Genomic DNA, 56,196 nt, shown 5'->3' with positions numbered 1-56,196 from the left:
ATGGATGGCGATCCAGCCAGCGTGGCCACCGCCTTGCTGCGCGAAGCCTCCATCGCCCTTTCCGATGCCCGCGGGCGTGAACCCGGCGCCGTCGCCCGTTTCCACCAGGAAAGCGACCGCGAGGCGCTGGCCCGGCGCGCCGATCTGGAATCCGATCTGTTCGGCGCCCTGAAGGATGGCGGCATCACCATATTGTTCCAGCCGCAAGCCAGCCTGTCTGATGGCGTGGTGGGCGGGGTGGAGGCGCTGTCGCGCTGGGATCACCCGCTGCATGGCCGGCTTTCGGCCGTCACCCTGCTGGAAACAGCGGCATCGGCCGAACTGGCGCTGGCCGTTGGTCGTCACATTCGTTCGCGTGCCATTGCCACCGCCGCAGCCTGGACCGGGGCGCTGGCCAATCTGAAGATTTCGCTGAACGTGACCGCCGCCGATCTGGCCGATCCGGAATTCATCGATTCGCTGGCGAAGGATCTTGCCTCTTCGGGGCTATCGCCGCGCCGGCTGGTGATCGAGGTCACCGAAGAAGCCATCATCAACGATCTCGACGCCGCCGCCGCCACCCTCTCCCTCCTGCGCCGCGACGGGGTGGGCATCGCGCTGGATGATTTCGGTGCCGGCTATTCCAGCCTCGCCCGCCTTGCCCGCCTGCCGGTGGACACGATTAAGCTTGATCGCAGCTTCGCGCACGGCCTGACGGGGAACGAACGCGAACGCATCGTGGTGGAAGGCATGATCGCCACCGCCCGCCGCCTCGGCCTCACCGTGGTGGCCGAAGGCATCGAGGACGACGTGCAACTCGCCGCCGCCCGCGCCGCCGGCTGCCAATGGGTGCAGGGCTATTGCGTCGCCCCGCCACTCGACCAGGCGGCGCTCACGGCCTTCTGCAACCGCCGCAAATCCAAGAGCAGCGTGGCTTAGGTTCAAGAAGGAAGGGCCTCCGGCGGGCAGGGTCGAGGACCCTGCACCCGTTCGTTTAGGGCAGCGCACTATTCTATCGGTTGGGCGCGCTGCCGCAGGCAACAATCGCAAATCGCCCATCACTGTTAGGCCTTACCGGCTTGGCAAATGCACAATTGCCTGCGGCGCCAGATCGGTCCGTGGCCTTCGGGCGCGCCCGAAAACAAACGGGTGCAGGGACTGCGTCCCTGCCCGCCGGAGGCCACCTATCTTTTGCCGAACTTCGATTTGAACACCGCCGGCCGCATCGGCGCTTTCGGCGGCGGCAGCGGCTTTGCTGCCGGTTTCGCCACGGGTTTCAGCTTTGCGCCGGCCGCGAGCTTGCTCAGGGCCGATGCGATGGCCAGTGCGCCCTTCAACCGTGTGCGGTCATCGCCCCACTCGGCGGCGATGAAGAGTTTCTGATCCGGCCGCACTTTTGCCCGTTCGCCAAGGCGGGCGATATAATCCATCAGCGCATCGGGGTTGGCAAAGCGGTCGTCGCGGAAGGTGACGAGGCCGCCCTTGCGGCCGGCTTCCAGCTTGGCGATGCCGGCGGTGATGCAGGCTTGCTTGATTTCGATGACGGAGAGCAGGTTTTCCACTTCCGATGGCAATTTGCCGAAACGGTCGATGATCTCGGCGGCGAGGCTGTCGATGCCGGCGCGGCTGTCGATCTCGTTGAGGCGGCGGTAGAGCGCCATGCGCACGTTGAGATCGGGCACATAATGATCAGGGATCAGGATCGGCACTTCGGCGGTGATCTGGGGGCTGAAAGCTTCGGCGGGCGGCTTCATGCCGGCGGCTTCGGCGCGGGCTTCCAGGATCGCCTCTTCCAGCATCGACTGGTAGAGTTCGAAGCCGATCTCCTTGATATGGCCGGATTGTTCATCGCCCAGCAGATTGCCGGCGCCGCGCTGATCGAGATCATGGCTGGCCAACTGGAAGCCGGCGCCGAGCGTATCGAGCTGTGAGAGCACCTGCAGCCGCTTTTCGGCGCCTTCGGTGATTGTCTGCCCGGCGGCGGTGGTGAGATAGGCATAGGCGCGGGTCTTGCCGCGCCCCACGCGGCCGCGGATCTGGTAGAGCTGGGCGAGGCCAAACCGGTCGGCCCGGTGCACGATCAGCGTGTTGGCGGACGGGATGTCGAGGCCGCTTTCGATGATGGTGGTGGAGAGCAGCACGTCATAGCGCTTGTCGTAGAAGGCGCTCATCCGCTCTTCCACTTCCGATGGCGCCATCTGGCCGTGGGCGGTGATCGGCTTCACTTCCGGCACCTGTTCGCGCAGGAATTGTTCGATATCGGCCAGATCGGCGATGCGCGGCACCACGAAGAAGCTCTGCCCGCCGCGATAATGCTCGCGCAGCAGCGCCTCGCGGATCACCACTTCATCAAACGGGCTCACATAGGTTCGCACCGCGAGGCGATCGACCGGCGGGGTGGCGATGATCGACATTTCGCGCAGGCCGGTCAGTGCCATCTGCAGCGTGCGCGGGATCGGCGTGGCGGTGAGCGTGAGCATGTGCACATCGGCCTTGAGCGCCTTCAGCCGTTCCTTGTGGACGACGCCAAAGCGCTGCTCTTCGTCGACAACAACCAGTCCCAGCCGTTTGAATTCGATTGATTTGGCCAGCACGGCGTGGGTGCCGATAACGATATCCACTGTTCCGTCGGCCAGGCCTTCGCGACAGGATTTGGCGTCGGCGGCATTCACCAGCCGCGACAGGTGCCGTACTTCCAGCGGAAGGCCGGTGAAGCGTTCGCGGAAGCTCTGGTTATGTTGCCGCGCCAGCAGGGTGGTGGGGCACACCACCGCCACCTGCATCCCGGACATGGCGGCAGCATAGGCCGCGCGCAGGGCGACTTCGGTCTTGCCGAAGCCGACATCGCCGCACACCAGCCGGTCCATCGGGCGGCCGGAGGTGAGATCCTCGACCACGTCGGCAATGGCTTTGAGCTGATCATCGGTTTCGGCATAGGGGAAGCGGTCCACAAACGCCGCCATGCCGTGGCTGTCGATCTGCACCGGTTCGCCTTCGCGCAGGGCGCGCGCCGCCGCTGTTGCCAGCAATTCGCCGGCAATCTCGCGGATGCGGTTTTTCATCCGCGCCTTGCGCGTGCTCCAGGCGACGCCGCCCAATTTGTCGAGGCCGACGCCTTCGCTATCGCTGCCGTAACGGGTGAGGACGTCGATATTCTCGACCGGCACATACAGCTTGTCGCCGCCGTCGTAGCTGAGCGCCACGCAATCATGCGGTTTGCCGCCGATGGCGATGGCCATCAGCCCGTCGTAGCGGCCGATGCCGTGATCGCGGTGGACGATCAGATCGCCGGGCGTGAGCATCGCCAGTTCTGCGAGGAAGGCATCGGCCTTGCGCGCTGAGCGGGCCTTGCGGACCAGGCGGTCACCCAGCATGTCCTGCTCGGTCAGCAGTGTCAGCGGCCCGCGCGGGTCAATCTTGGTGAAGCCGTGATCAAGCGGCAGCACGGTGAGCACGATCTGGCCGGCAGCGGCGAGGCCTTGGGCTTCCTGCCAGTGATCGGCGGTGACGAGGCGTTCGACGCCTTCATCGACAAGCAGGCCGCGCAGCCGTTCGCGCGCGCCGTTGGAGTAGCTGGCCAGAATCACCCGGTCACCGTCAGCACGGCGATCCTCGATATGGGCCTTGATCGCGGTATAGACCGGCGGGCCGCCATTGGCCTGGCCGACGCGTTCCGGGGCGAAATCGCGGGCCGGCACGGCGTCGCAATCGATGGCAAACAAGGTGCCGGGCGCAACGCTGTGCGAGCTGGTGCCGTGGACGGCGTGGGCGGTGAGCCGCTCGGCCCACTCCTCGCGCGACAGGTAGAGCGCGGCGGGCGCCAGCGGGCGGTAACTGCCCTTTTTCTGGCTCAACGCGGCAACGCGGTTCTCGTGATAATCGCTGATGGCGTCGAAGCGGTCAGCCGCGGCCTTGTCCGCGCCCGCATCGCGCACCACCACATCATCGGCAGCCAGCCAATCGAACAGGGTGACGAGATCGGGTTCGAACAGCGGCAGCCAATGTTCCATGCCGGCCAGGCGGCGCCCGTCGCTGACGGCTTCGTAGAGCGGATCGCCGGTGGCGGTGGCGCCGAATTTTTCCAGCCAGCCCGAACGGAAGGCGCGGATGCGGTCGGCATCGAGCAGCACTTCGGAGACCGGCAGCAGGTCAAAGCCGTCCGCCGGGCCCAGGCTGCGCTGGGTGGCGGGATCGAAACGGCGAATGGATTCAATCTCGTCGCCGAAGAAATCGAGCCGCAGCGCGAACTCCTCGCCGGATGGCATCACGTCCACCAGGCCGCCACGCAGGGCATATTCGCCCGGCTCCACCACGGTATCGACGCGCACAAAGCCATTGGCGGCCAGCTTCAGCGCCAGGCTGTTGCGATCGATGCGGCTGCCGGGCTTCAGCCTCGCCGACAGGCTGGCGATGCGGGCGGTGGGCAGGCAGCGCTGGCTGATGGCGTTGACGGTTGTGACGACGAGTTCGGCGCCCCGTTGCGGTTCAGCCAGTGCCGCCAGCGCCGCGACGCGTTCGGCGGCGGCCTTCAGCGATGGCGAGGCGCGGTCGTAAGGCAGGCAATCCCAGGCCGGCAGCATGGTGATGGCGATTTCGGGTGCGAAATACGCCGCGGCTTCGGCCACGGAACGCGCCTGCGCTTCGTCTGCGGCGATGAACCAGGCGCGGCCCTTGGCGGCGCGCGCCACATCGGCCATCAGCCATGGCAGATAACCGCCGGCACAGCGCGCCAGCGTCACCGGCCGCGCGGCTTCGACGAAGCGCGGCAGATCGATCACTTCGTCACTTCGACAAAATCGAGCTTCTTCAGCAGCTGCATCTGCGCGCCCTCCAGCCGGGGCGGAACGGCGGCGGTGCCGAAGGCCCAGGCCAGGATATCGACATCCTGCTCTTCCAGCAGGATCTCGAACCAGGCCAGCGCCGCTTCGTCCCACGTCGTGTGATGGCGATCGAAGAAGCCGCCCACCACCAGATCGGATTCCTTGGTGCCGCGATGGCTGGCGCGATACTTGGCCTTGCGAATACGCAGGTCCCACGGATCGATCTGGTTGTCGTTCATGGCAAGGCCCTTCAAACACAAATGCCGCGCGGGCGTTTCAAACGGCCAGCGCGGTGCTATCAACGGTGCCATATCATGCGCCCTGCCATCCTCAACCCCCTGTTCGCCGAAGTGGCCGCGCTGAAGGGCGTCGGTTCGGCGCAGGTGCGGCAATTGGCGCGACTGAAGATCACGCGGGCGCTCGACCTGGCGTTCCATCTGCCGACGATGGTGATCGACCGGCTGGCGGTGGACACGCTGGACGAAAGCCTGGTCGGCCGGCCGGTGGTGGTGCCGCTGACGCCGGCCCGCCACGAGCGCGGCGGCCCGCGCAGCCCGTTGCGCGTGGCGGCGGTGGATCGTGGCGGCCAATGGGTGGACCTGACCTTCTTTGGTCAGACCGCCAATTGGGCACAGACCAAGCTGCCGATCGGCGTGGAAAAGCGGGTGATCGGCAAGCTGGATCGGTACGGCCAGAAACTGCAGATCGCCCATCCGGAAGTGCTGGCGATGGACAGCGCTGCACCGCCCGGTTTGCGCGAGCCGGTTTATCCGCTGACCGAAGGCGTCACCAACCGCCGCATGGGGCAGTTGGTGGGCGAGGCGCTGACGCGCGTTCCGGCTTTGGCGGAGTGGATCGAGCCGAGTGTCATCGAACGCTACGGTTGGGCATCGTTCACCGAATCGCTCCACGCCGCGCACCGCATGGAAGGGGGGCGCGACCGGCTGGCCTATGACGAATTGCTGGCCAATCAGTTGGCGCTGCTGCTGGTGCGAGCCGATACGCGGGCGCGGCGCGGGCGGGCATTGGCGGGCAATGGCCGGCTGGTGCAGCCGTTGATCGCCAGCCTGCCGTGGCAACTGACCAATGCGCAAAATCGCGTGATCGGCGAAATCACCGGCGACATGGCGCAGGCTCAACCGATGCTGCGATTGCTGCAGGGCGACGTGGGTTCGGGCAAGACGATGGTCGGCCTGATCGCCATGCTCACCGCGGTGGAAGCGGGAACGCAGGCGGCCTTGCTGGCGCCGACCGAAATCCTCGCCCGTCAGCATCATGCGACACTCACCAAGGTCGCCGCCGGTCTGCCGGTGCGGATCGAACTGCTCACCGGCCGCGACAAGGGCAAGGCGCGCGAGGCGTTGCTGGCCGATCTGGCGGCGGGGCGGATCGATATCCTTGTTGGCACCCACGCCATCTTCCAGGAAGCGGTCGCCTATGATGATCTGGGCCTGGTGGTGGTGGATGAACAGCACCGCTTCGGCGTCGCCCAGCGGTTGATGCTGGCCAACAAGGGCCGGGTGCCGCCGCACGTGTTGGCGATGACCGCCACTCCAATTCCGCGCAGCCTCGCGCTCACCCGCTTTGGCGAAATGGATCAGAGCCAGATCGACGAGCGCCCGCCCGGTCGCCAGCCCATCGAAACGCGGGTGACCGCCCGCTTCGAGGATGTCGCCGCCGGCCTTGCCCGCCATGTCGAAGGCGGTGGGCAGGCCTATTGGGTGTGTCCGTTGGTCGATGGCACCGAGGATGCGGATGAAGCTGCAGCGACCACCCGCGCGGCGTTCCTGAAAGGGCGGCTGGGGGAAGGGCGTGTTGGCCTTGTCCACGGCAAGATGAAGGGGCCAGACAAGGATGCGGTGATGGCCGATTTCGCTGCCGGGCGGCTGGCCGTGCTGGTGGCGACGACGGTGATCGAGGTGGGGGTGGATGTGCCCAATGCCACGCTGATGATCATCGAGGCAGCGGAGCGCTTCGGGCTGGCGCAGTTGCACCAGTTGCGCGGGCGTGTTGGGCGCGGCAGTGGGCAGAGCGTGTGCATGCTGCTGCGCGGCGAGGAGCTTTCGGAGACCGCACGCAGCCGGCTGAAGCTGATGCGCGAAACCAATGATGGCTTCCGGATTGCCGAGGAGGATCTGCGCCTGCGCGGCGCCGGCGAGATATTGGGCACGCGCCAATCGGGGGAGGAGGCGTTTCGCTTTGCCGATCCGGAACGCGTGCAGAAGTTCGTTACCATGGCGCGCGACGATGGGCGGTTGCTGCTTGATCGCGATGGCGGGTTGGATGGGGCGCGGGGGCAGGCGGCGCGGGTGCTGCTGTATCTGTTCGAGCGCGACGCGGGGGTGGCATTGCTGCGGAGCGGCTGATGGATGCGGCCCATTAAGCATCTGCCCGCAACGCTTGCGCGTTGCGGGCAGAAAGGACCACGTCGCCTGTAAGCCGGGTTCTGTCCAGGGTTTGCACCCCTGGGCGACCATTCCTCTCGGACGGCGGTTACCCGCCGCCTCCAGCAACCAACCCGGATGACTGGGCCGGTTCCTGCCCTGCATGTCGAAACATGCGCGCCATCCCTATTCGGTCTTGCTCCCGGTGGGGTTTGCCGTGCCGCTTTGGTTGCCCATCGCGCGGTGCGCTCTTGCCGCACCGTTTCACCCTTGCCTGTCCTCTGTTGCCAGAGCCATCGGCGGTCTCTTCTCTGTGGCACTGTCCCTGATCCGGGTTTCCCCGAACCGCCGGGCGTTACCCGGCACCGCGTTCCGTGGAGCCCGGACTTTCCTCGGCAGATTTGCACCTGACGCGGTCGCCCAACGACGTGATCGCGCTTTGCCATTGCCATGACGCAGCGATTCGCGCCACAGGCAGCGGCATGATCGAAATCGAAGGCAGTGGTGAGAGTTTCACCGTCTCGGCGGAAACCATCGCCGAAGGGCTGAAACTAAACCCCGAACAGGTGCAGCCGATGCTGGCCGGCCGGCTTATCACCTCGTGGGTGGAAGCCGGCGTGGACGCGGATTTCGGCACCTTCCGCCTCACCTTCGCCACCGACAAGCGCCGCCTGCGCCTGATCGTCGATGCGCTGGGCAGCGTGATTTCCAAGTCCACCCTTGATTTCGGCGGCCATGATCTGCCGCTGGGCGCGCGCAAGCCTGGCGCAGTGTGAGAATCGGCACAGACAAACATTACAGACTTGCAATATTGGTGGGTTGACGGCATAACTTACCGATCGGGCCGGCCGCCTAATTTCACCGGCCCGCTGGCTGGCAGCCCTGCCAGCGCCCGCAAATACGGTGGCCTTCCCCCTGTTGGACCATCGGCGGAACTCTCACGGCCGGTGCTCCCTCGGGCACTGGCCGCTTTTTTACAGCCCTTCCGCCAGCAGCAGCCCGCGCAGGATCGTGCGTGTTTCCGCATCGATCACGCCGTCAAACTTCGTCGGGCGGTGGTGGCGCTGGAAAGCGATGACGGCCTCAAGCGGCGCAAACACGTCATAGCCATAGCGGCCCAGCGCGGCCATGAAGCCCATGTCGGCCCAGTTCGGGTCCATGCAGGGCTTTGGCGCGGCCGCAAGGCCGGCGCGGGCAAGGCGGGGCCAGTCGAACAGCTCGCCCGGGTCTTCCTTGCGGGTGGGGGCGATGTCGCTGTGGCCCACCACGTTGGCGGGCAGGATGCGGTGGCGGGCGCAGATTTCGGCGACCAGCGCGTGCACCGCGTCCATCTGCGGGGTGGGGAAGGGGACATAGCCGAACTCGTGGCCGGGGTTGACGATCTCGATACCGATGCTGGCGCTGTTCACGTCCGTCACGCCGCGCCACCAACTGCGGCCGGCGTGCCAGGCGCGCTTGGACTCATCCACCATTTGCAGCACCGTACCGTCTTCGGCGACGACATAATGGGCGGAAACGCCGGACTGCGGGTTGGCCAGCCAGTCGATGGCTTCGGCGCCGCTCTGCATGCCGGTGTAGTGCAGTACCACCATGCCGATCGGCAGTTGCCGGTCGTTGAAATTGGGGCTGGCGCGCTGAATCATGTTGGCTCCACCGGCATGTCGCTGTCGCGGCGTTGCGCGGTGCGGATGGTGATGATGGCGACGCCGACCAGCGTCAAGAGCCCGCCCACCATCATCTGGCCGGTGATCGGCGTGTCATACACAGCCACCGCGATGGCGACCGAAATCAGCGGCGTCGGCAGGGTGAGCGGCGAGACCACGGCGACCGGGTAACGCTGGAACAGCCAGGTCATCCCGCCGTGACCGACAATGCTGGACATGATGCCCGAATAGGCGATCCAGCCCCAGGTGCTGAGTGGCAGATCGGGGATGGCAGCCAGTTTGGCGGGTTCGAACGCATAGGCCAGTGTGGCCATGATCGGGATGGCAACGATGCCGAGCCAGCCGTGGATGACCAGCACCGACACGCCCTGCAGCTTTCGGAACAAGAGGTTACCCGCCGCCCAGCTCAAGGCTGCGCCCACCGTGAGCAGGATGCCGATGCGTTCGTTGGCGATCGCCGGATCAAAGCCCATCACCACCACGCCCATGAAGCAGATGGCGATAGCGGTGATGCGCGGCCAACGGATTTCCTCCTTCATGAAGATGACGGCGAGGATCAGGCTGAACGGCACGCCCAATTGCCCGACGATGGAAAGGGCCGAAATATTGTCGGCCAGCGCGAAGCTCACCGCCCCCAGCGACATGAACAACGCTCCGGACACAAAACCGGCCAGCAGGATCAGCCCCATCCGCCCCGGCAGCCAGCGCAGGAACGGCAGGCAGACGGCCGTGGCGACGACATAGCGCAGCAGAACGGCCGTGAACGGCCCGGCGCTCATCACGCCTTCCTTCACGGCAACGATGTTGCAGCCCCACACCACGTCGATGGCGAGGATCATGGCAAGATGCAGGGGTTTCATCGCCGTCTTCCGGTCAGCCGGTCATAGGCGGCGTTGATATCGGCCATGCGCAGTTCGGAGACGCGGATGAATTCCGACGGCACGCCTTCGGCCAGCGCGCGATCGGGGTGATAGCGTTTCACCAGCGCGTGATAGGCGCCGCGCAGTGCAGCGGCATCTACCCCCGGCTCCACACCCAGCACCGCCCACGGATCATCGGCGGCCGGCGCGAGGTGGCGGCGGCGGATGCGGGCTTGGGCTGCTTCATCAAAGCCCAGGATGGTGGCGACTTCGCCCAGAAAGGCCAGCTCGGCTTCGTGAAAGCCATCCACCGCCGCAATCATCCACAGCGCATCGAGCAGATCCTCCAGCGTGGCCGAACCCTGCCCGAGCAGATCGGCGGCCTGAATGGCATAGGCCTGGAAACCCGCCATCGATCCCTTGGCCAGATCATAGAAGCGCCGCGCATTGCCGGCTTCGCTTGGATCGACGTGAAACAGGCGCTGGAAGGTGGCGAATTCGGCGGCGCTGGCATTGCCATCGGCGCTGGCCATCTTGGCGGCGAGCGCGATGGCGGCGATGGAGAAGGCGACGCGGCGGCGTTCCGGGTTGGTAGCGCGGGCCCGCATGGCATCCACGGCACCGCCCGCCGCCGCGCCGGCCAGCGCCCCCAAGGGGCCGCCGATCACCAGGCCCAGTGCCGTGCCGGCCAACGTTGCCCAGATGCTCATGCTTCAGCGACTTAGGGGATTGGCGGGAACGGGGGAAGGGGTGTGTTGTCCCGCTCCGTCAGTGGCTGTTAGCGACGGGCTCCACGCCGGACAGGGCAAGCTGGTCATTCAGCTCGGCCAGCAACCGGGTCAAGGCGATGGCATCCTTGGCTTCAACCCGCGCGGTAAGCACATCCTGGGTGTTCGACGCGCGCAGCAGCCACCAGCCATCGGCGCGCATCACGCGGGCGCCGTCGATCTCGTTCACGCGGGCACCCTCATCCTTCAGCCGGGCCAGCACCTCGGCAACGACGGCAAACTTGCGGGTTTCGGGGCAGGGGAAGCGGAATTCGGGCGTGTTGATCATCGCCGGAATCGAGTCTTTCAGCGCTGTCAGCGAGCCGCCCAGTGCCGTCACCGCCTCGATCAGGCGAACGGCGGCCAATATGCCATCGTCCACGCCATGCCAGCGGTGGGCGAAGAAGATATGGCCGCTCATTTCGCCGGCCAGCGGCGCGTTCAGTTCCAGCAGACGGGCCTTCATCAGGCTGTGGCCGCTCTTCCACATGTCGGGCACACCGCCCAGAGCGGCGATGCGATCGAACAGGGCCTGGCTTGCCTTGATGTCGCCGATGATGGTGCTGCCGGGCAATTCCCGCAGGACAGGCTCGGCAAGGATCCCCAGCAGTTCATCGCCCCATACCACGCGACCCTGGCCATCAACCGCGCCGATCCGATCGGCATCGCCGTCAAAGGCAACGCCGAAATCGCAGCCCTGTTCGCGCACCACGCGTTTCAGATCGGCCAGATTGGCTTCCACCGTGGGATCGGGGTGGTGATTGGGGAAGCGGCCATCCACGTCGCTGAACAGCAGATGATGGGTGCCGGGCAGCAGGCGGGTCAGCCGTTCCACCACCGGGCCGGCGGCGCCGTTGCCGCAATCCCACGCGATGGTGAAGGCGCTTCCGCGAAAATCGGCCAGCATCGCATCAACATAGCGATCCATGATATCGTCGGTGCGGGCTGAACCGCTACCCGTCTCCCAGTCACCCGCTGCTGCCACGGTGCCAAGCGCCTGAATATCGGCACCATGGAAGGGCCCGCTGTTCAGCATCATCTTGATGCCGTTCCAATCGGGCGGATTGTGGCTGCCGGTGACCATCAGGCCGGCATCGGCGCGCATTTCGAACACGCTGAAATACAGCATCGGCGAGGGGCCAAGGCCGATATCGATCACATCGCAGCCGGCCGCCAGCAGCCCGCCCGCAACGGCGTTGGCCAGGCCGCGGCTGCTCACGCGGCCATCGCGGCCCAGGCAGACGCGAGGATTTCCGGGGCGGCCGCCAGCGCGGCGCAGCATGGTGCCGAAACTGCGGCCAACGGCAGTGGCGTCGTCCTCGGTCAGGGTGTCGCCCACGATGCCGCGAATATCGTAGGCGCGCAGCAGGCTGGGATGGAAGTTGTGGCCAGCCATCAGGCGCTCAGTCGCCCAAGTCCCGGCGCTTTTCGGCCGCCATGATCAGCAGGTCGCGCGCGGCGGTGAGGGCCTGGGCGGCTTCGGACGTGCCGCCGGCATCGGGGTGGGCGCTGGTCATCGCCTGGCGCCACGCCTGCCAGATGGTTTCGGACGGAGCATCGGGGGCAACGCCGAGCAGCCGCGCTGCCTGCGTCAGTTCGCCGTTGGCCTGTCCACCCTGCTGATTCCACATCCACCACGCCCAGCCGCCCGCCGCCACCAGCGCGGCCGGCACAAAACGACCGCTGGAGAGGAAGCGAACGGCCAGCAGGCCGGCGATACCAAGGCCGCCATACAGCATCAGATTCGGCAGCAGCCGGCCCTTCTGGTGCAGCCACCAGGCGAGCCCGAGCACAACGATCAGGGCAAGGCCCATCAGGCCGCCATCTCGATCCCGCCGGGCAGGTTCAGCCCGGCGATGAGGGCGCGCAATTCGTTGCGGGCGGCAACGTGGGAGAATGAAAAGTCGGTGAGGGCGGCGCGATCCAGCAGGGTGAGCCCGCGCGGAAAGAATTCGCGGAAGATCACGCGTTCCGAAAGGCCGGGCAGCACGCGGAAGCCAATGCGTTTCGACAGGGTTTCCAGTGCCGCGCCCACTCGCTGCTTGTTGCGGGCATCAAGCGTGGAGAGGCGATTCCTGAGCACCACCCAATCCATCGGGCGGCTTTCTTCACGGGCACGGCGGGTGCGGGCTTCCCAGACCATTTCGGCATAGAAGCTGGGCTTCTTCACTTCGAACGTGTCGCCATCCACTTCGCCGATCAGATCGAAATCGACGAAACTGTCGTTGATTGGTGTCACCAGCGTGTCGGCATGGGCCATGGCGGCGCGGGCCAGCGCCGAATCGCGGCCGGGCGAATCAACCACGATGAAATCTTGGCCGCGCGCCTGCTGGAAGCGCATCGCCAGTTCGGCTTCGGCGCCGTCGCCATCGGCCACCACAACCGCAGCCGGGCCGGGCAGGGTGATGCCGTGGCGTTGGGCGTGGTTCCAGCGGTTTTCCAGATAGCGGGTGGAGGTGCGCTGGCGGCTGTCGAGATCGATAAGCGCGGTCTGCTTGCCGGCAAGCGCCAGGGCAACGCCGATATGCACGGCGGTGGTCGATTTGCCGGTGCCGCCCTTTTCATTGGCGAGCACGATCACATGAGCAGTCACGATTATCCCTTGTTCTGGCTTGCACTGTGGTTCCGTATCGCCCACAGCGCCGCCAGCCTGTCAACGCCCCTTGCGGGTGATCCTTGGTGAAGACTGCATGACCAACACACTGCCCACCCTGCGAACGCCCGCCAAACTGCGCGCCCAGGTGCGGGCCTGGCAGGCCGCTGGCAAGCGTGTCGCCTTCGTGCCAACCATGGGCGCGCTGCACGCTGGCCATCTGGCACTGGTGACGAAAGGCCTCACACTGGCCGATGTCGTGGTCGCTTCGATCTTCGTGAATCCCAAGCAGTTCGGCCCCAACGAGGATCTTGCCCGCTATCCGCGTGATGAAGCCGGCGATGCCGTGAAGCTCGCGGGCGCAGGGTGCAGTCTGCTTTACGCCCCCGATGTCGCCACCATGTATCCGCCGGGCTTTGCCAGCTTCGTGCGGGTGGGCGGCCTGCCTGATCTGCTGTGCGGCCGGGTACGGCCGGGGCATTTCGACGGCGTGGCGACCGTGGTGGCCAAGTTGCTGAGCGCCGCACAGGCCGATGCGGCGGTGTTTGGCGAGAAGGACTGGCAGCAACTGGCCATCGTCAAGCGCATGGCAGCCGATCTGGACATCGGCACGGAAATCCACGGCTGCGCGATCGTGCGGGATGATGATGGATTGGCCCTGTCCAGCCGCAACGCCTATCTTTCGGCCGACGAACGGAGTCGCGCGCTGGCGCTGCCGCAGGCCTTGCAGGCAACGCGCGCTGCGATTCTTGGCGGTATGCCGGTGGCCGCGGCGCTGGCCGCCGGTGAGCGCACCGTCAAGTCTGCCGGTTTCGTGCGGCTGGATTATCTGGAACTTGTTGATGGCGAGACGCTGCACAGCCTGGGCACCCCGGCGCCGGGTGCACGGCTGATGGTGGCCGGCGTGATCGGCACAACGCGGCTGATTGACAATATCGCCTTGCACTGAGGGATTGAGCCATGCCGCTGATCAGGCCCGAGGCGATGCTGGTGGAGGATGAAGATGCGCCCGGCGGCATCATCCGATCGCAATGGATAAGCGAGCCGGGCGGTCTCCAACAGTTTGGCGCGCTCATCCAGACCATCCCACCGGGGGCTTCCACGTCACGCAATCACTGGCATGCCCATGAAGACGAGATGCTGTTGCTGCTGGAGGGCAGCCTGCTGCTGCACGAAGGCGGGGTGGTGACGCCGATGCAGCCCGGCGATGCCGCGACCTTTGCGGCCGGGGTGGCCATTGGCCATCATCTGGAAAATGCGAGCGATCACCCAGCGCGTCTGCTGGTGGTGGGCACGCGTGCGCCCACCGATATCATCACCTACACCGAAGACGGCCGCCGCTGCGTGCGGGTGCGGGCGCTGCCGGAAGATCTGTGGGTCGATGCCGCAGGGCAGCCGATTTAGCGCCGCCGCATCCGCAGGGCCGGTTGCCAGGTCTGGCCATAAGGGGTGGTCCAGGGGCCGCCGAACGGGCCGCCAAAGGCACCATAGCCGCCATAACCGCCATTGAAGCTGTTGCCGATCAGCAGATTATTCTGCGCATCACCGCTGGTGTAGCCGAACCCGAAGCCGGAAATGCCGCCCCAGCGGCTGGTGCCCTGCATCACCGAAATGGCAGCGGTGCCGGTTTCCCCGACAGGCACCATGGCTGTGCCGCTGACGCCGAAGGTGCCGCCGCTGCCGGCAAACATGCTCATTTCGCCATGCACCTTGCGGTCCCGCACGGCGCCGCCGCCGTCCTGATAAAATTCCGGATAAAGCGAGCGATCGAGCACGGACTGCCGCTTGGCCTGTTCAGGGGTGAGGACCGGGGTTCGTTCGGGGCCATTGGCGGCCGCCGCGATCACCGCCTCGCGCTGCGCGTCAGACAGGCGAACCAATTCGGTGGCAGCAGCGGGGGTAGCCAGCACGGCAAGCAGAAGCATGAGTCGCATGGGCTACACTAGCACGGTTCAGGCTTGCGGCTGCCTGAATGGGCCATGTTGATCCAGATATTCGATTTCCTCGATCACCGCCTGGGTTTCGCGGGCAAGATAATCGGCCACTGCCTGCCGGAATCCGGGGTTGGGGATGTAATGCGCGGAGATCACCGGGGTGGGGCGATAGCCGCGCGCCAGCTTGTGCTGCCCTTGCGCGCCGGCCTCAACCCGGGCGCGGCCATTGGCGATGGCCCATTCGATGGCCTGATAATAGCACAGCTCGAAATGCAGGAAGGGCACCTCTTCGGTGCAGCCCCAGTAGCGGCCGTAGAGGCACTCATCGCCGATGAAATTGAGTGCGCCTGCGACGGGTTTGCCACCCCGCAGCGCCAGCATCAGCAGCACGCGGCTGCCCATTGCCTCGCCGATGAGGCTGAAGAAACTGCGTTTCAGGTAGGGCTGGCCCCATTTGCGGGCGCCGGTGTCCTGATAGAAAGTCCAGAACGCATCCCAATGGCCTTCCGTGATGGCGTTGCCGGTGAGATGCACGATCTCAAGGCCGGCCAGCGCGCGCTCACGCTCCTTGCGGATCATCTTGCGCCGCGAGGAGGAGAGGGCACCGAGGAAATCCTGGAAGTCGCGATAGTTCTCGTTCTGCCAATGGAACTGCTCGCCGGTGCGGATCAGCCAGCCGGCATCGCGGAACATGATCTGCTGTTCGGGCGTGAGAAAGGTTGCATGCGCGCTGGAAAAATTGTTGCTCTCCGTCACCTGCTCGGCGGCGCGGATCAGGGCCAGGCCGGCGGCTTCATCACGCAGCAGCAGGCGCGGGCCTGTGGCCGGCGTGAAGGGAAAGGCGGCCTGCAGCTTGGGATAATAGCTGCCGCCTGCCCGTTCCCACGCATCGGCCCAGGCGTGATCGAAGACATATTCGCCCTGGCTGTGGGTTTTGAGATAGGCCGGCATGATGCCCGCCGGGCGGCCGTCCACGCCATCTGTCACCAGATGGACGGGCTGCCAGCCCGTGCGGCTGCAGGCACTGCCGGACTCTTCCAGCGCGCGGAAGAACTCCCCTTGCGCAAAGGGGTTCACCGGGCCGGCGCAGGCGTTCCAGTCGGCCAGCGAAATCTCGCTGGCCTTGCCCACCACACGCACCGGCACAGCTCCGCCGGACTCTGGCATCAGGCGATCTCGACGACCGCGTCCACTTCCACGGCCACGCCGCGCGGCAGCACGGCCACGCCCACGGCAGCGCGGGCATGGCGGCCGGCATCGCCAAATACTTCGACCATCAGATCGGATGCGCCATTGCCCACTTCCGGCTGGTCGGTGAAATCGGGATGGCTGGCGACGAACACGCCCAGCTTCACGACGCGCTTCACACGGCTCAGGTCGCCCAACGCCGTCTTCATCTGCGCGATCAGGCCCACGGCGCAGCGGCGCGCGGCGGCCTGGCCGTAAGCGACATCAACTGTATCGCCCAGCCGGCCCTTCATCAGGCTGCCATCCTCGGCAAACGGGATCTGGCCGCTGATGTGCATCAGGTTGCCGGCCGTCACCGTCGGCACATAATTGGCGGCGGGCGCAGCAGCGCTCGGCAGGGTGATGCCGAGTTCGGCGAGTTTCTGTTCTGGAGTCATGATCAACCTTTCAGGATGGTTTCAATGTGAGACAGCATCGCCGGCCAATCATCATGGCGGGCGTGAGCATCGGGCGATTGCGGGATCAGGTGGCGCACTTCCAGTTCGGCCACCATGTGCAAGCGGTGCACATGCGGCACATGCGCCTTCACCGATGTGTGGTTGGGCGGCAGATCGTCGATGAAGATGGCTTCGCTGGGCTGGAATTCGTCGAGCAGCTTCTGCATCGGCGCACCCTTGCCGCCCTGGTTGCCGATCACGCGATAGGGCATGCCCAGCCGCGCCAGCTCCAGCGTGCGGCGCTCGGCGTGATGATCGGCGATGTTGGTGAGCACCACCACGTCGCAATCCTTGGCGAGCTGCCCCAGCGAGACGGCGGCGCCAATGATCGGATGCTGGTTGTGCATCCAGTCCGCAAAGAAGCCATCCAGTAGCGGCGGGAATTCCTTGGGTTCCACCGCACTGCCATCGGGCCGCTTCACATTGCCGGTGAGGGCAAAGCTGTCCATGCTCAGCGTCAGGCCATGGACCTCGCGCAGATAATCGACGAACGGCGCGATGAAGTGCAGCAGCACGCCATCGCAATCGGAAACGATGAGCGGACGCGCTTTCACCAGTCACTCCCCAGCTTGCGCGCCGCCAGGGCCAGCGTTTCGGGCTTCACGCCGATGGCTTCGGCGGTGGCAACGAGATCATGTTCATTGGCCATCAGATAATCGAGCAGCGCCATCAGTGTGGCCGGCTTGCCGGCATTGGCACGCAAGGCTTCGGCATCCATGCCGGTGAGCGCCAGGAAGCGCGGCCCCATATCCTCATCACCGGCAACATGGGCGAGCGCCTGCAGCGCCAGAACGGCCGGATCAGCGGAGGAGGGTTTATCGCGCAGCACGAATGCTGCCTAACGGTTGGCGAGAGGGCTGCCAAGCGGGGATGGCCCAGATGCAGTGTCGCGGCCAAACGCAAAAAGGGCCGGCGTTGCCGCCAGCCCTTTTCGTGCCATCAGACAGCGCAACCGCGCTTACTTGATCTTGGCTTCCTTGAATTCGACGTGCTTGCGGGCCACCGGGTCATACTTGCGGAACAAGAGCTTTTCGGTCTTGGTGCGCGGGTTCTTCTTGGTGACATAATAATAGCCAGTGTCGGCAGTGGACACGAGCTTGATCTTGATGGTGGTCGGCTTGGCCATGGTTCCGGTTCCGAATAGCAGGTGACGCGCTTCAGGCCATGGCCCGCCGCGACGAAGGCGGCTCCAATGCGAGAAATGGGTCACAGAGTCAAGCGTTGCAGCACGGCTTTCGCGCGGGCAGCCGGGTCGCGGCATTGGCAGGACGGCGTGGATTGCCTATCTCCATGGTCATGACCCCCATTTCCCTTAATAATCGCGCCGTGCTGGCGCTGGACGGCCCCGATGCCGTGGCCTTTTTGCAGGGGCTGATCACCCATGATGTTGCGCTTGTGGCGCCGGGCCGCGCGGTCTTTGCCGGGCTGCTCAGCCCGCAGGGCAAGGCGCTGTTCGATTTCCATCTCCATGCCGGCGATGGCGGTGCGATCCTGATCGATGTCGCAGCCGAAAAGGCCGATGCGCTGCTCAAGCGGCTGGGGATGTACAAGCTGCGCAAGGCGGTGACGCTGGCGCGGCGCGACGATCTGGTGGTGCTGGCGAGTTGGCCGGGCGGCATGCCAGCGGATGCACGCAACGCTGTTCTGGGCGCACGCTGGGTCGGCCCCGCGGACGGTGCACCGGCCGGCGCGGACGCCTATGATGCGCATCGCCACCTGGTGGGCGTGCCCGACAGCGCGGATATTGGCACGGACGAATTGCTCTGGCTGGAAACCGGCGCTGATCTGCTGGACGGCGTGTCGTTCACCAAGGGCTGCTATGTTGGCCAGGAAAACACCGCGCGCATGCACCACCGCGACAAGGTGCGCCGCCGGCTCGTGCCGGTGACGTTGGACGGTGAGCCCGGCGATGCCATCGATGTGAAGGACGACGCCGGCCGCGCCTGCGGCAAGCTCCGGAGCCGGCGCGGCGATCATGCCATCGTGCATCTGCGGCTTGAGGAAGCCGACAAGCCGCTGTTCCTTGGCGATGCCAAGGTAGCGGTGCGGCGGCCAGCCTGGTTGGAGAGCGCCTGGTGATGGCGGACCCGTTGGGCCGCGCTGCCGTCCGCGCCGAACGCGCGTTCGGCGAAAGCTGGGCCTGGATCACGCAGGACAGCGGCGAGGCCTTGTTCGGCGCGGCAATTGCCGGTGCCATCCTGGTCGCTCTGTGGTTGCTGAAATGGGGCGCGCTGCGTCTGCTGCCACGTGAATTTGCCGGTGCCCCCAGCTTGTTGCGCGCTCTGGTGGCGCGCACGCTCTCGCTGTTCCTGATCGCGGCCGCGCTGGACGGTGCCACCCATGCCGTGGCTCTCCCCGGGCCGTTGATGCGGCTGGTGGATAATCTGTTCACCATCGCACTTGCGGTGCAGGGTGCCCTGTGGATCCGGGAGTTGGTGCTGGGCCTGGTGCATCGCCGCGCCGGCCATGGCGGCGAGGATGCCGTCGCGCTCGGCAACGCCATGGGCATCATCACCGTGCTGGTCAATGTCGTGGTCTGGTTGCTGGCGGCGATCCTGATTCTCGATAACCTGGGCGTGAATGTCACCGCGCTGGTGGCTGGTCTGGGCGTCGGCGGCATCGCCATCGGCTTGGCCGCCCAAGGGATTTTTTCCGATCTGTTTGCCGCGCTCGCCATCCTGTTCGACCGGCCATTCCGGGTGGGTGACACGATCAGTTACGGCACCTCGACCGGCACCGTGGAGCATATCGGGCTGAAGACCACCCGCATCCGATCCTTGTCGGGCGAACAACTGGTGATGGCCAACACCAAGCTGCTGGAGCAGCAGGTGGCCAATTTGCGCCGCATTGAAGAACGGCGCGTGGTGCTGAATTTCGGCATTGTCTACCAGACCCCGCCCGATCTGCTGGAGGCGCTGCCCGGCCATCTGCAGGCGATTGTGGAAGCGCAGGCCGATTGTCGCTTCGATCGCGCCGCCTTCACGGGGTTCGGTCCGTCCAGCCTGGATTTCGAGCTGATCTTCTTCGTGACCGTTCCCGAACTGGAGGCCATGACCGCGGCGCGGCAGGCGGTGGGTTTTGCCATCGTGCGCCGCTTTGCTGAACTGGGCGTGGAGTTCGCCTATCCCACCCAAACGACCTTCACAGCCGCGCCCGATGGCCGGCTGATTGATCCAACCCAGATCGCCGAACGCCCGCGCTGATCGCTGTTGTGCGGCTTCCAGCCAACGCGCACGGCCTTAACATGAACAAGAAATTTCAGTTAACTTAAATTATACTTTCGTAGAGGTAAAAAATACGTTACATTTTTAGCGTTCAGACTTTGTTTGAATTGTTCGCGGCTGGGCAGCCGCATGGTCGAGGGGAGCACTACAATGACCAACATCCTGAAATTGGCTGCGATCGCGTCGATGGCCGTGGCCAGGCCGCCGGTCCAACTGAAGCCGGGCGCCGCTGGCGCGTCGAAGCTGACCACTAACTGCTGCCCGGGCAGCGGGACGGGGTCGGGCGCGCCGGCAAGGCTGGTGACCGTCACGGCACCGGCATCGGTGCTGGCGAGCAGGGCAAGGGCGGCCAGGGCACGGGCGGCGGCGGGGTTGTTGCTGGTCATGGCGGGCGATCCTTTGTGATCGGCGTGCCTGGGGCGGCACTGCGGATGCCCAATTCCAGTAACGATGGATTATGGTTAATCACAACTAATCATGAAGTTAACAGCGTCGTGTTTACACGATTCTGCTGGGTTGACGTGAACGTGAAGCGGGGCCTAGGCTGGCTGCAAATCAGATCATGGGGAGTGACGTGCATGGCCGGAAAATCACTGACGTTGGATGAGTTTCGCGCGCTGGCCGGAACCGAGGTTGGCGTGTCGGACTGGATCGAAGTCCCGCAGGAAAAGATCAACGCCTTTGCTGAAGTGACGGGTGATCACCAGTTCATCCATGTGAACCCGGAACTCGCGGCGCAGACGCCATTCGGCACCACCATCGCGCACGGCTATCTCACGCTCAGCCTGCTCAGTGTCATGGCGTATCAGGCAATGCCCGGCATCAAGGGCACGCGCATGGGGGTCAACTATGGCCTCAACAAGGTGCGCTTCATGGCGCCAGTGAAATCGGGCCGCAAGATCCGCGGCCGCTTCACCATCGCCGATGTGTCGCAGCGCCCGGATGGTGCCTGGCAGACCACAACCAATGTCTCGGTCGAGATCGAAGGCGAAACCAAGCCCGCGCTCGCCGCCGAATGGATCACTTTGCAATATGTGGGCTGAAGCCCGCTGAACTGACACAGGAAGGAATATCTCATGCGTGAAGCCGTTATCGTTTCCACCGCCCGCACGCCGATCGGCAAGGCGTTCCGCGGCGCGTTCAACGCCACCCCGTCGCCAACGCTCGCCGGCCATGCCATCGCCCACGCTGTGAAGCGCGCCGGCATCGAAGGCGCCGAAGTGGACGACGTCGTGATGGGCTGTGCCCTGCAACAGGGCGTGCAGGGCGGCAACATTGCCCGCCTGGCACTGCTGCGCGCTGGCCTGCCGGTCACCGTGTCGGGCCAATCGATTGATCGGCAATGTTCGTCGGGCGTGATGTCGATCGCGACCGCTGCCAAGCAGATCATGGTTGATGGCATGCAGATCTGCATCGGCGCCGGTGTCGACAGCATTTCGATGGTGCAGAACGACAAGATGCGCGTGGGTATGGACCCGAGCCTGGTCGCCATGCACCCCAACATCCACATGCCGATGCTGCAGACCGCCGAAGTGGTGGCCAAGCGGTACAACGTCAGCCGCGATCGCCAGGATGAATATGGCTATCAAAGCCAGGTGCGTACCGCCGCAGCGCAAGCCGCCGGCAAGTTCGACGACGAAATCGTGCCGATGACCTCGACGATGGCGATGGTCAACAAGGAGACCAAAGAGGTCACCACCCACGAGATCACGCTGTCCAAGGATGAAGGCAATCGCCCGGAAACCACGCTGGAAAGCCTGAAGGGCCTGAAGCCGGTGATCGAAGGCGGCTGCATCACCGCCGGCAACGCCAGCCAGCTTTCCGATGGCGCGTCTGCCAGCGTTCTGATGGAAGCCAAGGAAGCCGCCCGCCGTGGCCTCACCCCGCTGGGTGCCTATCGCGGCATGGCCGTCGCCGGCCTTGAACCGGACGAGATGGGCATCGGCCCCATCTATGCCATTCCCAAGCTGCTGAAGGCCAACGGCCTGACCATGAATGACATCGGCTTGTGGGAACTGAACGAAGCCTTTGCCGTGCAGGTGCTGCACTGCGCCGACGTTCTGGGCATCGATCCTGATCTGCTCAACGTCAACGGCGGTTCGATCTCGATCGGCCACCCCTATGGCATGACCGGCGCGCGTTGCACCGGCCACGCCCTGATCGAAGGCAAGCGCCGCGGCGCCAAATATGTGGTCGTCACCATGTGCGTGGGCGGCGGCATGGGTGCGGCCGGACTGTTCGAAGTCTACTGAGTTGTTATGTGTCCCCGCTGCTCGCGGCGGGGACACGACATGCTCGGCATGAGCAGGTCTTGCAGTTTTCGTGCGAAGCTGATTCGCCTTTCGCGGCCAATTGCGCCATAGGCGGCCCATGACAATTGAAACGCTCCCCGCGCCGCTGGCCCAGGCCATCGCGCAGCGCGGCTATGAAGAACTCACCCCCGTCCAATCCGCCGTGATCGCCGAAGAGGCGCGCGGCCGGGATTTGCTGGTTTCCGCGCAGACCGGTTCGGGCAAGACCGTCGCCTTTGGCCTCGCCATGGCCGAGAATCTGCTCGGCGCTACCGATGCGCTGCCAGCGCCGGCCCGTCCGCTCGCGCTGGTGATTGCACCGACGCGCGAACTGGCGTTGCAGGTGGCCAAGGAACTGGCATGGCTTTATGCACCGGCGCGCGGGCGCATCGCCACGTGCGTGGGCGGCATGAACCAGCAGGTGGAACGGCGCTCGCTTTCGGCTGGCACGCACATCGTGGTCGGCACCCCGGGCCGCCTGCGCGATCACCTCGAACGCGGCGGGCTGTTGCTGGATAATTGCAAGGTCGTCGTGCTTGATGAAGCCGATGAAATGCTCGATATGGGCTTCCGCGAGGATCTGGAAGAAATCCTGGATGCCGCGCCGCCCGAACGCCGCACCCTGATGTTTTCGGCGACCATGCCCAAGGGCATTGCCGAACTCGCGCGCGATTATCAGAAAGACGCGCTGCGCCTTGCCACCGCTGGCCGCGCCAGCGCCCACACCGATATCGCTTATCAATGCGTCGCCACTGCGCCGGCCGATATCGAAGCCGCCGTGGTCAATCTGCTGCGTTTCCACGAACCGCCGACCGCATTGTTGTTCTGTGCCACGCGCGACAATGTTCGCCGGCTGCACGCCAGCCTGACGGAACGCGGTTTTGCCGCCGTCGCGCTGTCGGGCGAGCACAGCCAATCCGAGCGCAACCAGGCGCTGCAGGCGCTGCGGGACCGCCGCGCGCGGCTGTGCGTGGCCACCGATGTGGCCGCGCGCGGCATCGATCTGCCCGGGCTTAGCCTCGTGATTCACGTTGAAGTGCCGCGCGACGCCGAAACCCTGCAGCACCGCTCCGGCCGCACCGGCCGTGCCGGCGCCAAGGGCACCGCCGTGCTGATCGTACCCTATCCCGCCCGCCGCCGCGTTGAGCGTATGCTGCAAGGGGCCGGGGTGAAAGCCGAATGGACCCCGGTACCCACGCTGGAAGCCATTGCCGTGCAGGATCGTACCCGCCTGCTGGAAAGCATTGGCGAAGGCATTGGCGCACTGGACGATGAGGACAAGCGCCTGGGCGAGGAACTCCTCACCCGCCACGGTGTCGACGAGATTGCCTCCGCCCTGGTGCGCATGCATCGCGCCCGCCTGCCACAGGCCGAGGAGCTGGTCGACGCCGGCCCCGCACCGCGCGCCGAACGCCGCGACAGCCGGCAAGGCAATGATGCCGGCCGCAGCAACGACCGAGGCGGCGATCGCGGCGGCGAAGGTGTGTGGTTCCGCCTCGATGTCGGCCGCCGCGATAATGCCGATCCGCGCTGGATCATTCCACTGCTTTGCCGGCGCGGTGGTGTCACCAAGCCCGATATCGGTGCCATCCGCATCTTCCCCGGCGAAACGATGGTGGAAATCGCGCCCGACATGGCAGAACGCTTTGTGGTGGCCCTGAAGCGCCATGCAACCCGCAAGGGCAACAGCGCCGAAGACCAGATTGATATCTGCCCGGCCGGCGGCCCGCCCCAAGAACGCTCTGCGCAGCGGCCGCCGCCGCAGCGCACCTTGTCCGCCCGTCCGCCTGGTGGCCCCAATTCTGGGCCACGTCCGCCGCAAAAGCCGCCTTATCGCGGCCGCGGCTGAAGCATCGGGGCATAATCCAGTCGGGCACTGCCGGTGGCGGTGACCGGCAGGTAAATGCCCTGGCCCAGCACCACCGCCTTGCCGTGGTGTACCTCGTCCAGACGCATGGCGAGGCGGAATTCGCCGATCTTCACTTCGGCCAGCGCCCGATCGATCTTGCGCAGCAGCTTGGTGTAATCGCGGGTGAAATCTTGGGTCAGCGCTTCTTCCAGCGCAGTCTTCACCTCGGCGGATTGCGCCACCGCCACCAGCAGCGGCAACTGCACATCGTCGCCAGGTTGGGCGGCCAGCGCCAGATCACGCACCAGCATCCGCTCGCTGTCCGGCTGTGTTTCCGGCCGCGCTGTCAGCCACAGTCGTCCGCGCGTGTCCAGCAACTGGCGCGGCCCCCGCGCCCTGATCTGCAGCCCCAGCGCCAGCTTGCCGCCTTCCGTGGCATATAGGGTGGACGGGCCAAAGCGCACCTTCACCCGGCCCCATTCCGGCACCAGCACACCGTGCGCCGCCACCTTGGCCAGCGCCTTGTCGATCGGGCGTTGCAATGTGACCGGATCGGCCAGCACGGCACTGTGCAGCAGCAGGCCCGGCGGGCCACCCGTCTTGCCGATGGCCTGCAACGGCGTGGCCACAGGCGCGGCAGTTCGGCCTCCATCTTGGCCAGTATCGGCGCGAGCTTCTCGTCGGCCTTCTCGGTCAGCCTGATCTGCTGGCCCAAAATCGAAACGGTCGGTTCCTGTCGCCAGTCATACCGCAGCTGGATACGCGCCGTCAGCCTGCCATCGCGCGTCAGTTCCGGCACCAGATCGGCCGTGATCAGGGCTTTGGCTTCTGTCCCTTTGCCCATGCTCAGGCCACCGATGTCGCGCGCTTCCAACGTGGCGGCCACTGGCATTGCAAGGTGCAATTTGTCGTCTCGGCTGGAAAGACGGATCGGGCCGCGTGTCACATCGCCGACGATGCGGCACTTCACATCCGGTGTAAGTTTCAACTTGGCTCCGAACATGCGCACCCGGCTGGCCTTCAGACACACGCTGCCGGGCTTATCCACCTGCCAAAGCTGCTGCGGCACCGCGTCGTTCACCGCGGCTTCCAGCAGCGCCAGCGGCACCCGCACCGGCAAGGCAATGCTGGATGGCGGGGGCGGCGGCAAAGGGCTGGGCGCGGCCCGGGGCGGGGCGTTGGCGATGGCGGCGGTTTGGGTTTCGCGCAGCAATTGCCAGCTCAGCCCGCCCACGGCCGCGAGGGCCAGGGTCCCACCAAGCAGCCAATGACGCGTGCGGCGGCGCATCGCCTTCAGGCCTCCAGCGCCAGCAGGGCAAAGCTGGCAAGCCAATGCTCCCCGGCATAGTCGCCGGCAATGTGAGGCAGGGCCGCGGCAATATGGGCATCTGCCGCCGCGCGCAGCACCGGTGCGGTGGAATCGCGCGGGCCGAGTTTGGCGGCCAGCGAGCGGAACGCCCATGCGCGGGAGAGGTTGAGGCCATCGAGATGCGCGATCTTGCCGTCGCTGCGATCAGTGACTGTGGCGGGGGTGAACAGGCTGGCAGGGGTTTGCAGCTTCGCCTTGGGCAAGAAGGCGCGGAACCAGCGCCGGAACTCGGGGGCCGGCAACAGGGTCGCCATGGCCAGCGCTTCCATCAGCGTGGGTGACAGAAAGGCATCGCCATCGGGTTCCCAAGCCTGAGCGCTGCGGTCGGAACTGTACCAGGCGCGGGCCTTGTCGGCCATCAGGGCGAAGAGTTGGGGATCATGATCGGCGGTCCAGTGGGCGCTGAGCACGAGGGCGAAGGCCGTGTTGCCGTGCGCGCCGGTGCGGATGGGATAGGTGAAGCTGCCCAGCATTGCGCGCCAATGCGCAGCGAAATCATGCGCGAATGGTTCAAGGATTGGCGCCAAGGGATTGCCAGCGCTTGCCATTTCGGCGTGGAGCTTGAGCAGCCAAGCCCAGCCATAGGGCCGCTCGAACCCGCGCGACAACGGTCGGGCGAGATAGGCGCGTTCCACCGCGACCTTGTCTGGCGTGAAGGTTTCGGCGGCCAGCGCGCGGGTTGCATCGGCGCGGGCGTGATCGGGAAACAGGTGGGCCAACCGCAGCAGCAGCCACCAGCCGTGCACGCAACTGTGCCAATCGAAACTGCCAAAGAACATCGGGTGCAGATCACGCGGCGTGCGGGCATCGCCATCGCCGGCCAGCACATGATCCAGCTTGTGCGGATACTCGCGGGCGACATGGCCCAGCGCGATGCCGGCCATGCGGGCAGCGAGGGCGGCGTCGAGCGTCATCGGAAGGCAAATCCCCAGATCATCGAAGTGTTGAACAGCCAGAGTAGCACGGCCGTGGGCCATTGTGCGCGGATCACGGCGTAGCGGTCGGGCAGGTTCAGTAGCGCGGCCGGCACGATGTTGAAATTGGCCGCCATTGGCGACAGCAAGGTGCCACAGAAGCCGGCCAGCATGCCAACGGCACCCACCACCACCGGATCACCGCCCAATCCCAACACCAGCACCGGCAGGCCGATGCCGCCCATCATCACCGGGAAGGCGGCAAAGGCGTTGCCCATCATGATGGTGAAGATGGCCATGCCAGCGGTGAAGGCCAGCACGGCAGCAAGGCGGCTGCCTTCGGGGATTGCCATCGGGGCCAAAGCGCCGACGATCTCGCCGACGCCGGCCACCGTGAACAGCGCACCCAGGCTGGCCAGCAGCTGCGGCAGGATCATCGCCCAGCCCACGCCTTCGGCCAGGCGACGACCTTCCTGCATCGGTGCGACCAAGGGCGGGCGCAGCCACAGCATCAGGACGGAAGTGGCGATGAGGGCGCCGAGACCGAGGCTGATGAGCGTGACCTGCTTGGGATCGACAAGCCCGGGCAATAACGGGAAGATGAAGGTGCCGGCCAGCGCGACGCCGGGCATGATCAGGGCTGGCAGGAACAGTCGGTTGCCGTGCCGGGCGACGCTGGCGAGGCGTTCCGCAATGGTTGTCGTGGCAGCCTGGCCCTTGCCGGGTGCTCCCAGCAGCACCAGCGCCACAAGTAGCAACAATAACAATCCGTTGCCTGTATCTCCTAAAGCGTCACCTGCCAGAAACTCCATGGCAAGCAGACCCCAGAAGCTGGCGCCGAGCAGGCGTTTGGTGTGCTGCCGATCGAGCAGGGTCGCGACCGCCCAACTGCCGAACACCAGCCCGGCAAACGTATAAAGCGCGGGAAGGCCGATCATGGCTTCATTCGCAGCAGCCGGCCGCCATGCACCGCAAAGGCCGCCAGCGCGGTGGGGATGGCCCACACCGAAAGCTGCAGCGGCTGCACGATGATGCCGGCGCTTTCGAGGAAGCCCTTGATCAGCAGGATGGACGCGATGGCGAGGAAGATATCTTCGCCGAAGAAGATGCCGACATTGTCGGTCGCGGCGGCCATGGCCTTGACCTTGTTGCGGCCATCCTCGCTAATCGTCGGGTTGTCGCGTGTCGCGGCGGCTTCAGTCATTGGCGCGAGCAGCGGCCGCACCGTCTGGGCATGGCCGGCGATCTGGGTGAGTCCAAGCGCCGCGGTGATCTGGCGAAAACCAAGATAGATCAGTAGGATGCTACAGGTTGTTGCGGCCCTTGTTCGGGCGATAAGCGCGGCGGCCTGTTCCTGCAAGCCTGCCCGCTCCATGAGGCCGATGACTGGCAAGGTGATCCAGGGTACCGAGACATAACGGTTCTGGTGAAAGGCCTTGCCCAACGCCGCCACCACTTCGGGCACCGAAAGCCCGGCGCCCAGGCCTGACCCGAAGGCAGCAGCGACCACCACGGCCAGCGGATTGGCACGCAAGGCAAAACCGATCACAACGATGCCGATGCCGATCAGGGGCCATAGGCTTGGCAGGGTGCTCACACGCCGTAACCGCCGCCGCCGGGGGTTTCGATCACGATCATGTCGCCAGGGGCCAGTTCGGCGCGGTCGCAGGCGGCCAGTGTTTCGACGCGGCCGTCGCTGCGTTCGACGCGGGCGCTGCCGGGCAAGGCGTCGCTGCCGCCGGCAAGACCGAAGGGCCGGGTGCGACGGCGGCCGGAGAGCAGTGAGGCGGTCATGGCTTGGCGGAAGCGGACGCGGCGGATCACGCCGTCGCCGCCGGGCCAATGACCTTTGCCTCCAGAACAATGTCTTGTGCCGAATTCCTCAACCAATACCGGAAAGCGGGATTCGAGCACTTCCGGATCGGTGAGGCGGCTGTTGGTCATGTGCGTTTGGACTGCGCTGGCTCCTGCGAAGCTGTTCCCTGCACCTGCACCGCCGCAAATGGTTTCGTAATATTGGTGGGCAGCATTGCCGAACGTGAAGTTGTTCATCGTGCCTTCGGACGCCGCCAGCACGCCCAGCGCGCCGAACAGGGCATCGGTGATGATCTGGCTGGTTTCCACGTTGCCGGCGACAACGGCGGCGGGTGCCTGGGGGCGCAGCATGGAGCCTTCGGGCACGATCAGCTTGAGCGGCCGCATGCAGCCATCATTCATCGGCAGATCATTGCCAGCCAAGCATCTGAAAACATAGAGGACAGCCGCCTGCGCCACCGAAAAGGGGGCGTTGAAATTGTCGGGCAGTTGCGGAGACGTACCGGTGAAATCGATGGTGGCGCTGCGGCTGGCGGGATCGATGCGGACGGTGACCTTGATATATGCGCCGTTGTCCATCTCCACTGATCGCTCACCATCGGTAAGACGGGAAATTGCGTCGCGAACAGCCTCTTCAGCATTATCCTGTACATGGCACATGAAGGCAGCGACGACCGGTTCGCCTTCTGACTGGCACAGCGCCACCAGCGCCTGCGCGCCGCGGGTGCAGGCGGCGGTCTGTGCCTTCAGGTCGCCGATGCATCGGGCCGGGTCACGCGCCGGCCAGGGGCCTGAGCCAAGCAGAGCGAGCATTTCAGCTTCCAGGAAGTTTCCCTGATCAATCAAAAGGATATTGTCGATCAGCACGCCCTCTTGCGTGATGCTCCGGCTGTCGGGTGGCATGGAACCGGGTGTGATACCGCCGATATCGGCCTGGTGGCCACGCGCTGCCACCCAGAATGACGGAGCACTGCCATCGACGAAAACCGGTGTAACAACAGTGACATCGGGTAGATGGGTGCCGCCAGCGAAGGGGTTGTTGAGCACGAATGTGTCGCCGGCGTGGATACCGCGGGCAGAGCCGGCCCATTTGTCCATCACCGTGCGCACGCTGTCACCCATGGAGCCCAGGTGGACCGGCATGTGCGGTGCGTTGGCGATTAGATGGCCTTCAGCGTCGAACAGCGCGCAGGAAAAATCCAGCCTTTCCTTGATGTTGACTGACCAGGCGGTGGTCTTCAGCACTTCGCCCATCTCTTCCGCGATGGCCATGAAACGGTTGGCGAAAAGTTCGAGGCGTATGGGATCGGGGGCGGCTTCCGAGACGGGAGCGGTTGCTTTGGCGGCTGGGGCGAGGCGGGTCAGCACCAGGTTGGCCGCGGCGTCGACGTCGCCCTGCCAGCCGGGTTCCACCAATGTCGTGCCGGCGCTGTCGATGATCACGGCCGGGCCGGCAATGCGCCAGCCGGTGGGCAGGGCAGCGCGGTTGTAGAAGGTGCACCGCTGCCGCCGGTGTCCCAGATAGATATCGTGGGTGGCGATATGTGCCGGGCCGCTGCCGGCCGCTGGCGGCGCGCTGCCGGCGGCTGGCAGCGCCGGTGTTTCGCCCACAGCCTCGGCCAGCAACGCGTCTACCACCAGATCGGCGCCGGCAATCGCGAAGCCGAACCGCCGGGCCTGCTCTTCCGAAAATCCCCTTGCCAGCACCTCGGGCGGCGCCAGCGGCAGGTCCACACCGCTATCTGACCCGGCATAGCGGATGCGGGCCTTCACCTGCACATCCGCCACCGCCTCGCCTTGCGCGATCAGGGCGGCGCGGGCCTGTTCGGCCAATTCGGTCGCCGCCTGGGCAAGATCAGTGTCCGGCCCGAGTGGCCAATTCAGCGTGCGCTGCCGCACCACACGCACTTCCGCCAGGCCAATGCCGAAAGCGGAAAGCAGGCCGGCCAGCGGGTGGATGAGGATGCGCCGCATGCCCAGTTGATCGGCGATGGCGCAGCAATGTTGCCCGCCGGCCCCGCCAAAGCTGGTGAGCGTATATTGTGCTGCATCGTGCCCGCGGGCGATCGAGATGCGGCGGATGGCCTGGGCCATGGTTTCAGTGGCGATGGAACGGGCGCCGGCGGCCACCTGTTCGGGTGGCTGGCCCAGCGCGGCGCCAAGCCGGGCAAAGCCATCGCGCACGGCGTCTACGTCGAGCGGCTGCTTTCCGCCGGGGCCAAACAGCGCCGGGAATAGCGCTGGCTGCACAATGCCCAGCATGACATTGGCATCGGTGACGGTAAGCGGCCCGCCGCGGCGATAGGCGGCTGGGCCGGGCACGGCGCCGGCGCTTTCGGGGCCCACCTTCAGGCGGCCGCCAACATGGCTGATGATCGAACCGCCACCGGCCGCCACCGTGTCGATCTTCAGCATCGGCACCCGCATCGGCACGCCGGCAATGATCACTTCTTCGGCGCGTTCATATTGCCCGTCGAACAGCGAGATATCGGTGGAGGTGCCGCCCATGTCGAAGCCGATAAGTCGCTCTTCCCCCGCGCTGCGCCCGGCCGCCGCCATGCCGACAATGCCGCCGGCCGGGCCGGAGAGAATGGCATCGCGGCCATGAAAATGCCCGGCGCGGGCAAGGCCACCGTTGCTCTGCATGAAGGCCAGGTTCACCCCCGGCAGGCCGGCCGCGACCGTGTTCACATAGTCGCGCAGCGGCGGCGACAGATAGGCATCAACCACGGCGGTGTTGGCGCGCGGCACCAGCCGGATCACGGCGCCCACTTCGTGACTGGTGGTCACCTGCGTAAAGCCGATTTCCCGCGCCATCGCGGCTACGCGCGCTTCATGCGCCGGATGGGCGTGGCCGTGCACACAGGCGATGGCAAGGCTGCGATAGCCAGCGTCAAACGCGCCCTGGAGCGCGGCACGGGTCGAATTCTCGTTGAGCGGACGCAGGATTTCACCCTCGGCCGTCACCCGCTCGTCAATCTCCACCACCGTTTCATACAGCGGCGCGGGTTTCCTGATCTCCAGCGCAAAGATATCCGGCCGGGCCTGGTGGCCGATCAGCAGGGCATCGCGGTGGCCGCTCGTGATGGCAAGGCATGTGGGCTGGCCGCGCCGTTCGAGCAGCGCGTTGGTGGCGACCGTCGTGCCCATCCGCACGGCCTGAATTGGGGCCTGATCATCCCCCCGCAACCGCGCGATACCGGCCAGCGCGGCATCCGCATATTGCTCCGGCGCGTGACTGAGCAGCTTGGCCGTCTCCAGCCCGCCATTGGGGCGCAAGGCCACGATATCCGTGAACGTGCCGCCGCGATCGATCCAGAATTGCCACCCGGCCATGACTGTGTGGTGAAGGTGGGCGGCGCGCCGGTCAAGGGTGCAGGCTGATGGCCCAACAGAAATTTGGATTTCGGCAAATGAATGTTAAGCTTGGGCCTCGCTGATGTGGGGCCCGCGACTGTGGACATGGTTTCCCTAACGCCGCGCTATTCCGTCTTCCTTTCGTACAACCGCTGCGAACCCTGCATCGCCTATCATGCCGAAGGCGCGATCAAGGCCGGGGCAACGCGGGACCAGGTGGCCGAAACGCTGGCAATGGCGGTGTATATGGGGGCCGGGCCAAGCGTGATGTATGCCGCCAAGGCACTGGAGGCGGTGGATCAGTTCACGTCGCCGGCTTGACCGGCCAGTGCCTTCAGATCCGTCAGCAGGTCGAGCGCCTCGCGCGGGGTGATGTTTTCGGGATCGATGCTGGCCAGTTTTTCACGCAGCTCGTCGCCGCTGGGGGCGGCAGGGGTGACGAAGAGGGGGAGTGAATCCACGCCGGCGGCAATGCCGCCCGTCTGGTCGCGGCGGGTTTCGAGGCGGGTGAGGACGGCGCGGGCGCGGGCGAGGACGGGGGCGGGCACGCCGGCGAGGCGCGCCACGGCCAGGCCATAGCTTTTGTCGGCAGCGCCCGGAGCGACCTGGTGCAGGAAGACGAGATCGCCTTTCCATTCGCGCACTTTCACGGTGACGCTGGCGAGGCTGGCGAGCTTGGCGGTGAGGGGCACCAGTTCGTGATAGTGGGTGGCGAAGAGACAACGACTTTGCAGATCGTCGTGCACGGCTTCGAGCACGGCCCAGGCGATGGCGAGGCCATCATAGGTGGAGGTGCCGCGGCCGACTTCATCGAGGATGACAAGGCTGCGGTTGGTGGCACCGGTGAGGATCGCCGCTGTTTCGACCATTTCGACCATGAAGGTGGAGCGGCCTTCCGCCAGATCATCGGCGGCGCCAACCCGGCTGTACAGCCGATCGACCACGCCGATATGCGCCGCGGCAGCGGGGACGTGGCTGCCGGCCTGGGCAAGGACGGCGATGAGGGCGTTCTGGCGCAGGAAGGTGGATTTGCCGGCCATGTTGGGGCCGGTGACGAGCCAGACCCGCCGGTCGGCCGACAGATCGCAATCATTGGGAGTGAAGCGCGTGCCGGATTTGCGCACGGCGAGTTCGACCACCGGGTGGCGGCCGGATTCAATATGGAAGGCGGTGCTGGCGTCTACCGTGGGGCGGCACCAGTTTTCGGAAGCCGCCAGTTCGGCCAGCGCGGCAGCGACGTCGAGGCGCGCAAGGGCTGCGGCGGTGGCGGCGATGCTGGCGGTGTGGGCCAGCGCTGTTTCGCGCAATTCTTCCAGATGCGCGGCTTCGGCGGCGAGCGCGTGATCGGCGGCCTGGGCGATTTTGGTGCCGAGCTCGCCGAGTTCGGGGGAGGAGAAGCGGACAGCGCCGGCCATGGTCTGGCGGTGGATGAAGCCTGAGTCCGCCCGCAGCAGCGGGTCGGCGCGCTGGGCGGGGACTTCGATGTGATAGCCGAGCACATTGTTGTGGCGGATCTTCAGAGCGGTGATGCCGGTTTCGGCCTTCAGCCGGGTTTCGAGTGCGACCACGGCGGAGCGGCCATCCTTGGCCGTGTCGCGCAGCGCGTCCAATGCGGCGTCGAAGCCAGGGCGGATGGCGCCGGGCAGTTCGATGGGCGGTTCGTCCACCAGCGTGCGGGCGAGTTGTTCGACCAGTGCGCCGAGGCCGGAACCGATTTGGCTGAGGGTTTCGGCGAGTAGTTCCGGCGGTGTGGCGCGGGTGGTGAGGGCTTGGCGCAGGTCGAGCGCGCGGGCGAGGCCGGTGGAGAGATGGCCGAGATCGCGCGGGCTCCAGCGGCCGATGGTGAGGCGGGCCAATGCGCGGGCGATGTCGGGCAGGCCGGCGAGCGTGTCGCGCGTGGCCGAACGGGTAAGCGGATCGGCGATGAACCATTCGACCAGATCGAGCCGGGCGATGATGGCGGCGGGATCGGTGAGCGGGGCGGCGATATCCTGGCCCAGTTGGCGCGCGCCGGCGGCGGTGACGGTGCGATCGATGGCGGCTTCGAGGCTGTGGCGCGATCCGCTGCGTTGCAATTCAAGGCTGGCGCGGGTGGCAGCATCAATGGCCATGCGGCTGCCGGGCAATTCCTGGCGCGGCGGCAGGATCAGTGGTGCAGCTGACCGGGCGGTTTCCTGGACATACGCCAGCAGCGCGCCGGCGGCGGCGAGTTCGGGCCCGGAAAAATCGCCCCAACCGTCGAGGGTGGCGACACCGAAACGCGATTTCAGCGTGGCCTCGGCGCGGGCGGAGGAGAAATCGGTGGCGGGGCGGGTTGTGCCCTTGGTGGCGTGGCCTTCGGGCACCAGCAGTTCGGCCGGCGCAAGGCGGGCGATTTCGCCTTTCAGTTCCGCCACGCTGCCAGCCCGGGTGTGGAAGGCGCCGGTGGAAAGATCGAGCCAGGCCAGGCCGGCGGCATCGCTTGTCCCGGCCAGCGCCGCCAGCCAGTTGGAGCGCTTGGGTTCCAGCAGGGCGGTTTCGGTGATGGTGCCGGGCGTGACGATGCGCACGATGGCGCGGGCGACGACGCTCTTACTGCCGCGCTTCTTGGCTTCGGCCGAGTCTTCCACCTGTTCGGCAATCGCCACGCGGTGGCCGGCGCGGATCAGGCGGGCGAGGTAGTTTTCGTGCGCGTGCACTGGAACACCGCACATCGGAATCGGCTCGCCGCCATGTTCACCGCGCTTGGTCAGCGCGATGTCGAGCGTGGCGGCGGCTGCAACCGCATCCTCGAAGAAGAGCTCGTAGAAATCGCCCATGCGATAGAACAGCAGCGCGTCAGGCACCTCGGCCTTTATGCCGAGATATTGGGTCATCATGGGGGAAGCGGCGGTCACACCCCTGCGATAGCGCGCGGGCGGTTCGGTGCAAAGGGGCGCGTGAAAGCGGCACACCTGGTGCCAAAGCGCTTGCCCCTTTGCGGCCACAATCCTATCCCTGCGGCATATCCCCAGTGGAATGGCAAAATGAGCAGTATCGACGACAACGACTTTGGTGACCGCGAGGCACTGGCCTATCACCGCATGGGCAAGGCCGGGAAGATCGACATCGTCGCTTCCAAGCCGATGGCGACGCAGCGCGATCTGTCCCTTGCCTATTCGCCCGGTGTCGCCGCCCCGGTGCGCGCCATCGCCGCCGATCCCGACAGTGCCTATGATTACACCATCAAGGGCAACCTGGTCGCCGTGATCTCCAACGGCACCGCCATCCTGGGCCTGGGCAATCTGGGCGCGCTGGCATCAAAGCCGGTGATGGAAGGCAAGGCGGTGCTGTTCAAGCGCTTTGCCGATATCGACAGCATCGATCTGGAAGTTGACACCGAGGACGTCGACAAGTTCATCGCCTGCGTGGAACTGCTGGAACCGTCGTTCGGTGGGATCAACCTTGAGGATATCAAGGCGCCGGAATGCTTCATCATCGAAACCACGTTGAAAGAGCGGATGAATATTCCGGTCTTCCACGATGATCAGCACGGCACCGCCATCGTGGCCGCCGCCGGCCTGATCAACGCCCTGCATCTGACCGGGCGCAACCCGGGCGATGTGAAGATGGTGGTGAACGGCGCGGGTGCGGCCGCCATCGCCTGCACCGAACTGATCAAGCTCTATGGCGTCAGGCATGTCATCATGTGTGACACGTCGGGCGTGATCTACAAGGGCCGCGAAAAGGGCATGAACCAGTGGAAATCGGCGCATGCCGCCGATACGCCAGCGCGCTCCCTGGAAGAAGCCATGGTGGGCGCGGACGTGTTCATGGGCCTGAGCCAGAAGGGCGCCGTGAGCCCCGAGATGGTGGCCAGCATGGCCGCCAATCCGATCATCTTTGCCATGGCCAACCCCGATCCGGAAATCACCCCGGAAGAAGTGCACAAGGTGCGCGGCGATGCCATCGTTGCCACCGGCCGCAGCGATTATCCCAATCAGGTCAACAACGTGCTGTGCTTCCCCTATCTGTTCCGGGGCGCGCTGGACGTGCGGGCAACCGCGATCAACGAGCAGATGAAGCTGGCCGCCGCCAACGCCATCGCCAGCCTGGCGCGCATGCCGGTGCCCGATGAAGTGGCCGCAGCCTATGGCGGCAAGTCGCGCAATTTTGGCCCGGAATATATCATCCCGGCGCCGTTTGATCCGCGCCTGATCGAACATATTCCCACCGCCGTCGCCAAGGCCGCCATGGCATCGGGCGCGGCGAGGAAGCCGTTCTTTGATGAAGACGCTTATCGCCAGGAACTGCGCGGGCGGCTGAATCCCACCACGTCGATCCTGCAGGGCGCCATCGAAACCGCGCAGAGCCGCCCGCGCCGGGCGGTGTTTGCCGAAGCCGAGCAGGACGTGGTGCTGCGCGCCGCGATGAACTGGAAGAACAGCGGATACGGCACGCCGGTGCTGGTCGGCCGCGAAGGGCCGGTACGCGAAGGCCTGGCGCGGCTGGGCGTGGAGGACATCGACAGTTTCGAGATCCACAACAGTGCGATTTCGCCGTTGGTGCCGCGCATGGTTGAATATCTGTACGAACGGCTGCAGCGGCGCGGCATGCTGCACCGCGACGTGCAGCGCATGGTGAACCACGAACGCAACGTGTTTGGCGCGCTGCTGGTGGCGATGGGCGAAGCCGATCTGATGCTCACCGGCGTTACCCGCAATTTTGCCACCACCTATCGCCAGGTGCGGCAGGTGATCGATCCGGCACCCGGCTGCCGCCCGTTCGGCATCCACATGCTGGTGGGCAAGCAGCAGACGATTTTTGTTGCCGATACCACCGTGACCGAGCGGCCATCGGCGGAATCGCTGGCCACCATCGCCATCGAAACGGCAGCGGTGGCGCGCCGGCTGGGGCAGGAACCGCGCGTTGCCTTCCTGAGCTACAGCAATTTCGGCAATCCGCGTGGCGAGTTTGTCGACAATGTGCGCGATGCGGTGAAGCTGCTCGACAACCGCCAGGTCGGCTTTGAATATGAAGGCGAAATGTCGGCCGATGTGGCGTTGAACCCGGCGATGCGGGCGCAATATCCGTTCAATCGGCTTTCCGGCCCAGCCAATGTGCTGATCATGCCCGGCCTGCACAGCGCCAACATCGCGGCCAAGCTGATCAAGGAAGTGGCCAACCTGCGCGTTGTTGGCCCGATGCTGGTCAATATGTCCAAACCCGTGCAGATCGTGCCGATGAACAGCAGTGCATCGGATATCGTTACGCTGGGCGTGCTGGCCTCCACGGGCGTTGTGTGCTGAAATCGCCCGTTCTCCTCATCCACGGCATGTGGTCGACGCCGGCCACGTTTGATCGGCTGCGCCCCGTGCTGGAGGAAGCCGGCCATCGCACCCACGCGCCGTGCATCCTGTTCGACGATCGGCCGGTGAGCCTGCCGCCGCACGCGGCGCTGGGTGAGTTGTCGATCACCGCCTATGTGGATCACCTGGTCGCCGAAGCCGGCAAGCTGAGTGCGCCGCCGGTGATCCTGGGCCATTCGATGGGCGGGTTGCTGGCGCAGATGGTGGCGCAGCGAATTCCGCATGCCGGCCTGGTGCTGCTGTCGCCGGCAGCGGCGGCCAACAGCCAATCCCCCAGCCTTGATCCGTTCAGGACGCTGAAGAGTGTCGTGCTGAAATGGGGCTGGTGGGAACAACCGACCCTGTGTGACGAAGCCGGCGCGCGCTGGGGCATTTTCAACGGCGTGCCCGAGGATGTGACGCGCCGCGAGATTGATGCGCTGGTGTGGGATTCGGGCCGCGTGCTCGCCGAAATGGCGTTGCCGCCGTTGTTCGGCAATGTGACGCGGGTGGATTATGCGCGCCTGAACCAGCCGGCGCTGGTGGTGGTGGGCCTGAATGATCGGATCACGCCGCCCGGCATCGCGCGGGCGACCGCGCGCAACCTCACCGGCCAGATCGATTATCAGGAATTGCCGGGCGCGCCGCACTGGCTGTTCTGGGGCGAACTGGAAGATCGGGTGACGGCGATGGTGGTCGATTGGCTGAAAACGCTGAGCTGATTGCCCGGTTGAAGGCCGAGGCGCTTACCCAAGGCTTTGCCGATATCGGCATCACCACGGCCGATGCGATCCCGGAAGCGGGTGCGCGATTGCGGCAATGGCTGGCGGATGGCTGCCACGGCGACATGATCTGGATGCCGGACCGCGCCGATGAACGCGCGTCGCCCAAGGGCCTGTGGCCCGATGTGAAGAGCGTCATCATGCTCGGCACCAGCTATGCGCCGCCGCTCGATCCGCTGCGGCTGGCGGGGCAGGGCGATACCGGGGTGATCTCGGTTTATGCGTGGAACCGCGATTATCATGATCTGATCAAGAAGCGGCTGAAGACGCTGGCGCGCTGGCTGGTGGCGGAGGGTGGCGGCGAACTGAAAGTGTTCGTCGATACCGCCCCGGTGATGGAAAAGCCGCTGGCGGCTGCCGCCGGGCTGGGGTGGCAGGGCAAGCACACCAACCTGGTGTCGCGCAAACACGGTTCATGGCTGTTCCTGGGCGCGATTTACACCACGCTCGATCTTGCCGCTGATGCGCCGCACGCTGATCGCTGTGGCAGTTGCACCCGCTGCCAGACGGCGTGTCCGACGCAGGCCTTCCCGTCACCTTACCGCCTCGATGCGCGGCGCTGCCTGGCCTATCTCACCATCGAGCACAAGGGCCCGATCCCGGAGGAGTTCCGGGCGCCGATGGCCAATCGCATCTATGGTTGCGATGATTGCCTGTCCGTCTGTCCGTGGAACCGTTTTGCGCAGGCGACCGAAGAACCGGCCTTCCTGCCGCGCGCGGAACTGACGGCGCCGAAGCTGGTGGAGCTGCTGGCGCTTGACGATGCGGGCTTCCGCGCGCTCTTCTCCGGTTCGGCCATCAAGCGCATCGGGGTAGCGCGCTTCATCCGCAACTGCCTCTATGCGGCGGGCAACAGCGGGGAGGGCGCGCTGATTCCGGCGGTGCAGGCGCACTTGGGCAGCGAAGATCCGGTGGTGGCCGATGCCGCACGCTGGGCGATGGCACGATTGGAGGCGGCATGACGATACCCACGGGCAAGGCGCGATTGGCGGCGCTGCAGATCGGCAGCCGGGCGACCACGGCCGAAACGCTGGCCGCGCTGATGGCAAGGCGGGACGAGCTGAAGGCGGCAAGGCCCGATCTGCTGGTGCTGCCGGAAGCCTTGTTGGGCGGTTACCCCAAGGGCGCCGACTTTGGCGTGCGGCTGGGCTATCGCACGCCGGCCGGGCGCGATGCGTTCCGGCGTTACTGGGAACAGGCGATCGAGATTGACGGCCCGGAAGTGGCGGCGCTGGGCGAACTGGCGGCCGATCTGGGCTGTACCATGGTGGTGGGAGCGATCGTGCGGGCAGGCGCAACGCTGCACTGCTCTGCGCTGCATTTTACCCCCGATGGCCGCCTTGCCGGGCATCGCGGCAAGCTGATGCCAACGGCCGCCGAACGGCTGATCTGGGGGCAGGGCGGGCCTGACGATGTGCGCGTGTTCGACAGCCCGATTGGCCGGATTGCGCCGGTGATCTGCTGGGAAAATTTCATGCCGTTGTTCCGGGCAGCGCTGTACGGGCAGGGCGTGACGATCTGGGCGGCGCCCACCGTGGATGATCGGCCGCAATGGGAGGTGGCCATGCGCCACATCGCCCATGAAGGCCGTTGTTTTCTGGTATCGGCCTGCCAGTGGCTTGGGCCGACACAGACAGCGCTGGGCGAACCGATCACGCTGATTGACCGCGCTGCAGATGTGCCGATCATCGGCGGCGGCAGCATCATCGTGTCGCCGATGGGCGAGGTGCTGGCCGGGCCATTGCGCGGCGGCGAGGGGCTGTTGGTGGCAGAAGTCGATCTGGCCGATATCGTGCGCGCCCGTTTCGATTTCGATGCCGCCGGCCATTATGCGCGGCCCGACATCTTCAGGCTGGACGTGACGCGCCCAAGCCGGTGAAACTGCGCCCTGAGGAGATTCACGCATGACCGGTTCCCTGTTCATCGGCCTTTCGGATCAGGACGCCCCGCAATCCCTGGTGCTGAAACGCGCCAACCGCCACGGGTTGATCGCCGGTGCCACGGGCACCGGCAAGACGGTGACGTTGCAGGGTCTCGCCGAGGGCTTTGCCCGCGCCGGCGTGCCGGTGTTCCTGGCCGATGTGAAGGGCGATATCGCCGGCATGGCCAAGGCTGGCAGCGAGGCCGCGGGCTGGACGGCCAAGCGCGCCATGGAAATGAAGATGGAAGATTATGACTGGGAATCGATGCCGGTCGTGTTCTGGGATCTGTTCGGCGAACAGGGGCACCCGATCCGCACTACCATTTCCGAAATGGGGCCGTTGCTGCTCAGCCGACTGATGGGCCTCAATGATACGCAGGATGGCGTGCTCACCATCGCGTTTCGTTATGCCGACGAACATGATCTGCTGCTGCTCGATCTGGAAGATCTGCAGGCGATGCTGGCTTGGGTGTCAGACAATGCCGCCGAGCTGTCGAGCAAATATGGCAATGTGACCAAGGCCAGCGTGGGTTCGATCCAGCGCCAGTTGCTCACGCTCGACAGCCAGGGCGGCGCGGCGTTCTTTGGCGAGCCGGCGTTCGACATCACCGATTTCATCGCATTGGATGGCAAGGGCCGCGGCCGGGTGAATATCCTGGCGGCCGACAAACTGATGAACAGCCCGCGGCTGTATGCGACCTTCCTGCTGTGGCTGCTGTCCGAACTGTTCGAAACGCTCCCCGAGGTGGGCGATCCCGACAAGCCCAAATTGGTGTTCTTCTTTGACGAAGCGCATTTGCTGTTCGACGAAGCGCCCGATGCGTTGATGGACAAGGTGGAACAGGTGGTGCGCCTGATCCGTTCGAAGGGCGTGGGCGTCTATTTCGTCACGCAGAACCCGATCGACATTCCGGAAAAAGTGGCCGGCCAGTTGGGCAACCGGGTGCAGCATGCCCTGCGCGCCTTCACGCCGCGCGACGCAAGGGCGATCAAATCGGCAAGCGAAACGTTCCGGCCCAATCCGCGCCTGGATGTGGCCGCGGTCATCACCGAGATGAAGGTGGGCGAGGCGCTGGTCTCCACCCTTATGACCGATGGCGCGCCCAGCCCGGTGGAGCGCACCCGCATCGCGCCGCCGCGCAGCCGGGTGGGTCCGCTGACGCCGGGCGAGCGCATGGACGTGATCAACGCCTCGCCCTACGCCGGCAAATATGAGGAGCGGATCGACCGCGATTCCGCCGCCGAATTGCTGGTGATGAAACGCGAGGAACAGGCCGGCCAGGCCGAAGCCGAGAAGGCCGCTGCGCTGCAGGCCAAGCTGGACGCGCAAGCCGCCAAGGAAGAAGCGAAGCTGGATGCCCAGGCTGCCAAGGAAGCCGCCCGGCTGGCCGCCCAGCGCGAGCGCGATGCCGCCCGGCTGGAAGCGGCCCGTGTGCGCGCCGCCGCCCGGCCGAGCACGACCGACAAGGTGATTGAATCGGTGGCGCGATCGGCGGCCACCAGCATCGGCCGGCAATTGGCCGGCAGCGTGGGCAAGAGCCTGGTGCGCGGAATTTTGGGGAGCCTGTTCAAATGACGACGACACGCCGCTGGTTGCTGAAATCCCGCCCGAACGGTCCGCTGAAAGACAGTGATTTCGATCTGGTCACGGTGTCGATGCCCGAGGTGGGCGAGGGGCAGTTCCTTGTTCGCCTCACCCACTTCTCCTTCGATCCCACCCAGCGCGGCTGGCTGGGCGGCGATACCTATTTGCCGGCGGTGCCGATCGGCGGCGTGGTGCGCGCTGGCGGCATTGGCGAAGTGGTGGCGAGCAAACACCCGGGATTCGAGGTCGGTGACGTGGTGCAGGGCACCTTTGGCTGGCAGGAGCATGCGCTCACTGACGGGATGACCGAAACCGGCCCGGTGACCAAGCTGCGCGCCGGCATCACGCCGGAACAGGCGCTCGGCGTGTTCGGCGTGACAGGCCTCACCGCCTGGTTCGGCCTCACCGAAATCGGCCAGCCCAAGGCCGGCGACACGGTGCTGGTATCGGGCGCAGCGGGCGCCACCGGCAGCGTGGTGGTGCAGGTGGCCAAGGCCCTGGGTTGCAAGGTGATCGGCATTGCCGGTGGTGCAGAGAAGTGCGGCTGGGTGGTCGAACAGGCCGGCGCCGATGCCTGCATCGATTATCGCGCCGGCAATGTCTCGCGCCAGATCCGCGAACATGCCCCCAAGGGCGTGAACGTGGTGTTTGAAAATGTTGGCGGCGAGATATTGGATGCGGCGCTGGCCAATCTGGCGCTGCGGGCGCGGGTCGTGCTGTGCGGCGGGATTTCCAGCTACAACGACACCGCCGAGGATCGCTCGCCGGGCCTGCGGAACTATATGAACCTCACCGTCATGCGCGGTCGGATGGAGGGGTTCATCATCCTCGATTTCGCCAAGCGTTATGGCGAGGGCGTGGCTGAACTGGCCAAGCTGATGGCGGCCGGAAAGTTGAAGACCGCTGAAGATGTGGCGCACGGCTTCGAGAATTGCCCGGCCACGTTGCGCCGTCTGTTCGAAGGCAAGAACTTCGGCAAGCAGCTGCTGAAGGTGTGAAGCCTCAGAACGTCCCCGGCATCTCGCGCTGGGCGGCGTTGGGCGTGCGGGCGAGCAGCGGCTGGCGGCCGAGCGACTGTTCGCGGATGTCGCCGGCTGCCGCGGCGATGGTGGTGCAGTTTTCCCCGCGAAGGGCAGAGATGGCGCGCGCGGTGGAGGCTTCGGCCGGGTTGCCCATGACGGCCCGGAAATCATCGCTGGCCGCGCAGGTGCGCCCGCCGCGTGACGGCAGATAGGGCGCCAGGCCATTGTAATAATCGCCCTGGCGGCTGGCGTTCTGGGTGGCGAAAGCAACGATCCGCAGCCGATCATCACAGGCGGCGCGATCGATGGCGATCTGGCCCACCGGCTTGCCCGATGTGTTCTCGCCCACCAGCGTGATCCGGTTCTGGAAATAGGGCAGCATCGAATTGATCACCAATTCACTGGCCGAGGCGCTGCCATCGGTGGTGATGAAGGCGAGGTTGCTTGGCGCCACCGCCTGTGCGGCGGAACGGAACAGGCGGGTTTCGTTTTCCGCCGATTTCGATGGGCGGAACGTGGTGAAGCTGAACACGTCGCTGGCCTGGCGGTTCTGGCCCATCAGGTCGCCCATCACTTCGGCAAGGCGCACAAGGCCGCCGCCATTGTAGCGGAAATCAACGATGATGTTGGTGGCGCCCTCGCTGCGGAAGCGGGCGAAGGCGTCGCGCAGCGGGGTTTCGGCGGTGCTGATGAAGCTGCGCAGATTGACATAGCCAACGCGGCCCAGCCCCGGCTGGTCATAGGTCTGCACGCCAAAACGGCTGGAAACCGGCGGGATGTTGAATTCGGCGCGGGTGATGGTGACGGTGCGCTCCGTGCCGTTCAGCGTGAAGCGGATACTGCGGGTGACGCCGACCTGGCTTGGCCCCAGCGCGTCGGACACGGCGGCCGATCCGCCTTGCGCAAACAGGGTAGGGACAGGCACCAGATTTTCCGGCGTGGTGCCGATGGCAAGGATTTCGGCGCCGCGATCAAAGCCGGCGGCAAAGGCCGGGCCGGTTTCGAACACATCCAGGATATAGGTGCGCCGGGCCGTGCTGTCATACTCCAGCCGGATGCCGAACGCCGCCGTCTGCCCGGAGGAGAAGAAGGCATTCTCCTCGGCGATGGAGGTGATGTAGGTGAAGAAGCGATCCTTGTTGGCGGCGCGCGCATTGGCGGTGAGCGCGTCGATATAGGCCTGCACGGTGGCAAAGCCATCGGGTGACAGGCTGGCGGGCAGGTCTTCCGGGAACAGATACCATTGGCGGATCTGCGCTTCGGCCCACAATTGCCGATCACGCAGCGTGCATTGCGCTGTGGGGGTGGGCGTGGGCGAAGGGGCAACAGCGATCGGCCCACTGCTGCTGCCACCGCCGCCGCCGCATCCGGCCAGCAGAAGGGCGGCGCAAAGCGCGGAGGTGAGGGCAGAACGCGGGCGAAACATGCACGCGATTGTGGTGGCTAAGGTGCCGCCTTGTCCAGACGGCAAAATGACATTCTCGCGACAGCTCCGCATTCGCGTGGGCGGGCCCTTGACGACTCTGCAGGCCGGACCCATATGCTAATTCAGCCTCTGGCACTCGCTTCTGGTGAGTGCCAACAGCGGCCGAATTTTCGCAAACACTGCAAATCGAAAGAGGGAAACATGGCATTCCGTCCACTCCATGATCGCGTGCTGGTTCGCCGCGTCGAAGCCGAAGCCAAGACCGCTGGCGGCATCATCATCCCCGATTCTGCCAAGGAAAAGCCGCAGGAAGGCGAAGTCGTCTCCGTCGGCACCGGCGCCCGCGCCGACAACGGCACCGTGACGCCGCTGGAAGTGAAGGCCGGTGATCGTATCCTGTTCGGCAAGTGGTCGGGCACCGAGGTCAAGCTGAACGGTGAAGATCTGCTGATCATGAAGGAAAGCGATATCCTCGGGATCATGTGATCTCGGGACTTTAATCGCTGATTTTCCAAGAAATTCAAAGGAGCAAGGCAAATGGCTGCCAAGGACGTGAAATTTGGTCGTGATGCGCGCGAACGCATCATTCGTGGCGTTGATATCCTCGCCGATGCCGTGAAGGTGACGCTGGGTCCCAAGGGCCGCAACGTGGTCATCGAAAAGAGCTTCGGCGCCCCGCGCATCACCAAGGACGGTGTGTCGGTTGCCAAGGAAATCGAACTGAAGGACAAGTTCGAGAACCTGGGCGCCCAGATGGTGCGCGAAGTCGCTTCCAAGACCAACGACGCTGCCGGTGACGGCACCACCACTGCCACCGTGCTGGCCCAGGCCATCGTGCGTGAAGGCATGAAGTCGGTCGCCGCCGGCATGAACCCGATGGATCTGAAGCGCGGCATCGATATGGCCGTGATCAAGGTTGTGGCTGATCTCCAGGCGCGTTCCAAGCCGGTGTCCGGCTCGTCGGAAATCGCCCAGGTCGGCACGATTTCGGCCAACGGTGAAACCGAAATCGGCGACATGATTGCCAAGGCCATGGAAAAGGTTGGCAAGGAAGGCGTGATCACCGTTGAAGAAGCCAAGGGCATGGACAGCGAGCTGGACGTGGTCGAAGGCATGCAGTTCGACCGTGGCTATCTGAGCCCCTATTTCATCACCAACGCCGAAAAGATGCAGGTGGAGCTTGAGAACCCCTACATCCTGATCCACGAAAAGAAGCTGTCGAGCCTGCAGGCGATGCTGCCGGTGCTGGAAGCCGTGGTGCAGTCGGGTCGCCCGCTGCTGATCATCGCTGAAGACATCGAAGGCGAAGCGCTGGCCACCCTGGTGGTCAACAAGCTGCGCGGCGGCCTGAAGGTTGCCGCCGTGAAGGCACCGGGCTTCGGCGATCGTCGCAAGGCGATGCTGGAAGACATCGCCACGCTGACCGCCGGTGAGATGATCAGCGAAGATCTGGGCATCAAGCTGGAAAACGTCACGCTGGCCATGCTGGGCAAGGCCAAGCGCGTCACCATCGACAAGGACAACACGGTCATTGTTGACGGCGAAGGCGCTGCCGATGCGATCAAGGCGCGCGTGGAACAGATCCGCGCCCAGATCGAAATCACCACCAGCGATTACGACCGTGAAAAGCTGCAGGAACGTCTGGCCAAGCTGGCCGGCGGTGTGGCCGTGCTCAAGGTTGGTGGCAGCACCGAAGTCGAAGTGAAAGAACGCAAGGACCGCGTTGATGATGCCCTGCACGCCACCCGCGCTGCGGTGGAAGAAGGCATCGTTCCGGGCGGCGGCACGGCTCTGCTGTATGCCACCCGCGCGCTCGACGGTATGAAGGGCGCCAACGACGACCAGACCCGCGGCATCGATATCGTGCGCAAGGCCATCCAGGCCCCGCTGCGCCAGATCGCGATCAATGCGGGCCATGATGGCGGCGTTGTGGCTGGCAAGCTGCTGGAAGGCGGCGACCAGACCGTGGGCTTCAACGCCCAGACCGACGTGTACGAAAACCTGGTCAAGGCCGGCGTGATCGACCCGACCAAGGTCGTGCGCACCGCGCTGCAGGATGCCGCTTCGGTGGCCTCGCTGTTGATCACCACGGAAGCCGCGATCACCGATCTGCCGGCTGACGACAAGGGTGGCGGCGGCATGCCCGGCGGCGGCATGGGCGGCATGGGCGGCATGGATTTCTAAGATTGAGTTGGCTGGCGGCAGCGCAAGCTGCCGCCAGACTCAACGAAATCCGGCCAGCGAACGAAAAGGGCGGTCCCTCGGGACCGCCCTTTTTGATTCGTCTGACGGCGTGGCTTCGCCACGCTCTTTCTGCTCTTCCTTCACTCCTTCAACGGACTCGGCGGCTCTGCCGCCGGCCGCGCCTACTTGGCGCCCGCCTCCGCCTCCGCCGCCATCACATCCGCATTCGCCTTGTCGATCACCGCCTGCTCATTGCCAGCAGGCGCAGCGGCTTCCTTGCTGCACGACACGAGCAACAGGGCGACGAGGGCAAGCATGATCCGCATGACCTGACACTAGCCTTGGCTTGGCAGCGCGCCAACCCCGTGCAACGATCGAATGCATGGGGCTTTATTCCGAAACCATCTTCCCGTGGCTGCTCGACAAGGCGCTGGGCCATCCCAACATCATGCGGCGGCGCCAGGCGCTGGTGAGCCAGGCGACGGGCGAGGTGCTGGAAATCGGGTTTGGCTCAGGCGCGACCTTGCCCTTTTACGACCCCGCCAAGGTGACGAGCCTCACCGTGGTGGAGCCATCCGAGGGCATGAACCGGCGCGCGGCGGCGCATCTGGCGGGCTCGCCGGTGCCGATCAAATCCGTGCCCGGCGCGGGGGAGAAACTGCCGTTTGCCGATGGCAGCTTCGACACTGTGGTGTGCTGCCTCACGCTGTGCAGTGTGCAGGATGTCGGCCAGGTGCTGGCCGAGGTAAAGCGGGTGCTGCGGCCAGGCGGGCGCTTCCTGTTTATGGAGCATGTGCTGTCCGACGATCCGGAACGGCAGCGCTGGCAGCAGCGGCTGAACCCCATTCAGAAGATGGTAGGCGTGGGCTGCAACCTCAATCGCCCGTCGGCCCAGCTGGTGCGCGATGCCGGGTTCAGCCTTGATCCGATGCCGCGCCAGGAAGAGGAATATGCCTTCGGTGCGCTGAAGACGCTCACGCCGCTGGTGATGGGCAGCGCCATCAAGGCTTAGGCGGCTCGGCCTTCGGGGGCTCGGCGGGCGGGGCTTCTTCTGGCTCAGCGAACGGGTCTTCCTCGGCGGGCAACTGGCCATCGAACAATTGCAGCCGGCGGCGTTGCAGCCAGGCGGATTTGGCCAGCGTGTAATCATCCAGGCTGTCGGCCAGCAACTTGTCCGCCCCGGTTTCGATCAACTGGTTGCGGAAATTGATGACGCGCCCGCCGGCCACGGCGATGCGCACGCCCCAGCCGGGATGCAGCCAGGCGTTGCGGGCGAAATCGGCGGGATCAACGAAGAAATCCACCGGCGTCATGATGCCATCGCGCAAGGTGGACGGGCCGAACAGCGGCAGCACCATGTAGGGCCCGGATTTGACGCCCCAGCGTGCCAGCGTCTGCCCGAAATCCTCGGGTTCCTTCGGGCGGCCGAGATCGGTGGCGACATCGGTGATGCCGGCAATGCCGAGCGTGGAATTGATCAGGAAGCGATCCAGCGTGCGGAAGGCCTGGGAAAATTTGCCCTGGAACACGCTGTTGAGGAAGTTTGCTGGCTCGCCGAAATTGCCGTAAGCATTGGTAACGGCGGTGCGCACCGGTTTGGGGGTGACGGCGCGATAGCCGCTGGTGACGGGCTTCATCACCCAGCGATCAAGGCCCTTGTTGAAGGCGTGGACGCGGCGGTTGCTCTTCTCCCACGGATCGGCCTCTGCACGGGCGAGATCAGTGCTGCCGGTGGAGGCGCAGGCCGAGAGCAGCAGCCCAAGCAGTAGCGGGGCTGCAAGCGCGAGTGGGGGGCTGAAGCGCATGGCCGGGAAGCTTGGCACGAAGCATCGGTTTATTCAATTGCGACCCATCACATAAAGATTGCTTTATGTCTTTAAGTGCGTGTAAAGAGGTCGCCATGGAGCCACTTCTCGCTATCTTCCGTGCCATCGGTGATCCCAGCCGGCTGCGCATCCTGCTGCTGGTGAAGGGCATGGAACTGGCCGTGGGCGAGATTGCCCAGGTGCTGCAGCAAAGCCAGCCGCGCGTGTCCCGCCACTTACGCATTTTGGCCGAATCAGGCCTGGTGGAGCGGGTGCGCGAAGGCGCCTGGGTGTTCGTGCGGCTGGGCCCGGCGGCGATCAGCGGCCCGGCATTGAGCGCGATCGAGGCGCTGGCGACCGTGGTGCCTGGCGCTGCTGATCTGGGCGCCAGCGATCGTACACGGTTGGGCCAGGTGCGTGCCGATCGCGCCGCAGCGGTGGACAGCTGGTTTGCCGCCCACGCCGGCGAATGGGAACAGGAACGCAGCCTGCACACCCGCGAGGCTGGGGTGGAACAGGCCATCGTGGCCGCGCTGGCCGGTGATCTGGGCGATCTGGTCGATGTTGGCACCGGCACCGGGCGCATGGTGGAACTGCTGGGCCCGCGCGCCCGCAGCGCGCTGGGGCTGGATCGCAACCCGGAAATGCTGCGCATCGCGCGTAACCGGCTGGAAGCGGTGGGCTTGGCCAGTGCCCGCGTGCAGGCCGGCGACATGTATGAAATGCCGCTCAGCCCCGCGAGCGCCGATACGCTGGTGCTGCACCAGGTGTTGCATTTTGCCGACAATCCCGCCGCCGCCATTGCGGAGGCCGCGCGTGTGCTGCGGCCCGGTGGCCGGCTGCTGGTGATCGATCTGATGCCGCACAATCGCGAGGAACTGCGAGTGGAACGCCGCCACCTGCGCCTGGGCTTTGCCGATGAAGCAGTGCTGGGCTGGATGGCCGACGCCGGGTTGGCCGGCGACGTGGCGCGGCGGCTGCCAGCTGAAGCCGCGGATCAACTGGGCGTGACACTGTGGTTGGCGACAAAGCCGGCCGTAAAGGTGGAAGCATGAGCCTGACTCTCAATCAGATGGCCGAAGCCGCCCGGGCGCTGAACGGCCCGTTGTTTGCCGATCTGCCGGGCGATCTGGCGGTGAGCTTTGAATTCTTTCCGCCGAAAACGCCGGCGATGCAGGAAAGCCTGTGGCAGGCCGTGGAAACATTGGTGCCGCTGGCCCCACGCTTTGTGTCGGTCACTTATGGCGCCGGCGGCTCGACCCGGGAACGCACCCACGCGACGGTGGCGCGCATTGTGCATGAAACGCCGATCCCGGCCGCCGCGCACCTCACCTGCGTGAACGCGACGGCCGAGGAACTGGATGGAATCGCTGATGAATATTGGGCCGCCGGTGTGCGCCATATCGTGGCGCTGCGCGGTGACCCGCCGGGCGGCGAGGCCGGCTTCCAGCCGGTACCCGGTGGCTATGCCAGCGCCGCCGAATTGGTCGCCGCCCTGAAGCGCCGCCATGATTTCGAAATCTCGGTGAGCTGCTATCCCGAAACCCACCCGGAAGCCGGCAGCCTTGCCGCCGATCTGGACGCGTTGAAGGCCAAGCATGATGCCGGCGCGACGCGGGCGATCAGCCAGTTCTTCTTCGAACCTGATACCTTCTTCCGTTTCCGCGACAAGGTGGCCGCCGCCGGCCTGGATATCGAACTTGTGCCGGGCATCCTGCCGGTGAGCAATTATGCCAACCTGAAGAAGATGGCGGTGAGCTGCGGCACGCATCTGCCGGAGTGGATGGGGCGCCTGTTCGACGGCCTCGATGACAAGCCGGCCGCCCGCCAGCTGGTCGCCGCCACCGTGGCCGCCGAAATGTCGCGCCGGCTGTACGCCGGCGGCGTGCGGCACTTCCATTTCTACACATTGAACCGCGCTGAACTCTCATACGCCATCTGTCATCTGCTGGGCGTGCGGCCGGCACAGGAGCTTGCTGCATGACCAGCGCTGCTGAATCTCTGCGTGCCGCTGCGGCGCAGGGCATCATCGTGAAGGATGGCCCCTATGGCACCGCCATCCAGAATCTGGGGCTAACCGCTGCTGATTATGCCGGCCACATCGCCAGCAATCATGATCAGAAGGGCAACAACGACATCCTGAACCTCACGCGGCCTGATGCGATTGCCGGCATCTGCAATCGCTATATCGCCGCGGGCGCGCGGCTGCTGGCCACCAACACCTTCAACGCCAACCGCATCAGCCAAGCCGATTACGGCATGGAAGACCGGGTGCGCGAGATCAACCTGGCCGCCGCGCGCATCATGCGCGAATGCGTGGACGCCGCGATTGCTGCCGATGGCATCCAGCGCTGGGTGGCGGGTTCGCTGGGGCCGACCAACAAGACACTGTCACTGAGCCCACGCGTGTCCGACCCCGGCTATCGCGAAGTGACGTTCGATGGCGTGAAGGACGTGTATCGCGAGCAGATCGAGGCGCTGCTGGACGGCGGGGTGGATTTCATCTTGATTGAAACTGTGTTCGACACGCTCAATGCCAAGGCTGCCGCCTTTGCTGCGGCCGAAGCTGGTGACGCGCGCGGTTCGGTCGTGCCGGTGATGCTGTCGATGACGCTCACTGATCTGTCCGGTCGCAACCTTTCCGGGCAGACGGTGGAGGCCTTCTGGCACTCGATCCGCCATGTGAAGCCGGTGGCGGTGGGGCTCAATTGCTCCTTTGGCGCCACTGAACTGCGGCCGCACGTTCAGGCGCTGGCCCGCCAAGCCGACACGCTGATCATGACCTATCCCAACGCCGGCCTGCCCAATGATCTGGGCGAATATGATGAGCAGCCGGAGACGACGGCGGGCTTCATCCGCGGCTGGGCTGATGAAGGCCTCGTCAACATCGTTGGCGGCTGCTGTGGCAATACGCCGGAGCATATTGCGGCGATGGCACGTCAGGTTGCTGGCCTGCCGCCGCGCGTGGTGCCCCAACCCGAAACGGCCCTGTATCTGACTGGCCTTGAAGCCCACAGGTTTGCCGCGTGACGACTGCATCCTTCATCAACATCGGTGAGCGCACCAACGTCACCGGATCGGCTGCGTTCAAGAAGCTGATCCTGAATGGCGATTACACGGCGGCCGTGGAAGTCGCGCGCCAGCAGGTGGAAAACGGCGCGCAGATCATCGACATCAACATGGACGAAGGCCTGCTCGACAGCGAAGCGGCCATGGTCACCTATCTGAACCTGATCGCGGCCGAGCCGGACATCGCGCGGGTGCCGGTGATGGTCGATTCCTCGAAATGGACGGTGATCGAAGCCGGGCTGAAGTGTCTGGCCGGCAAGGGCATCGTCAATTCGATCAGCATGAAGGAAGGCGAAGCGCCGTTCCTGGAACAGGCGAAGAAGTGCCTGCGCTATGGTGCCGCCGTGGTGGTGATGGCGTTCGACGAGCAGGGCCAAGCCGACACCGCCGCCCGCAAGGTCGAGATTTGCGAGCGCGCCTACAAATTGCTCACCGGCATCGGCTTCCCGCCGGAAGATATCATCTTCGATCCCAACATTTTCGCGGTGGCGACGGGCATCGAGGAACATAACAACTACGGCGTTGATTTCATCGAGGCTTGCGCCGAGATCCGCAAACGTTGCCCGCACGCCCACATCTCGGGCGGCGTTTCCAACCTGTCGTTCAGTTTCCGCGGCAACGAACCGGTGCGCCGGGCCATGCACAGCGTGTTTCTGTATCATGCCATCCAGGCGGGCATGGACTTGGGCATCGTCAACGCCGGCCAGCTTGACGTGTATGACGCGATCGATCCGGAACTGCGCGAATTGTGCGAGGACGTGGTTCTCAACCGCCGCGCGGATTCGACAGATCGCCTGCTGGCCGTGGCCGACAAGTTCAAGGGCGGGCCGCAAAAGGCCGCCGATCCGGCTGCCGAATTGTGGCGGACATGGCCGGTGGAAAAGCGGCTTGAACATGCGCTGGTGAAGGGCATGGACGCCTTTGTTGAACTGGACACCGAGGAAGCCCGCCTGACCGTGGCGCGGCCGATCGAGGTGATCGAAGGCCCGTTGATGGCCGGCATGAACGTGGTTGGTGATCTGTTCGGCAGCGGCAAGATGTTCCTGCCGCAGGTGGTGAAATCCGCCCGCGTCATGAAGAAGGCGGTGGCGCACCTGCTGCCCTATATCGAAGCCGAAAAGTCCGAGGGTTCGTCCTCCAAGGGCCGCATCATCATGGCGACCGTGAAGGGCGACGTTCATGATATCGGCAAGAATATCGTGGGCGTGGTCCTCCAGTGCAACAATTTCGAGGTGATCGACCTCGGCGTGATGGTGCCGGCGCAGACCATATTGGATGCCGCGGTGAAGCATGATGCCGACATGATCGGGCTTTCCGGCCTGATCACGCCAAGCCTCGATGAAATGGTGCATGTCGCCAGCGAAATGCAGCGCGCGGGCATGACCATGCCGCTGCTGATCGGCGGGGCGACGACCAGCCGGGTCCACACCGCGCTCAGGATCGCGCCGGCCTATGAAGGGCCAGTGGTGCATGTGCTCGATGCCAGCCGCGCGGTGGGCGTGGCCGGCACGCTGGTTTCGGACACGCTGAAGGAGGCCTTGGTGGCCGAAACGGCGGCCGAATATGAAAAGATCCGCATCCAACGCGCCGGCGGTGGCCAATCGGCGCTGGTGCCGCTGGAACAGGCGCGGGCCAATGGGTTCTCGACCGATTTCGCCGCGCACCCGCCGGTGAAGCCGAACTTCACCGGCACGATGACCATCGATGATGTGCGGGTGGAAACGTTGATCCCCTATATCGATTGGACGCCCTTCTTCCGCGCCTGGGAACTGCACGGCAATTATCCGGCGATCCTCACCGATCTGGTGGTGGGCGAAAGCGCCACCAGCCTGTTTGCCGACGCACAGGCGATGTTGAAGCGTATCGTTGCGGAGGAGTGGCTGCACCCCAAGGGCGTGATCAGCATCTGGCCGGTGCGGCGCGAGGGCGATGATGTCGTGCTGTTCAGCGATGAAAGCCGCGCGGCGCCGATTGCGCGCCTGCCGTTCCTGCGCCAGCAGATCGCCAAGCGGGATGGCCGCGCCAACATGTGCCTGGCGGATTTCATCCATCCGGAGGCCGACTGGCTGGGCTGTTTTGCCGTTCAGGCCGGCGAGGGCATCGATACGCAACTGGCGCGCTTCAAGGCTGCGCACGACGATTACAATGATATCCTGTTGAAGGCGCTGGCTGACCGCCTGGCCGAGGCCTTTGCCGAATATCTGCACGAGCGCGTGCGCCGCGAGATCTGGGGGCATGAGCAGGGCAACAAGATGTCGTGCGATGATCTGATCCGCGAACGTTACACCGGCATCCGCCCGGCGCCGGGCTATCCGGCCTGTCCGGAGCATAGCCTGAAAACCCACATCTTCGATCTGATGAGCGTGGAAGAGCGCGCCGGCATCACCCTGACCGACAGTTTTGCCATGTGGCCGACGGCGGCCGTTTCGGGCTTTTACTTCGCGCACCCGCAAAGCGCCTATTTCGGCGTCGCCCGCATCGGGGAAGACCAGTTGCTGGACTATGCCAGCCGTCTCGGCGTGAGCCGCGAACGCGCCACCCAGTTGCTGCGGCCAAATCTCGACTAGCCGGGCAGGGCCGGGGCAGCCTATGGAAGGCAACCCTGCCCACCGCCCCTATAGTGAACGCCCCCGCCTCCTTGCCGGTTCCGACCGGATTTCTGGCCCGCCCGCGCAATTGGTGGGCGGATCGGCGGCGTGTGCCGGTGCTGGCCATCGTCATCGCGCTGCATGTTGGGCTGATCCTGCTGCTGTTGCTGCTGGCGCCGCCGCTGCCCAAGGGCAAGCCGGGCATCACCAGCATGGTGGCGGTGAATGTCGCCGCGCCCACACCGCAACGCGCCCAGCCCAAACCGCAGCAGCAGCAAAAGGCGCAGAAGGCCCCCAGCAATCCGCAGCCCAAGCCGATGGTGACCGTTGATGATGCGCCGCCGGCCAAATGGAGCTTTGGCGATCCGGCGTTGAAAGACTTTGACCTGAGCAAGGTGCCGTCTGCTGACAGCGCGCCTGCACAGATGGCCGAAGCCGGCCCGCCCGACAGCGCGGTGGTGGGCGTGGCGCCGGATGGGTCCAAACTCTATGCCGCCGAATGGCAGCGTGAGCCGACCGATGCGGAACTTGCCTTCTATATCAGGAAGGCGCGTTATTCCGGGCCAGGGGCCTTTGGCCTGATCGCCTGCCGAACCGCGCCGCGCTTCAAGGTGGAAGATTGCCGCCCGATCGGGGAATCACCCGGCTCCGGCATGGGCTATGCGGTGAACGAGGCTGCCTGGCAGTTCCGCGTGAAGCCGCCGCGGGTGAACGGCGATTATCAGGTGGGAACGTGGGTGAGCATCCGGATCATGATCACCCCGCCGGGCGAATGAGGGGCCGACACCGCAGCGCCGGCCCCGGAAATTCAACGCTAAATCATCAGGGGTTCCAATGGCCGGAACCGGTTTGCATCGGGCCCTTGCCCGAACCGGAGATGACGCCGATGCGTTTGGCATAGCCGCCGGTCAGGCCCTGCAACTGGCCCCAGCACGACATGCCGGTGGCCTGCACGCCGGAGCAACCCCAGGCCGAGGTCCAGGTGCCGCCGGAATCGCTGCCATTGCACATCATGTGCTGATCAAAGACCTTGGCATTGTTCGGCTGGGTCATGGCAACGCAGGTGAAGTTCGACATCACCTTCTTGCCGTCCATCATCAGTTCACTGGTGCCCGACCAGGCCGCAGCCCCGAACGGCCGCCCATCAGGCCCCGCGCCGCCCACAGTTGTGGTGGGCGCGTTTGACGTGGAAACATAGGTAAAGCTTTGCGCACTGACGATGCTGGCGCTGGTCAACAAGACAAGCGCCAGTGTCCCGAAAACATATGTTTTCATGCTATTCCTCCCCAAAAGACAGTCACTTATGTGCTGTCGTTTTCCTGCAGCTCCACGTTTTGGATACAGGGGCAGGATTGCGCCCAATGCAAAATTTGGGACTCGCAGTAGGGTTATGGTGCGCTCTTCAAGCGGCACTGTCGAACAGATTTATTAACAGAAATTTATCAGCAGCTTGCGTGCCAATAATGGCGTGTGCCAGCTTCAATTGCCGGTCATCGAGCCTTTCAGCTTGTTGGCGTCGATCAGTGTGATGGTGCTGCTGGCCTTGGCCAGGATCTTGCCGTCCAGCGTGGTCAACCGGCCTTCGGCAAATAATGTACGCCCACCCGCCCGTTCGATCCAGGCTTCGGCGAGAACGCGGCCGGGATTGGCCGGCGCGAAATAGCTGACCTTGATCTCCAGGCTGATCGGCACGCGTTCGACGCCGAATTTTGCCATCACAGCGTGCGCCATGGCGGCATCGATCCAGCCGGCGACAAAGCCGCCCTGCGCGACGCCGCCGCTGTGACAAATGGCCGGCAGCACTTCATATTCGATCACCGCATGGCCGGGCTCGAAGCGGACGATGCGGCGCTGCGCGAGGCTGTGGGGCAGGGAGCCTTCGGGGCCAGTGTCGGGCGGTTGGGGAAATGCGGCTGCCTCGGTCACGCGGGTTTACCAATCTTGTCCTGGGTTTTCGTGTCGAAATCGCTGGCGTCGTGGCGTTCGTGCAACTGGCTCGACGGTTCGCCATAGGGGCGGTTGACCATGCGGCCGCGCTTCACGGCTGGGCGCTCGCCGATCTGCTTGGTCCAGCGGATGACGTTGGTATAGCCTGCCACTTCCAGGAATTCGCCGGCTTCATAAAGCAAGCCGAGGCTCATCGCGCCATGCCAGGGCCAGATCGCCATGTCGGCGATGCTGTAATCGCTGCCGGCCATATACTCGTTTGCCGCCAAGTGCCGGTCGAGCACGTCCATCTGCCGTTTCACCTCCATGGCAAAGCGGTTGATCGGATATTCCTGCTTGGTGGGGGCATAGGCATAGAAATGCCCGAAGCCGCCGCCCAGGATCGGGGCAGAGCCCATCTGCCAGAACAGCCAGCACAGCGCCTCGGTGCGGGCGTGATGATCGGTGGGCAGGAAGGCGCCGAATTTTTCCGCCAGATACAGCAGCATGGCGCCGCTTTCGAACAGGCGGGTGGGCGGGCTGGTCGAATGATCCACCATCGCCGGGATCTTGCTGTTGGGGTTTACGTCCACAAAGCCGCTGCCGAACTGATCGCCGGCACCGATGTTGATCAGCCAGGCATCATACTCCGCGCCGGTGTGGCCAAGCGCCAGCAATTCTTCCAGCATGACCGTCACCTTCACCCCGTTGGGCGTGCCGAGGCTGTAGAGCTGGAACGGGTGCTTGCCGACCGGCAGGTCCTTGTCTTGCGTCGGGCCGGCGATGGGCCTGTTGATGTTGGCGAAACGGCCGCCAAAGCCCTTGTCCCACGTCCAGACTTTCGGCGGCACATAATCGGTCATGGCATTATCCTTGTCAGATCAATCATCCAGCGCGGCATAGACCATGGTGCGCATTTCCTTGCGCACCGGCCATGTGCTCGACGGGATGAGCTGGGTCATGAAGATGCCGATCAGATCTTCCTCCGGATCGATCCAGAAGAAGGTGCTGGCGGCGCCGCCCCAGAAATAATCGCCGTTGCTGCCGGGCATCAGCGTCTTGTGGGCTGCTGTGGAG

Annotated in this window: 54 protein-coding genes and 1 other RNA gene (2 of these 55 cut by a window edge); 25 read left to right on the top strand and 30 right to left on the bottom strand. The window is 65.2% G+C overall.

The genetic code is table 11. The annotated features are described in order from the left end of the window. Positions 1–918: the 3' portion of a putative bifunctional diguanylate cyclase/phosphodiesterase gene (locus tag G566_RS13345; protein ID WP_156874404.1), read on the top strand. 768 nt of this gene lie to the left of the window's left edge; only the last 918 of its 1,686 coding nucleotides appear in the window; its start codon lies off the left edge, out of view; its stop codon occupies positions 916–918. 245 nt (positions 919–1,163) lie between these two features. Here G566_RS13345 and mfd read toward each other — a convergent pair whose 3' ends face one another. Continuing rightward, positions 1,164–4,757 (bottom strand): transcription-repair coupling factor, encoded by a 3,594-nt coding sequence (gene mfd / locus G566_RS13340; protein WP_022679226.1) that lies wholly within the window; start codon positions 4,755–4,757, stop codon positions 1,164–1,166. Further along, a complete protein-coding gene (locus G566_RS0103110; RefSeq protein ID WP_315474499.1) occupies positions 4,754–5,110 on the bottom strand; it encodes an FAD assembly factor SdhE in 357 nt (118 codons plus the stop codon). The genes mfd and G566_RS0103110 overlap by 4 nt, the downstream gene beginning before the upstream one ends. 3 nt (positions 5,111–5,113) lie before the next feature. On the opposite strand from G566_RS0103110, the gene recG reads away from it, so the two are divergent. Further along, the gene (recG, locus tag G566_RS0103105) at positions 5,114–7,165 is read left to right on the top strand and encodes an ATP-dependent DNA helicase RecG (protein WP_022679224.1); all 2,052 of its coding nucleotides are present in this window, start codon (positions 5,114–5,116) and stop codon (positions 7,163–7,165) included. 53 nt (positions 7,166–7,218) lie between these two features. Here recG and rnpB read toward each other — a convergent pair. Beyond that, positions 7,219–7,615, bottom strand: an RNA gene (gene rnpB / locus G566_RS14625) — RNase P RNA component class A. 50 nt (positions 7,616–7,665) lie between these two features. Here rnpB and G566_RS0103100 point away from each other — a divergent pair. Beyond that, the gene (locus G566_RS0103100; protein ID WP_022679223.1) at positions 7,666–7,959 is read left to right on the top strand and encodes a DUF6522 family protein; all 294 of its coding nucleotides are present in this window, start codon (positions 7,666–7,668) and stop codon (positions 7,957–7,959) included. 198 nt (positions 7,960–8,157) lie between these two features. On the opposite strand, the gene G566_RS0103095 is transcribed toward G566_RS0103100, so the two are convergent. The 6 genes from G566_RS0103095 to G566_RS0103070 are packed head-to-tail and all read right to left on the bottom strand — an operon-like array spanning position 8,158 to position 13,067. Then, positions 8,158–8,826 (bottom strand): N-acetylmuramoyl-L-alanine amidase, encoded by a 669-nt coding sequence (locus G566_RS0103095; RefSeq protein WP_022679222.1) that lies wholly within the window; start codon positions 8,824–8,826, stop codon positions 8,158–8,160. Next, positions 8,823–9,707 carry a DMT family transporter gene (locus G566_RS13335; RefSeq protein WP_040605299.1) on the bottom strand — a complete coding sequence of 295 codons (885 nt, stop codon included), beginning with the start codon at positions 9,705–9,707 and terminating at the stop codon, positions 8,823–8,825. Before G566_RS13335 ends, G566_RS0103095 begins: the two co-directional genes overlap by 4 nt. After that, entirely contained in the window at positions 9,704–10,417 is a 714-nt protein-coding gene (locus G566_RS0103085) for a J domain-containing protein (RefSeq protein ID WP_022679220.1), read from the bottom strand. The genes G566_RS13335 and G566_RS0103085 overlap by 4 nt, the downstream gene beginning before the upstream one ends. 58 nt (positions 10,418–10,475) lie before the next feature. Continuing rightward, entirely contained in the window at positions 10,476–11,870 is a 1,395-nt protein-coding gene (gene pgmG, locus G566_RS0103080) for a phosphoglucomutase/phosphomannomutase PgmG (RefSeq protein ID WP_022679219.1), read from the bottom strand. Positions 11,871–11,877: 7 nt separating this feature from the next. After that, a complete protein-coding gene (locus G566_RS14620; protein ID WP_022679218.1) occupies positions 11,878–12,288 on the bottom strand; it encodes a J domain-containing protein in 411 nt (136 codons plus the stop codon). Continuing rightward, complete coding sequence (locus G566_RS0103070; RefSeq protein WP_022679217.1) at positions 12,288–13,067, bottom strand: division plane positioning ATPase MipZ; 780 nt, start codon at positions 13,065–13,067, stop codon at positions 12,288–12,290. Before G566_RS0103070 ends, G566_RS14620 begins: the two co-directional genes overlap by 1 nt. Positions 13,068–13,164: 97 nt before the next feature. Here G566_RS0103070 and panC point away from each other — a divergent pair, with 97 nt between their 5' ends. Next, positions 13,165–14,016, top strand: coding sequence for a pantoate--beta-alanine ligase (panC, locus tag G566_RS0103065; protein WP_022679216.1), 852 nt, complete (start codon positions 13,165–13,167; stop codon positions 14,014–14,016). A gap of 11 nt (positions 14,017–14,027) precedes the next feature. Continuing rightward, entirely contained in the window at positions 14,028–14,471 is a 444-nt protein-coding gene (locus G566_RS0103060) for a cupin domain-containing protein (RefSeq protein WP_022679215.1), read from the top strand. Here G566_RS0103060 and G566_RS0103055 read toward each other — a convergent pair. The 6 genes from G566_RS0103055 to rpmG form a co-directional block, all read right to left on the bottom strand. Next, a complete protein-coding gene (locus tag G566_RS0103055; RefSeq protein ID WP_022679214.1) occupies positions 14,468–14,992 on the bottom strand; it encodes a hypothetical protein in 525 nt (174 codons plus the stop codon). The genes G566_RS0103060 and G566_RS0103055 overlap by 4 nt on opposite strands. A 27-nt stretch (positions 14,993–15,019) precedes the next feature. Next, entirely contained in the window at positions 15,020–16,168 is a 1,149-nt protein-coding gene (locus G566_RS0103050; protein ID WP_051135907.1) for a GNAT family N-acetyltransferase, read from the bottom strand. Next, the gene (locus G566_RS0103045; protein WP_022679212.1) at positions 16,168–16,626 is read right to left on the bottom strand and encodes a RidA family protein; all 459 of its coding nucleotides are present in this window, start codon (positions 16,624–16,626) and stop codon (positions 16,168–16,170) included. Before G566_RS0103045 ends, G566_RS0103050 begins: the two co-directional genes overlap by 1 nt. Positions 16,627–16,628: 2 nt before the next feature. Then, positions 16,629–17,240 carry a hypothetical protein gene (locus tag G566_RS0103040; protein WP_022679211.1) on the bottom strand — a complete coding sequence of 204 codons (612 nt, stop codon included), beginning with the start codon at positions 17,238–17,240 and terminating at the stop codon, positions 16,629–16,631. Then, entirely contained in the window at positions 17,237–17,515 is a 279-nt protein-coding gene (locus G566_RS0103035; protein ID WP_022679210.1) for a DUF3572 domain-containing protein, read from the bottom strand. Before G566_RS0103035 ends, G566_RS0103040 begins: the two co-directional genes overlap by 4 nt. Positions 17,516–17,644: 129 nt before the next feature. Beyond that, positions 17,645–17,812 carry a 50S ribosomal protein L33 gene (rpmG, locus tag G566_RS0103030; RefSeq protein ID WP_017668361.1) on the bottom strand — a complete coding sequence of 56 codons (168 nt, stop codon included), beginning with the start codon at positions 17,810–17,812 and terminating at the stop codon, positions 17,645–17,647. Between the two features lie 170 nt (positions 17,813–17,982). Here rpmG and ygfZ point away from each other — a divergent pair, with 170 nt between their 5' ends. Together ygfZ and G566_RS0103020 are read left to right on the top strand one after the other, a co-directional pair. Next, positions 17,983–18,765 carry a CAF17-like 4Fe-4S cluster assembly/insertion protein YgfZ gene (ygfZ, locus tag G566_RS13325; RefSeq protein ID WP_084706735.1) on the top strand — a complete coding sequence of 261 codons (783 nt, stop codon included), beginning with the start codon at positions 17,983–17,985 and terminating at the stop codon, positions 18,763–18,765. Further along, entirely contained in the window at positions 18,765–19,889 is a 1,125-nt protein-coding gene (locus tag G566_RS0103020) for a mechanosensitive ion channel family protein (RefSeq protein WP_022679208.1), read from the top strand. Before ygfZ ends, G566_RS0103020 begins: the two co-directional genes overlap by 1 nt. Before the next feature lie 59 nt (positions 19,890–19,948). Here the strand turns inward: G566_RS0103020 and G566_RS0103015 are convergent, their stop codons facing one another. Then, a complete protein-coding gene (locus G566_RS0103015) occupies positions 19,949–20,296 on the bottom strand; it encodes a hypothetical protein (protein ID WP_022679207.1) in 348 nt (115 codons plus the stop codon). 192 nt (positions 20,297–20,488) lie between these two features. Here G566_RS0103015 and G566_RS0103010 point away from each other — a divergent pair, with 192 nt between their 5' ends. From G566_RS0103010 to G566_RS0103000, 3 genes are all read left to right on the top strand, one after another. Continuing rightward, complete coding sequence (locus G566_RS0103010) at positions 20,489–20,953, top strand: MaoC family dehydratase (protein WP_022679206.1); 465 nt, start codon at positions 20,489–20,491, stop codon at positions 20,951–20,953. A 33-nt stretch (positions 20,954–20,986) separates the two neighbouring features. After that, complete coding sequence (locus G566_RS0103005; protein WP_022679205.1) at positions 20,987–22,162, top strand: acetyl-CoA C-acyltransferase; 1,176 nt, start codon at positions 20,987–20,989, stop codon at positions 22,160–22,162. Positions 22,163–22,280: 118 nt separating this feature from the next. After that, entirely contained in the window at positions 22,281–24,050 is a 1,770-nt protein-coding gene (locus tag G566_RS0103000) for a DEAD/DEAH box helicase (protein WP_022679204.1), read from the top strand. On the opposite strand, the gene G566_RS0102995 is transcribed toward G566_RS0103000, so the two are convergent. From G566_RS0102995 to G566_RS0102970, 6 genes are read right to left on the bottom strand one after another with little or no spacing between them, the layout of a single operon-like run. Continuing rightward, entirely contained in the window at positions 24,032–24,592 is a 561-nt protein-coding gene (locus G566_RS0102995) for a DUF4403 family protein (RefSeq protein WP_029131179.1), read from the bottom strand. The genes G566_RS0103000 and G566_RS0102995 overlap by 19 nt on opposite strands. Then, entirely contained in the window at positions 24,517–25,338 is an 822-nt protein-coding gene (locus tag G566_RS0102990; protein ID WP_022679202.1) for a DUF4403 family protein, read from the bottom strand. The genes G566_RS0102995 and G566_RS0102990 overlap by 76 nt, the downstream gene beginning before the upstream one ends. Before the next feature lie 5 nt (positions 25,339–25,343). Further along, positions 25,344–26,333 carry a DUF2891 domain-containing protein gene (locus G566_RS0102985; RefSeq protein WP_022679201.1) on the bottom strand — a complete coding sequence of 330 codons (990 nt, stop codon included), beginning with the start codon at positions 26,331–26,333 and terminating at the stop codon, positions 25,344–25,346. Beyond that, the gene (locus G566_RS0102980) at positions 26,330–27,271 is read right to left on the bottom strand and encodes a DUF979 domain-containing protein (protein ID WP_022679200.1); all 942 of its coding nucleotides are present in this window, start codon (positions 27,269–27,271) and stop codon (positions 26,330–26,332) included. The genes G566_RS0102985 and G566_RS0102980 overlap by 4 nt, the downstream gene beginning before the upstream one ends. Then, positions 27,268–27,930 (bottom strand): DUF969 domain-containing protein, encoded by a 663-nt coding sequence (locus G566_RS0102975; protein ID WP_022679199.1) that lies wholly within the window; start codon positions 27,928–27,930, stop codon positions 27,268–27,270. Before G566_RS0102975 ends, G566_RS0102980 begins: the two co-directional genes overlap by 4 nt. Further along, positions 27,927–31,484: a hydantoinase B/oxoprolinase family protein gene (locus G566_RS0102970; protein ID WP_022679198.1), complete on the bottom strand. Its 3,558-nt coding sequence runs from the start codon at positions 31,482–31,484 to the stop codon at positions 27,927–27,929. Before G566_RS0102970 ends, G566_RS0102975 begins: the two co-directional genes overlap by 4 nt. Before the next feature lie 126 nt (positions 31,485–31,610). Between G566_RS0102970 and G566_RS13320 the strand changes: the two genes are divergently transcribed. Further along, entirely contained in the window at positions 31,611–31,826 is a 216-nt protein-coding gene (locus tag G566_RS13320; protein ID WP_243442395.1) for a carboxymuconolactone decarboxylase family protein, read from the top strand. Here the strand turns inward: G566_RS13320 and mutS are convergent. Next, the gene (mutS, locus tag G566_RS0102960; protein ID WP_051135921.1) at positions 31,805–34,363 is read right to left on the bottom strand and encodes a DNA mismatch repair protein MutS; all 2,559 of its coding nucleotides are present in this window, start codon (positions 34,361–34,363) and stop codon (positions 31,805–31,807) included. The genes G566_RS13320 and mutS overlap by 22 nt on opposite strands. A 147-nt stretch (positions 34,364–34,510) precedes the next feature. Here mutS and G566_RS0102955 point away from each other — a divergent pair, with 147 nt between their 5' ends. From G566_RS0102955 to G566_RS0102930, 6 genes are read left to right on the top strand one after another with little or no spacing between them, the layout of a single operon-like run. Next, on the top strand, positions 34,511–36,772 hold the full coding sequence (locus tag G566_RS0102955; RefSeq protein WP_022679195.1) for an NADP-dependent malic enzyme: 2,262 nt from the start codon (positions 34,511–34,513) through the stop codon (positions 36,770–36,772). Continuing rightward, entirely contained in the window at positions 36,766–37,533 is a 768-nt protein-coding gene (locus G566_RS0102950; RefSeq protein ID WP_022679194.1) for an alpha/beta hydrolase, read from the top strand. The genes G566_RS0102955 and G566_RS0102950 overlap by 7 nt, the downstream gene beginning before the upstream one ends. Then, positions 37,512–38,555, top strand: a complete 1,044-nt coding sequence (gene queG, locus G566_RS0102945) for a tRNA epoxyqueuosine(34) reductase QueG (protein WP_022679193.1) — start codon at positions 37,512–37,514, stop codon at positions 38,553–38,555. The genes G566_RS0102950 and queG overlap by 22 nt, the downstream gene beginning before the upstream one ends. After that, a complete protein-coding gene (locus G566_RS0102940) occupies positions 38,552–39,472 on the top strand; it encodes a carbon-nitrogen hydrolase family protein (RefSeq protein WP_022679192.1) in 921 nt (306 codons plus the stop codon). The genes queG and G566_RS0102940 overlap by 4 nt, the downstream gene beginning before the upstream one ends. A 25-nt stretch (positions 39,473–39,497) precedes the next feature. After that, positions 39,498–41,090 carry a helicase HerA-like domain-containing protein gene (locus G566_RS0102935; RefSeq protein WP_022679191.1) on the top strand — a complete coding sequence of 531 codons (1,593 nt, stop codon included), beginning with the start codon at positions 39,498–39,500 and terminating at the stop codon, positions 41,088–41,090. Then, positions 41,087–42,097 (top strand): NADP-dependent oxidoreductase, encoded by a 1,011-nt coding sequence (locus tag G566_RS0102930; RefSeq protein WP_022679190.1) that lies wholly within the window; start codon positions 41,087–41,089, stop codon positions 42,095–42,097. The genes G566_RS0102935 and G566_RS0102930 overlap by 4 nt, the downstream gene beginning before the upstream one ends. Positions 42,098–42,101: 4 nt before the next feature. On the opposite strand, the gene G566_RS0102925 is transcribed toward G566_RS0102930, so the two are convergent. After that, positions 42,102–43,547, bottom strand: coding sequence for a S41 family peptidase (locus G566_RS0102925; protein ID WP_022679189.1), 1,446 nt, complete (start codon positions 43,545–43,547; stop codon positions 42,102–42,104). 201 nt (positions 43,548–43,748) lie between these two features. Here G566_RS0102925 and groES point away from each other — a divergent pair, with 201 nt between their 5' ends. Further along, positions 43,749–44,033, top strand: coding sequence for a co-chaperone GroES (gene groES / locus G566_RS0102920; RefSeq protein WP_022679188.1), 285 nt, complete (start codon positions 43,749–43,751; stop codon positions 44,031–44,033). Between the two features lie 51 nt (positions 44,034–44,084). Further along, the gene (groL, locus tag G566_RS0102915) at positions 44,085–45,731 is read left to right on the top strand and encodes a chaperonin GroEL (RefSeq protein ID WP_022679187.1); all 1,647 of its coding nucleotides are present in this window, start codon (positions 44,085–44,087) and stop codon (positions 45,729–45,731) included. 182 nt (positions 45,732–45,913) lie between these two features. Here groL and G566_RS15275 read toward each other — a convergent pair whose 3' ends face one another. Then, on the bottom strand, positions 45,914–46,057 hold the full coding sequence (locus G566_RS15275; protein WP_022679186.1) for a hypothetical protein: 144 nt from the start codon (positions 46,055–46,057) through the stop codon (positions 45,914–45,916). A 56-nt stretch (positions 46,058–46,113) separates the two neighbouring features. Between G566_RS15275 and G566_RS0102905 the strand changes: the two genes are divergently transcribed. Continuing rightward, entirely contained in the window at positions 46,114–46,743 is a 630-nt protein-coding gene (locus G566_RS0102905; protein ID WP_022679185.1) for a class I SAM-dependent methyltransferase, read from the top strand. Here the strand turns inward: G566_RS0102905 and G566_RS13315 are convergent. Further along, on the bottom strand, positions 46,733–47,536 hold the full coding sequence (locus G566_RS13315) for an MlaA family lipoprotein (protein WP_022679184.1): 804 nt from the start codon (positions 47,534–47,536) through the stop codon (positions 46,733–46,735). The genes G566_RS0102905 and G566_RS13315 overlap by 11 nt on opposite strands. Before the next feature lie 95 nt (positions 47,537–47,631). On the opposite strand from G566_RS13315, the gene G566_RS0102895 reads away from it, so the two are divergent. From G566_RS0102895 to G566_RS13310, 5 genes are all read left to right on the top strand, one after another. After that, on the top strand, positions 47,632–48,591 hold the full coding sequence (locus G566_RS0102895; RefSeq protein ID WP_022679183.1) for an ArsR/SmtB family transcription factor: 960 nt from the start codon (positions 47,632–47,634) through the stop codon (positions 48,589–48,591). Next, positions 48,588–49,520: a methylenetetrahydrofolate reductase [NAD(P)H] gene (gene metF, locus G566_RS0102890; RefSeq protein ID WP_022679182.1), complete on the top strand. Its 933-nt coding sequence runs from the start codon at positions 48,588–48,590 to the stop codon at positions 49,518–49,520. Before G566_RS0102895 ends, metF begins: the two co-directional genes overlap by 4 nt. Continuing rightward, the gene (locus G566_RS0102885; protein WP_022679181.1) at positions 49,517–50,566 is read left to right on the top strand and encodes a homocysteine S-methyltransferase family protein; all 1,050 of its coding nucleotides are present in this window, start codon (positions 49,517–49,519) and stop codon (positions 50,564–50,566) included. The genes metF and G566_RS0102885 overlap by 4 nt, the downstream gene beginning before the upstream one ends. Beyond that, entirely contained in the window at positions 50,563–53,172 is a 2,610-nt protein-coding gene (gene metH, locus G566_RS0102880; RefSeq protein WP_022679180.1) for a methionine synthase, read from the top strand. Before G566_RS0102885 ends, metH begins: the two co-directional genes overlap by 4 nt. Before the next feature lie 71 nt (positions 53,173–53,243). Beyond that, on the top strand, positions 53,244–53,969 hold the full coding sequence (locus G566_RS13310; protein ID WP_022679179.1) for a hypothetical protein: 726 nt from the start codon (positions 53,244–53,246) through the stop codon (positions 53,967–53,969). A 46-nt stretch (positions 53,970–54,015) separates the two neighbouring features. Here G566_RS13310 and G566_RS0102870 read toward each other — a convergent pair whose 3' ends face one another. The 4 genes from G566_RS0102870 to G566_RS0102855 form a co-directional block, all read right to left on the bottom strand. Further along, positions 54,016–54,468 carry a hypothetical protein gene (locus G566_RS0102870; RefSeq protein WP_022679178.1) on the bottom strand — a complete coding sequence of 151 codons (453 nt, stop codon included), beginning with the start codon at positions 54,466–54,468 and terminating at the stop codon, positions 54,016–54,018. Between the two features lie 204 nt (positions 54,469–54,672). After that, complete coding sequence (locus tag G566_RS0102865; protein WP_022679177.1) at positions 54,673–55,119, bottom strand: PaaI family thioesterase; 447 nt, start codon at positions 55,117–55,119, stop codon at positions 54,673–54,675. Then, a complete protein-coding gene (yghU, locus tag G566_RS0102860; RefSeq protein ID WP_022679176.1) occupies positions 55,116–55,982 on the bottom strand; it encodes a glutathione-dependent disulfide-bond oxidoreductase in 867 nt (288 codons plus the stop codon). The genes G566_RS0102865 and yghU overlap by 4 nt, the downstream gene beginning before the upstream one ends. Positions 55,983–56,000: 18 nt before the next feature. Next, positions 56,001–56,196: the 3' end of a serine hydrolase domain-containing protein gene (locus G566_RS0102855; RefSeq protein ID WP_022679175.1), read on the bottom strand. 1,019 nt of this gene lie beyond the right edge of the window; the window shows 196 of its 1,215 coding nt (coding positions 1,020–1,215); its start codon lies beyond the right edge, outside the window — the gene reads right to left on this strand; its stop codon occupies positions 56,001–56,003.

The organism is Sandarakinorhabdus limnophila DSM 17366 (assembly GCF_000420765.1).
GTDB lineage: Bacteria > Pseudomonadota > Alphaproteobacteria > Sphingomonadales > Sphingomonadaceae > Sandarakinorhabdus > Sandarakinorhabdus limnophila.
The sequence above is the reverse complement of the archived record's forward strand: the minus strand, read 5'-3'. Positions and strand labels throughout refer to the sequence as shown.

Bases quoted from the DNA above. Each gene is read 5' to 3' on its own strand.
- metF (WP_022679182.1), top strand. From the start codon at position 48,588: ATGAGCCTGACTCTCAATCAGATGGCCGAAGCCGCCCGGGCGCTGAAC.
- G566_RS0102885 (WP_022679181.1), top strand. From the start codon at position 49,517: ATGACCAGCGCTGCTGAATCTCTGCGTGCCGCTGCGGCGCAGGGCATC.
- G566_RS0102935 (WP_022679191.1), top strand. From the start codon at position 39,498: ATGACCGGTTCCCTGTTCATCGGCCTTTCGGATCAGGACGCCCCGCAA.
- G566_RS0103005 (WP_022679205.1), top strand. From the start codon at position 20,987: ATGCGTGAAGCCGTTATCGTTTCCACCGCCCGCACGCCGATCGGCAAG.
- G566_RS0102990 (WP_022679202.1), bottom strand. From the start codon at position 25,338: ATGCGCCGCCGCACGCGTCATTGGCTGCTTGGTGGGACCCTGGCCCTC.
- groES (WP_022679188.1), top strand. From the start codon at position 43,749: ATGGCATTCCGTCCACTCCATGATCGCGTGCTGGTTCGCCGCGTCGAA.
- G566_RS0103085 (WP_022679220.1), bottom strand. From the start codon at position 10,417: ATGAGCATCTGGGCAACGTTGGCCGGCACGGCACTGGGCCTGGTGATC.
- G566_RS0103055 (WP_022679214.1), bottom strand. From the start codon at position 14,992: ATGCTTCTGCTTGCCGTGCTGGCTACCCCCGCTGCTGCCACCGAATTG.
- G566_RS14620 (WP_022679218.1), bottom strand. From the start codon at position 12,288: ATGGGCCTTGCCCTGATCGTTGTGCTCGGGCTCGCCTGGTGGCTGCAC.
- G566_RS0103100 (WP_022679223.1), top strand. From the start codon at position 7,666: ATGATCGAAATCGAAGGCAGTGGTGAGAGTTTCACCGTCTCGGCGGAA.
- G566_RS0103015 (WP_022679207.1), bottom strand. From the start codon at position 20,296: ATGACCAGCAACAACCCCGCCGCCGCCCGTGCCCTGGCCGCCCTTGCC.
- G566_RS0102980 (WP_022679200.1), bottom strand. From the start codon at position 27,271: ATGATCGGCCTTCCCGCGCTTTATACGTTTGCCGGGCTGGTGTTCGGC.
- G566_RS0102955 (WP_022679195.1), top strand. From the start codon at position 34,511: ATGAGCAGTATCGACGACAACGACTTTGGTGACCGCGAGGCACTGGCC.
- G566_RS0102970 (WP_022679198.1), bottom strand. From the start codon at position 31,484: ATGGCCGGGTGGCAATTCTGGATCGATCGCGGCGGCACGTTCACGGAT.
- G566_RS0103045 (WP_022679212.1), bottom strand. From the start codon at position 16,626: ATGACTCCAGAACAGAAACTCGCCGAACTCGGCATCACCCTGCCGAGC.
- G566_RS0103060 (WP_022679215.1), top strand. From the start codon at position 14,028: ATGCCGCTGATCAGGCCCGAGGCGATGCTGGTGGAGGATGAAGATGCG.
- G566_RS0102940 (WP_022679192.1), top strand. From the start codon at position 38,552: ATGACGATACCCACGGGCAAGGCGCGATTGGCGGCGCTGCAGATCGGC.
- G566_RS0102925 (WP_022679189.1), bottom strand. From the start codon at position 43,547: ATGTTTCGCCCGCGTTCTGCCCTCACCTCCGCGCTTTGCGCCGCCCTT.
- G566_RS0102985 (WP_022679201.1), bottom strand. From the start codon at position 26,333: ATGACGCTCGACGCCGCCCTCGCTGCCCGCATGGCCGGCATCGCGCTG.
- G566_RS0102895 (WP_022679183.1), top strand. From the start codon at position 47,632: ATGGAGCCACTTCTCGCTATCTTCCGTGCCATCGGTGATCCCAGCCGG.
- yghU (WP_022679176.1), bottom strand. From the start codon at position 55,982: ATGACCGATTATGTGCCGCCGAAAGTCTGGACGTGGGACAAGGGCTTT.
- rpmG (WP_017668361.1), bottom strand. From the start codon at position 17,812: ATGGCCAAGCCGACCACCATCAAGATCAAGCTCGTGTCCACTGCCGAC.
- G566_RS0103010 (WP_022679206.1), top strand. From the start codon at position 20,489: ATGGCCGGAAAATCACTGACGTTGGATGAGTTTCGCGCGCTGGCCGGA.
- recG (WP_022679224.1), top strand. From the start codon at position 5,114: ATGCGCCCTGCCATCCTCAACCCCCTGTTCGCCGAAGTGGCCGCGCTG.
- mutS (WP_051135921.1), bottom strand. From the start codon at position 34,363: ATGATGACCCAATATCTCGGCATAAAGGCCGAGGTGCCTGACGCGCTG.
- G566_RS0102930 (WP_022679190.1), top strand. From the start codon at position 41,087: ATGACGACGACACGCCGCTGGTTGCTGAAATCCCGCCCGAACGGTCCG.
- G566_RS13315 (WP_022679184.1), bottom strand. From the start codon at position 47,536: ATGCGCTTCAGCCCCCCACTCGCGCTTGCAGCCCCGCTACTGCTTGGG.
- G566_RS0103000 (WP_022679204.1), top strand. From the start codon at position 22,281: ATGACAATTGAAACGCTCCCCGCGCCGCTGGCCCAGGCCATCGCGCAG.
- pgmG (WP_022679219.1), bottom strand. From the start codon at position 11,870: ATGGCTGGCCACAACTTCCATCCCAGCCTGCTGCGCGCCTACGATATT.
- G566_RS0103050 (WP_051135907.1), bottom strand. From the start codon at position 16,168: ATGCCAGAGTCCGGCGGAGCTGTGCCGGTGCGTGTGGTGGGCAAGGCC.
- G566_RS13320 (WP_243442395.1), top strand. From the start codon at position 31,611: ATGGTTTCCCTAACGCCGCGCTATTCCGTCTTCCTTTCGTACAACCGC.
- G566_RS0103020 (WP_022679208.1), top strand. From the start codon at position 18,765: ATGGCGGACCCGTTGGGCCGCGCTGCCGTCCGCGCCGAACGCGCGTTC.
- ygfZ (WP_084706735.1), top strand. From the start codon at position 17,983: ATGACCCCCATTTCCCTTAATAATCGCGCCGTGCTGGCGCTGGACGGC.
- G566_RS0103110 (WP_315474499.1), bottom strand. From the start codon at position 5,110: ATGGCACCGTTGATAGCACCGCGCTGGCCGTTTGAAACGCCCGCGCGG.
- G566_RS13335 (WP_040605299.1), bottom strand. From the start codon at position 9,707: ATGAAACCCCTGCATCTTGCCATGATCCTCGCCATCGACGTGGTGTGG.
- G566_RS15275 (WP_022679186.1), bottom strand. From the start codon at position 46,057: ATGCGGATCATGCTTGCCCTCGTCGCCCTGTTGCTCGTGTCGTGCAGC.
- groL (WP_022679187.1), top strand. From the start codon at position 44,085: ATGGCTGCCAAGGACGTGAAATTTGGTCGTGATGCGCGCGAACGCATC.
- G566_RS0103095 (WP_022679222.1), bottom strand. From the start codon at position 8,826: ATGATTCAGCGCGCCAGCCCCAATTTCAACGACCGGCAACTGCCGATC.
- G566_RS0102905 (WP_022679185.1), top strand. From the start codon at position 46,114: ATGGGGCTTTATTCCGAAACCATCTTCCCGTGGCTGCTCGACAAGGCG.
- G566_RS0102870 (WP_022679178.1), bottom strand. From the start codon at position 54,468: ATGAAAACATATGTTTTCGGGACACTGGCGCTTGTCTTGTTGACCAGC.
- panC (WP_022679216.1), top strand. From the start codon at position 13,165: ATGACCAACACACTGCCCACCCTGCGAACGCCCGCCAAACTGCGCGCC.